The organism is Arsenicibacter rosenii, assembly GCF_001870735.1.
Lineage (GTDB): Bacteria > Bacteroidota > Bacteroidia > Cytophagales > Spirosomataceae > Arsenicibacter > Arsenicibacter rosenii.
The window spans coordinates 1-54,704 of record NZ_MORL01000032.1; the positions used below are offsets into that span (position 1 = coordinate 1).

The following is a 54,704-nucleotide window of genomic DNA, read 5'->3' on the forward strand; positions in this document are numbered from 1 at the left end:
AAAACTCTATATCACGCAACTTGAATTAATCTAATAAAAAAACGGCAGAATACAGGAAAGTACATGATGGGTGAGTATTGGTTTTCGTCAATCTTTACGCTACTAAAGTAAAGCCCTTCCCGGCGGGGCTTTCTCTGGTAAAACGTATACCTGCCCTTTCTTATCAGAATCAAAATGAAAACACTGACTACCAGCATCTTATTCTCAATTACACTTATTTCCGGTGCCGTAAACGCCCAGAAAGCGCCGGCAAAAGCCAACGATTCAACAACCCCGCTGCACGCCTTACAGCCCGATTATAGTGTGCCGTATGGCAATCCGGGCATCGAAGGAGTCACTAAAGTCCTGAACCGGGTGTATACGTATCTGGACGCCGTAACGCCTACCGAAATCGTTGATAAAGCAACGGGTAAACCCATTACCGATAAAAGCAGTTTTAACCCGAATGCCGTCATTAAGCCCGGTGATTTCCGGCTCACCAGTTATGAGTGGGGTGTCACCTATGCCGGTATGCTGCTGGCGACCGAAGCCACCGGCGACCCGCGCTATGCGGCCTATACCAATAAACGGATCGATTTCCTGAACAGTGTCCGGTCTTATTTCAAGGATCAGGTAGCTGCTAACCCAACCGCCAATACATCATTGCGGCAGTTGCTGGCACCCCATGCGCTTGATGATTGCGGGGCCGTGTGTGCGGCTATGGTCAAGGCCTCCCTGGCAGGTGGCCTCAAGGTTGATCCTCGCCCGCAGATTGATACCTACATCAACTACATCCAGACCAAAGAACATCGCCTTGCCGACGGGACACTGGCCCGCAACAGGCCACAGAAAAACACCCTCTGGCTGGATGATCTTTTCATGAGTGTACCCGCCCTGGCGCAGATGGGCAAGCTGACCGGCGAAACAAAGTACTACGATGAAGCCGTGAAACAGGTGCTCCTGTTCTCAAAACGCATGTTCAACAAGGAAAAAGGGCTTTATATGCACGGATGGGTCGAAGGGATGGACACCCACCCTGAGTTCCACTGGGCACGCGCCAATGGCTGGGCCATCATGACCAAGGTTGAACTGCTGGATGTGCTGCCGGAAAACCACTCCGGCCGCCCGGCGATCCTTGCGTTACTGAAAGCACATGCCAAAGGGCTGGCCGCTCATCAGTCGGGTATGGGCTTCTGGCATCAACTCCTCGACCGGACAGATTCGTACCTCGAAACCTCGGCAACGGCAATTTACGCTTATTCCATTGCCCGTGCCATCAACCGGGGCTGGCTTGATCCGCTGGCCTATGGTCCGATGACGTTACTGGCCTGGAATGCCGTGGCGACCAAAGTCAATCAGCAGGGCCAGGTAGAAGGCACCTGCGTTGGTACGGGCATGGCCTTCGATCCGGCGTTTTATTATTACCGCCCGATTAATGTCTATGCTGCCCACGGGTACGGCCCTGTGCTGCTGGCCGGTGCCGAAGTGATCCATCTGCTGAAAAAACGGGCATTCGAAATGAACGATAGCTCGGTTCAGCTACTCGAAAAGCGATAAACAAATTATGATGCGAACAGCATGGTTGCTGGTACTGGCGGGCCCGGCCCTGGGACAGACAACACCGATGGCCTTTGATTTCGGTCCGGGTAACGTACAGAAAGGCTACACGCGACGTTTAATCCGGCACAGCCCGACCCGATTCAGTCGTGGTACTGGCCGCTCAGCCCAATGATTACCGCCATCAAACCGGACGGTAATTAACCCTGAACCCGTTATGAAAGCACATAGCCAACTTTTCTTTTTTCTGTTGCTGATTACCACCGTTGCGCAGGCACAACGGCTCATGGAAAACCTGGGCCGCGGGCTGATTGCCATCCCGCAAGCCGGCAACAGCGTCTATATCGGCTGGCGGTTGCTGGGCACAGAGCCCGATGAAATTGCGTTTAACCTATACCGGAAATCGGGGAACAGCAAACCCGTGAAGCTGAATGCAGCCCCCCTCCGGCAAAGTACCAACTTTGTCGATCAGGAAGCTGACCTCAGCAAACCAACGCAATATACGGTCAGAGCAGTCATGAACGGCAAGGAACAGGCTGACAGCAAACCGTTTATACTAGCGGCCAATGCCCCCATTCAGTCGTATCTGACCCTCCCGCTACAGACACCCGAAGGCTACGTCCCGAACGATGCGTCGGCGGCCGATCTGGACGGCGATGGCGAATATGATCTGGTAGTGCACCAGACCCGGAATGGCCGCGACAACTCGCAGAAGGGTCTCACCGGCGCGCCCATCCTCGAAGGCTATAAACTCGATGGCACCCTGCTCTGGCGCATCAATCTCGGTACCAACATCCGCGAAGGGGCCCACTACACCCAGTTTATGGTCTATGACCTCGACGGCGACGGACGCGCCGAAGTCGCCTGCAAAACCGCCGACGGCACCATCGACGGTCTGGGCAAAGTCATCGGCGATTCCAGTAAACACTGGGTCGACCGCGACGAAAACAGCCCCCGCTTCGGTAAAATCATGGACGGGCCGGAGTACTTCACCATTTTCGACGGCAAAACCGGAGCGGCCCTTGCTACAACCGATTACATCCCGTCGCGCAACCCCACCAATGGCTGGGGCGGCGTTGGCGGCATCGGCGGCAATGACAACAACGGCAACCGTGTCGACCGGTTTCTGGCCTGCGTCGCTTATCTCGATGGCAAACGCCCGAGCGTGGTCATGTGTCGCGGTTATTATGGCCGCACCGTTCTGGCCGCCTGGGACTGGCGCAACGGTAAGCTCACGTCCCGCTGGGTGTTCGATTCAAACGATATTCCGGACTATTCGGGCATGGGCAATCATAACCTGACCGTGACGGATGTTGACAGCGACGGCAAAGACGAAATCATTTATGGGTCCATGGCGGTTGACGATACGGGAAAACCGCTCTTTACCACTAAATTACGCCATGGCGATGCCCTGCACGTATCGGACCTCGACCCCTCACGGCCCGGTCTCGAAGCGTTTGGTATCCACGAAAACGAAGCGCGGATTCCGGGCTATGAAAACGGCTTCGGGGCGGCTCTGTTTGATGCACGGACGGGTGAAATCCTTTGGGGCAAAATGCCGGGGGAAGACGTTGGCCGGGGCGTGGCCGAAGACATTGACTCGACCAATGTCGGGGCCGAAGTCTGGTGGTCGGGGTCGAACGGGATTTACAATACCAAAGGTGACCGCGTCGGCGACAATCCTTCTTCGACCAACTTTCTGGTCTGGTGGGACGGTGACCTGACCCGCGAACTTCTCGACGGCAACCACATTGACAAATACCGTGCAGGCCGGTTGTTTACGGCCGAAGGCTGCTCGTCGAATAACGGCTCTAAATCAACGCCCGCCCTGAGTGCTGATCTCTTTGGCGACTGGCGGGAAGAGGTGGTGCTCCGGACGAATGACAACAAAAGCCTGCGCATTTTTTCGACGACCATCCCGACCCGCTACCGGTTTTATACGCTCATGCACGATCCGCAATACCGGCTGAGCATTGCCTGGCAGAACGTGGCCTACAACCAGCCGCCACACACCGGCTTTTTTCTGGGCCACGGGATGAAAACCCCGCCGAAGCCTTTTATCACGTTAACCCGATAGCCGCTATTGCATCAACCAACCTATTGATTATAACCTGTTCTGTATATGAAAAAGCTCTTATTATTTTGCTTTATCTGCTTTGCGTTCAGCCAGTTTCAGCAGCGCCCGACGCTTTACATCATCGGTGATTCGACGGTCCGTAACGGATCGGGCAAAGGCTCTGATGGCCTTTGGGGCTGGGGTAGCGTTATCAGTCCGTATTTCGATACAACCCGCATCCATATTGAAAACCATGCCATTGGCGGACGCAGCAGCCGCACGTTTCTGACAGAAGGCCGCTGGGATAAAATCATGGCGGCGCTTAAACCCGGCGATTTTGTGATCATGCAGTTCGGCCACAACGATGGAGGAGCCATCAACGACACCACCCGTGCCCGCGGCTCAATCAAGGGCATTGGCGACGAAACGGAAGAAATCGACAACCTGCTGACGAAGAAACACGAAATCGTACACTCCTATGGCTGGTACATGAAAAAGTACATCCGCGATACCAAAAGTAAGAGGGCCACGCCGATTGTGTGTTCGCTGGTGCCCCGCAATGTCTGGAAAGACGGTAAGGTACAGCGCGGGGTAAACAGCTACGCCACCTGGGCAGCGCAGTGTGCCGCCGCCGAAGGAACCACGTTTATTGACCTCAATGAGCATATCGCCAAAAAATACGAAGCCGGCTATGACGAAGCGAAACTGAAAGCGGAGTTCTTCCCCGGCGACCATACGCATACCAACCTGGCCGGCGCAAAATTCAACGCGGCGGCTGTCGTAGAAGGGCTGCAGCAACAACCCGCCTGCCCGCTGAATCAATACCTGAAAAAGTAATTAGTGGTTAGTGGTGGCACGACTTTGAGTCGTGCCACCACTGATTGGAATACCCCTGAGACAATAAAGTCTTCGTGCCTGTTATTGTCTTCGTACCTTCGTAGCAAAATTCCTTAACTACGACGATGAAGCAAACCCTTACCGCACTGGCCTGTGCCGGTCTGCTGACGCTTTCGCGTTTCGGGGCAATGGCGCAGCCCATTGCCCTCTGGCTGACGAACCCCAACGGCGCTGACCTGTTCAAAAAGCAACCTACTGCACTGACCTTTCAGTCTGCTTCGGCAACTGGCCCGGTCATTGAGCTCGACCCCGCCCAAACCTATCAGTCCATGGACGGCTTCGGCTATACGCTGACCGGCGGGAGTGCGATGCTGTTGCAAAAAATGGACGCCCACCAACGGGCGGCAATCCTGAAGGAACTCTTTGCGACCGATGGCAACAACATCGGCGTCAGCTTCCTGAGAATCAGCATCGGAGCTTCCGACCTCGACGACCGCACGTTTTCGTACAATGACCTGCCCGCCGGTCAAACCGACCCTGAACTGACTAAATTCAGTCTGGCCCCTGATAAACCCTGGCTTATTCCGGTGTTGAAGCAGATACTGGCCATCAACCCGGCCATCACCATTATGGGTTCGCCCTGGTCGCCGCCCGCGTGGATGAAAACCAACGGTGAAACCAAAGGCGGCAGCCTGAAACCGGAGTTTTATGCGGTATATGCGCAGTATTTCGTCAAATATATTCAGAGCATGAAGCGCGAGGGTATCCGGATTGATGCCATCACCATCCAGAATGAACCGCTGCATCCGGGCAATAACCCAAGCCTGCTGATGCTGCCCGAACAGCAGGCTGCGTTTATCAAAAACAACCTCGGACCGGCATTCAAAGCGGTGGGCATCACGACCCGTATCCTGCTCTATGACCACAACGCCGACCGCATTGATTATCCGATCTCAATCCTGAATGATCCCGAGGCGAAGCAATACGTCGACGGTTCGGCGTTTCACCTGTATGGCGGCAAGGTTGAGGCCTTGACAGAAGTACACAACGCCCATCCCGACAAACACATTTATTTCACCGAGCAATGGATTGGTGCGCCGGGCAATATGAAGGGGGATATGAACTGGCACGTCAGAAACCTGATTATCGGTGCAACCCGCAACTGGAGCCGGACTGTGCTGGAGTGGAACCTCGCCGCCGACCCGAAACAACAGCCCCATACCATCGGTGGCTGTACGGGATGTCTGGGAGCGCTGACTATCGACGGCAGTGCCATCACCCGTAATCCGGCGTATTATATCGTGGCCACTGCCAGCAAGTTTGTGCGGCCGGGTTCGGTCCGCGTTGCCTCGTCGATGCCGGATAAGCTGCCCAACGTGGCTTTCCGGACACCCAAGGGAGAACATGTACTGATTGTGTTGAACGAAGAGGCCGTTACTCAATCGTTTTCGGTCCGGTTCAAGGGCAAAACCCTGACCGCCTCACTGCCCGCCAACTCGGCAGGAACGTTTGTGTGGTAGCTTTCAGACCATGAAGACGGGAGGTGGCACGACTCTAAGTCGTGCCACCACGGCTAAACCTCTAAATCTGCACCGTCACGACCTTAATATCTTCCAGATAGAAGCCCGTGTGGAGGCGTTGGTGATCCTTGTAGTTGAACACCTGTCCGTCTTCGCGGACATGATCCAGCAGTGATAAATCCAGCGACTGTACGAGCCAGCCGGGCTGCTGCGGCGACATAGTTTTGACAATACCTTCTTCGGGCAGTTTTTTGTCGGGAGCCGCGTAAATAGCGGCAAATCCGTAGTTCAGATCGACAGCCGGCGACCAGGGGGCTTCTCCGATGGTCTGGGCAACAATCGTATACGCCTGATTTTCGAGCGCCCGGGCCCGGGCACCAACGTGTACGCGGGTGGCTCCACGGATCGTCTCCGTACAGCTTGGCGCCAGAATCAGCGAGGCACCGGCACCACCCAGCCAATGCGAGCCCAATGCAAATTCGACGTCATAGCAAATCTGAATGCCAAAACTACCCCAGTCGGCTTCAAACAGGGTCAACTGCTTATCGGCGGTTTCAATGCCCCATTCTTCATCTTCGAAACGGGTCATAAAAAACTTATCCTGATACCCTACCCTTCCTTTGGGCGAAAACACATATACGCGGTTTACCCGCCTGCCATTCTCAATGACCGGCAGACTGGGAGCAACAATGACCACCTGATGCATCAGGGCCAGCCCGGCAAATACCTCACAAAACGCCTCCTTCAAAGAATCCATTTCCTGAACCTGCTGCCGGATATCGTTCCTGACAGCGTCCGGAAAGATACTGACCAGCTCCATCGAGCCGTATTCCGGAAATAACAGAAGCTCAGCCTGTTGCGAAGCCGCTTCGTAGACCCACTGGCTAACGTGCGACTGCCAGGCCTCAAACGACGCATGGCTTGTGATGGGATATTGGGCCGCAGCCACGGTTACATTCATGGTTAATAAGGAGGGGTTTACTGGGTTAACGGCCGCATCCAATAGATCATTGGCTTTGGCGTCGAGACTGTTTCGCCGATATCGGGCCAGTCAAATTTACTTTGCAGGGCCGGTACTTTCCGGTAGCCGCGTTTGAGCCAGAAGGCGTCATTCGGGCGGTAGTCAGCGGGTTTTGCCGGATGGTGATCACCACGGTCAACCGCGCAGAAACAGGTTGCCTCATACATACCAAAATGACGGGCATGGGCTTCCCGCTCGTCAAAAAAACGATGTCCCAGGCCAAGGCCCCGGTATGTTTTCAGCAGCATACTTTCGCCGAAATAAAAAATACGGTCCACCGCCATGCCAGCGTTTTCAAACGGTTTCCGGACCTCTGCGGTTTCGTTAATCAGCGGGATGCAGGTTGTGGCGCCAACCATGACCGGTCCGTCATAAACCGCAAACAGAAAGGCCCGCTCTGCCCGGGCATAAGTCTGAAGATACGCTTTTTCGTAGTCCTTCGAGCCTTCGTAGAGGTACGGGAAATCACGAAAGACCGTGATCCGCAACGACGCCAGCGCCTCAAAGACCTCCCCGATGCCAGCCCCCTGTTTCCTGACAAACGACAGACTTCCCATAGTCGTCACCACTATTCCGATACCAGCTTAATCCACAGCGGCAGGTTGTAATAGGTTGTTACCCGCGAGATTTTACCGTCAGTAACCGCCAGAAATGCAGCGGCCGGCAGCACATAGGTCTGCCCGTGAGCAGGTGGCAGCCCTTCTTCCCCCTGTTTATATATGCCGTTTACGACAAATTCAGCGGCAACCCGCGAGTCGGCAGGCTCTGTAAAAAAAACCATATCTGTCAGGGTTTCGTCATAGGCGGTATCCATCATCCGGAGAAAATCAGTAAATTTTTCGATACCAATACGCACATCCCCCTGATTGGCCTCATGCCGGATCTCAGGATGAAGCAAGGCTAACATACCTTGCCAGTCTTTCTGGTTGAAACATGCGTAATACTGTTGTACGATTTCTAGAGCGGTCATGTAATTGTAAAGGTTAACGCTGTTGCTGCGCCAAAAATAATACAGATTGTATGGTGCAATACCTGTGACATACAACTTTACCAGAAAGCGTATTGGTTCCCCCGAAGCCTCCCCCCTGCAAATAGTTATATTCCGGATCCTTTTTTTATGTCTTTATGATACCTAACCACTCAATAATAAACAATATTTATTATTTTGTTTACTCTTATATTCAACAACTAATACTATATATAAACAAAAATTCAAAATATTATTCCGTCATTATTTTTTAAAACAAAATCTGCTATGTTTAGGCCGTTAACCACCTATCTTCTGTATTATGTTAAAAAATGCATTTACTATTCTAACACTTCTGATTGCATCCTTAACCATTTCTTTTGCCCAGAACCGGTCTCTTTCCGGTACGGTTAAAGATGAAAAAGCAGCGCCGCTTGCCGGTGTCAGTGTTCAGATAAAGGGAGTAAACCGGGGCACCGTTACCGACAATGAAGGGAAGTACCGGATTGATGTTTCCGACAATGCAACCCTTGTCTTTAGCTTTATCGGGTTTAAACCGCAGGAGATCGGCGTAAAAGCCGGTCAATCCGCCATTGATGTTACCCTGGCCGAAAATGCGGAACTACTCAGCGAAGTGGTGATTGCGGTTGGTAGCCGCAACTCGAAGCGCACCATTACCGACTCCCCGATCCCGGTCGATATTCTGTCGGCTACAGACCTGCGCAGCACCGGACAGCCGACGTTCGATAAGGCATTGCAATACCGTGTGCCATCGTTTAACACCGTCAACACGCCCGTCAACGATGCGACCTCCCTGCTCGACCCCTACGAAATCCGGAACATGGGCCCAAGCCGTACGCTGATCCTGATTAACGGCAAACGGAAAAATACCAGTGCGCTGATGTATATTCAGACCTCGCCCGGCCGTGGCGAAAGCGGTGCCGACATTTCGGCGATTCCGCAACAGGCCATCAAACGGGTTGAAATCCTGCGCGATGGTGCCTCGGCACAGTACGGCTCTGACGCCATAGCCGGGGTTATGAACATCATCCTGAAAGATAAATACGATTACGGTTCGGCAACCCTTTCGGCCGGCATCACCGCCAAGGGCGACGGCCAGTTGTTTGGCATTGCCGTCAACAACGGAGCGAACTTCGGCAAAGGTTACCTGAATTACACCATCGACTTCAGTCGCTCCGCCCTCGCTAACCGCCCAGGTAAGGTCAGTGCTGAGGCCGAAGCTGACCCGGATATGGGTTTTGGCGCCCCGCTGGCACAGGTAAAGGCGTTTCTGGCGCAGAAACCGGATGCCGGCAATATCAACGGACAGCCGGAAACAACATCGGCTAAGTTTCTGATTAACGGCGGAAATCCACTGAGTGATAATACGGAATTCTACTACACAGCGGCGTATGTTTACAAGAAAGTAAACAGCTTTGCAAATTACCGGACGCCGTATTGGCGCACAACCGACGATGGCCTGCTGACGCCTGCCGGACAGCCTTACATGGGCTACGTGCCGACGTTCCAGGGTGACCTGAACGACTACCACGCCACCGTCGGCCTCCGCAGCGAAACCAATGGCTGGAAAACTGACCTCAGTTTTACGACCGGTGGTAACAAGCAGCTGTATACAGTGTCGAACACCCGCAACCGTAGCCTGGGCAAAAACTCCCCGATCTATTTCAAACCGGGTGGCTATTCATTCTCACACAATGTCGGTAACATCGATATTTCGAAGGCTGTAACCGACAAGCTCAACGTGGCTTTCGGCAGCGAGTTCAGGGCCGAAACGTTTACGGTCTATGTAGGCGATACGGCTTCGTATGTCGGTACAGGCGCCGACTCATTTCCGGGCATTACCCCGAACAACGCCGGTACCAACACCCGGTTCAACTTCGGGGGATACGTCGATCTGGGTTATGATGTTACCAAAGATTTCCTGATCAACGGTACATTCCGGGCCGAGCGCTACAGCGATTTCGGAAATGCAACTGTTTTCAAAATCAGCTCACGCTACAAGCTCCTCGACGATAAACTTACCCTGCGGGCCTCGTATTCGACCGGATTCCGGGCACCGCTGCTGCACCAGATTTATCAGCAGCTGGCACAGGCCAGTTTTGTGCCGGGCCAGGGGATTCAGACCAAAGGGATTATTAATAACGTAAGCCCGCAGGCTTTTGCGTTGGGCGTACCCAAACTGACCCCGGAAAAATCAGCTAACTTTACCTTTGGTCTGGGTCTGAACCCGAACCGTAACCTGAGCATTACACTTGATTACTACAACATCAAAGTAAAAGACCGGATTGTACTGGGTTCAGAAATTGCCGGTACAGCTGCCGGCAATACGGCTCTGGATAAAATCCTGACGACCAACGGCATTGTGGCCGTCAGCTTCTTCTCTAACGCCCTGAATACTACCACATCGGGTCTGGATTTTGTGATTTCGCAGCGGAATCTGTTACTGGGCGGAAATAAGCTCGGAATCAACCTGGCGGGTAACTACACGTTCGAAAACAAGTATACGTCCGTGAAAAATACAAAGCTGATTGCCGATGCGGGTAAATCGGTATTCGACCGGACGCAAAATGCCCTGCTGTTTACCTCCCGGCCAAAATATAAGATGATCCTTGGCTTTGATTATCAGATCAAAAAGATCATCTTCAACCTGAACAACACCCTGTTTGGCCCGACCCGTTTCCACCAGAGCGGTCTGAACGAAAACACGGATACCGAGTTTGTTCCCCGCGTCGTAACTGATCTGAGCGTTTCGATCCCGTTCTCGTCGAAAGCTACGCTGACGCTGAACGCCTCAAACCTGTTCAACGTCATGCCAAAGTGGAATTTTATCGACCTGAAAACCGGCACCAAAACGCACTACAACGCCAACGACAACGTACCGAGCCAGAAATACTTCAGCCAGTATAACATGATCACGTTCAACGGACGGTATTCAAACGTAACCTACGACGGTTCACATTTCAGCCAGCTGGGTACCATTTTCAATGCCCAGTTTAACCTGAAGTTCTAATACAAAAAAACGTATAGAGCCGCAGCGTCCTGCGGCTCTACACGTTTGCAATAATTACATGCGTATCAAAGGCATACGACGATTTAACAATCGTTTCGACCACAGAAAAGCCTGCCTCTTTCAGCAATAGTTTTACTTCAAAAGGCAGGAATGCCCGCAAGGTTGCCAGATCACGACCGATTTCAGCAAATGACCCGTCTCCCCTTTGCCGGGCAAAATAGGCCGAATGCCAGTTCCAGGTTAAGCCGGTTGCCAGATTGGGCACATACCGGCTCTCACGCCGATAGTCCGCTGTTCCGAATGAAGCGTCATGTACCAGTACCTGGTCGGGTTGTAAACGGTCAAAAAACGACGTGGCTTCGATAAAATCGAAGATCAATATCCCCTCCGGATTGAGCGCACCGGCAATGTGCCGGAAGGCCGACAGCACCTGCGCATTCGTCAAGACATACGAAATACTGCGGGCCGTAATCAGCACGGCGTCGAACGGTTCGGCAACGGTAAAATCTGTCATATCGGCTTCCATGAACCGCACATCCGGCGCATGTTGCCTGGCCAGGGCCAGCATATCGGCGCTGATGTCCATACCTGTATAAGCCACATGCGGACTCAGCCGGCTCGCCAGATGCCCGCTGCCGCAACCAATTTCGAGCACAGACCGGCAATGATGCTGCTGCAGCAATCCGTTGTAAAAAATAAACTCTTCATCATAATCAATGAAGGTCCGGTACATGGCATCGTAAACGGCTGCCAATGTTGTATATAGCGTTGTCCGGTGGTTTTCCATGGCACCGGCAAATTACAACAATTACCACGGCATCCGCTTATTGTCCTGCCAGAATCCGCCGGTTTCTGCTAACGGCGCATCCGTTGCCATCCAGACGATAGCTTCCGCTCCTTTTTCGACCGGGCGCGGTGCAGAAGCACCTCCCATGTCGGTACGCGTCCAGCCGGGACTTACGGAGTTCACCGCGATGTTATGCTCTTTCAGCGACGACGCCAGCTGACGGGTGACGGCATTCAGTGCAGCTTTCGAAATACTGTAGGCCGGTGCGTAGGTTTCCATGTTTTCCAGCGAGGCCACCCCGCTCGATACGTTGATTATGCGGCCCCCGTCCGGGCTTTTCTGCAAAAAAGGCAGAAAGTCCTGCGTTACCAGAATAGGGCCGATGGTGTTGGTCTTAAGCGTCCGTTCCAGCATTTCGGTATTCAGGCACAGGATATTCTCCCCATGGTCTTCCAGAATACCGGCGTTATTGATCAGCACATCAAGGTGATCTGCTTTCTGGGAAAACGTGCCGACCGCCTGCCGGATGCTCACCGGATCGGTTACGTCGATAGGCAGGCAGATGGCTTCATAGCCTTCCGAACATAACTCCTCGCAGGCCGACCGCCCTTTCGAAAAATCACGCGAACCAATAAAAACGGCGAATCCGCGTTTACAGAGTTGTCGGGCTACTTCGTGGCCGATACCACGATTGGCTCCCGTGATCAATGCTATTTTTGAATGTTGGGTTTTCATAACGTTTTTCATTAATATGGCTCCTGACAGGTCGAGGCTTACTCACTAGCATAAAGCCTTTTTCGCAACCAGATGTTTATAACTCCCTACCGAATACTCAAAACCGGTCGCCTTTCACTCGGTCGCCCATTCACCTTAGTCTAATTACTCGTAACATTGTTACCATTCAACTCCCGTATTTTTATGAAAAAGATTTGTCTTTCAGCGGTTATGATATGTTTGTCCGGTTCGCTTGTAGTTGCCCAGACGACGCCGGCCAAAAAAACAACGACAACCACTACGAAACCAACGTCGGCCACCAGCACCAAACCAGCCGGTAGTGTTACCAAACCAGCCAGCACCGCGCCCGCAGCAGCACCGGCCACCACCACGACCTCCGGTGAGCCGTCTGAAAACCGCCTGCAGAAGATGTATGACGAGTACCACGGTGTTAATCAGTCAAAACCAGGTTCAACCGCCACGACACCAGCCAAAACCGGAACAACCGGCAAACCGGCCGGCCGGCCAGCTGCCACGACACCAGCCCCGGCGCCGGCGCCAACCGCAGTTGCCATGTCTGATGACGAGGCAGGGTTCCATATTGGCTTCCGCGCGGGTGCGTCCTACCTGCTTCCGCTCGAAAGTGTTGACGGTGCTAAACTCGGCAGCGAAGTAGGCTATGTAGGCGGCCTGGTTCTGAATTTCGGCCGTGGCATTTTCTCGTTCCAGCCAGAAATCAACTACAGCCAGCAGAAAATTAAAGCCACTGCCACCGGTACAAACCTCGATTTGTCTGTCACAGGCATTGAAAACCGGATCGAAGTGCCGCTCTTGCTGAAATTTTCATTCGGTGATCCGGCGGCTACGCGCTTTTTTGTGAATGTTGGTCCATATGGTGCCTATGCGCTGAGCGGGCGTACTAAAGGATCCATTCTTGGCGTACCTTACGATGAAAAAGTAACGTTTAACGGCTCAGAAGGCCGGATATCCTACGGTGCCGCCGGTGGTCTCGGGGTAGCCCTGCCACTGGGTCCGGGCCATTTAACGGTAGAAGCCCGTGCGCTCTACCACATCGGCGATAACAGTCCGAAAGCCACAACGCCAACCTCACCGACCGAAGATCCGTCAACGATTAAACGGGCCTTGTTACAAGGTACCATCGGGTATATAATTCCAATCGGCGGCCGGTAACGTATCGGCGATTAACTCGTAGAGACGCAATATCTTGCGTCTCTTTTTTATACCCCAATCAACCCTGAACACCAAACCCGACGATGTTTTTGAGACGCAAAATATTGCGTCTCTACACGAAGGGTAGTGAATTGTTCCACAACCAGTCTACATTTTGGGGTGTAATGTCCGGATTACGGGTTGTTTTGGGTTTACAATCCTGAAAATACCCGCCGTTATTGCTCTCGCCAATGGCTTTCAGCGGGGCCGCGGCCAGCCAGATCGATGTTTCAGCCCCCTTTTCCGGCGTCCGCATAAAGGGCTGGGCGAGTGCCAGCGCTACTTTAAACAGACCGGTCGAGGTGTTAGCGAAGTTGGTTTTTACCACACCAGGGTGCACCGAATAGGCCGTTATGCCCGTTCCGGCCGTTTCTTTAGCCAGTCCTTTCGCAAACAGCAGGTTCGCCAGTTTGCCGTCGCAATAGGCCTGTAACGTAGAAATGCCTTCGATCCGGCGGAACAACCGTGCCTTACGCCCCATCTGATAGGCTGCCGACGACAGGCTGATTACCCGCACATCTTTTGTCTCAGCAGCAGTCCGTTTCAGCAGCGGCATCAAGTGATGGGTAAGTACGAAGTGGCCGACGTGATTGGCAAAAAACGATTTTTCAATGCCCTGGCCGGTTTTGCCACCTGTTACAAATTCAATTTTATCGGGTGTGTAGCCCGCATTGTTGATCAGCACATCCAGCCGGTCGTAATGATCGATCACGTATCCCGCCGCCTTCCGGACCGAATCCAGATCCGACAAATCGGCCTGTAGCAGTTCCGCATTGATCTGCGGATTGGCTTGTTTGACCTCCTGCAGGGCCCTGGCCCCCTTTTGTTCGTTCCGGCAAAGAAGAATCAGATTAAAGCCACGCTGTGCCAGGGCTTTGGCCGTTGCCAGCCCGATCCCAACATTGGCTCCTGTTATTAGTGCAGTTTTCATAGTGAATTCAGGAGAATATAAAACAGACAGAGACGCAACGGATTGCGTCTCTGTCTGTATAACCCAAAAGGTTAGTATGTTGTTATGCCTGGAAGGCCGGAGCAAACTCATTCTGCGCGAAATCGGCCAGTTTGACCTTACCAAGCTGCCCCGTGCGGTTGGCCCAGTAATCTTCCTGCATTTTACCGGTTCGCAGGGCTTCGCCCATAGCGGTATAGTTAGACGCCACTTCCTCGTTTAACCCCGCCTGTAGCATGCCGCCTTTCTGTTGCTCATCCGTAAAAACAACCCATGGCGTTTCGGGCTTACCAGCCGCAGCACCCAGCGCACCGGCGATCTCATCGGTAGTCACCTCATCGCTCACGATATAGCGGATCTGATGGCCTGTAAAGTCCAGATTCAGGAGTTCCTGCAAGGCAACGGCAGCAATATCATTGGTATGTACAAGCGCCAGTTTGAATGCCGGTCCGCCGAAATTACTGCCGGTGATTCCCATGTGTTTAATCATCGGAATCATGGCAAACAGATTATAGAAGAAATACGAAGGCCGCAGGATTTTAGCACTCAGTCCATCAACCGCTTTCAGTTTTTGTTCCAGATCATACAATCCGTCGACGGGCCCGCATCCGGCGCCGAGATGAGCCCCGATGCTGCTGAGCACAACCGCAAACCGGATATCGTTAGCCCGGATGGCACCAATGTAGTTATCAGCCACCTGATTCATGTGTCCACGCCAGTCTGTTACGTCGGATTTAGGCGGAATCATCAGGTAAACCGCATCAGCACCGGCAAAGGCCGCCTCAACGAAAGCCTGATCTGCCACATCGCCAATGGCAGCCGTGGCTCCGATGGACTCGATAGCGCCGGCATTGCCGGGCTTGCTGGTGATGACAGTTACTTCGTGGCCTGCTTTTACCAGGCCTTCAACAATAGGTTTTGAAATATGGCCCAGTGAGCCGGTAATTGTGTATTTCATAATCAGTAGTAGTACGTATTATCAGATTAAAACAGTAACTTCCATCCATTAAAAAATAAATCCTTGCCGGGCTCACCGCGCAGCTGACGCAGCACGTCATTCGTTTGGGTAGCAGGCTCGTCGATCCCCGTTTTTTTCTCCCGCACAATCGCCGTTATTCCCTCTTCTGCCAACTGCTGGCAAACTTCTTTTGTTATGGCACTTCCTTTTCCTGCCAGCAAGCCCACACATGGTTTGTTGTTTTTCATAACTCAAATTTGTTTGCACATACAACAATATTCTCAAAAAATTTTACTCGCTTTCCAGCGCACGTACTGCCCGAAACACCTGCTTAGCGAGGGCATGCGCCTGTTCTTCGCCAATAGCCGACATATACCGTTCGCCGGTACGTTCCCAGGCCGTCCGGATCGCTCCGGTCATATCCATTCCTTCTGCGGTCGGATACACAAATGTATTTTTCCCTTCTGCCTCGCGTTTCACCAGTCGCTTCTGTTCCAGTTTTTCGATCAGGCGCGTTATGGTCGATGGGGTCAGATAGAGTGAATTACTTAACTGCGTTGGTGTAATGCCGGGAGACTCAATCACTTCGATCAGCAGATAGGCATGTGAATACGACAAACCGAACCGTCCGAACTCCTCCTCCCCTATGGCCGTAATGGCACGGGCCAGCGCATTTGCCGAAAACATCAGGCAGGCACTAAATCGGGTTACTGGTTTTTCAACGTCGGCTTTCATCGTTATACATTTCTTCTGGCACAAAGGTACTGTTTTTATTTGTATGCACAAGCATGAGTCGATAAAATAATGACAGCAAAGGGAAATAGCCGTCTAACGGGCGGGCGTATCAACCTAAAAAAGGGGTACTGATTTACCTGGTAAGCCGCGTTTTTCTACCCTGTATATACTGACAGGATTACAGGATTTGATGATAGCCTGTGCATCCCGTAATCCTGCCAGTTGCCGGTCAGATATTGTCAGAACTTACGGGCGTAGCCCATGCGGATCACCTGCGTTTCGTAGTAGTCTGTACTGGTGTAATGGAAGCCGTTGCCCTGCACCTCACGACGGATTTTCAGCGTATTGAACAGGTCTGTAGCATTCACAAAAACCTCCCCTTTACCCTGCTGAATCGTCTTCTTTACCCCGGCATCGACCGAGAACCGGGCATACACTTTCCCTTGCGGCACCAGATCAGGAGCCTGATAAAGGACCGTAAACTGGGCTTCGAGCTTATTCGGGAGCTTAAACTGACCGTTTAGCTTTATGCTGCCCGAAAACAGTTGCTGACGCGGTGCGGTATAAGGACTCACCACCGGATACTTATTAATGATGCTGAACGCATCAATGGTGTTCTGATAGCCGTTCATGTTCAGACTAATGGTTCCCCATGCACTAACGGACTGCGACACCATCAGCTCGATACCTGAGCTGCGGCTCCGGCCCGCATTCTGGAACACATTGTAGATCAGCGTACTGCCTGGTACAATGGTACCGATCCGCGTAATTGTCGACTGCATTTCCTTGTGGTACAACGCCCCGTACAGATACCCGGCCGTCCAGTTGGTTTTATAGCCTAACTCCAGCGAGGTCGTAAACTGAGGCCGCAGGCCCGGATTGCCGACTTTGATGATTCCGGCATCGTCGTATTTCGGGAAAATCCGGATGTCGACCTCATTCGGCCGATCGACCCGCCGGTTGACAAAGAGCGAAAGGCGGTTGTTGCTGTTTAGTTTCCACGCAAGCCGCACATTCGGGAACGGCCGGGCATACTGGTAACCATCACTTTTGTAGGTATTGTGGTTTGGGTTTACCTCATACTTCAGATCAACGTATTCGAGCCGGATCCCCGCCTCTACTTCCAGCTTACGGGTTTCGATCAGGTAATTTCCGTAAACCGCCGGAATTACCTCTCCGTAGGTGGCCCGTCCGCCGGCATTGGTATCAAGCGGTGAGTATAGTCCCGGAAAAAACTGCATATTGGTCGGAATGGTACGACGGCGCAGTTTGGCACCGGTTTCGAGGCGGCCATAGCGCAGCGGCTGCACATAGTCGAGGGTCAGGTCGGTTACGTTCTCATCGGATAAGAGTTTAAACGAATCCCGGCCCTGAAACGTCGGGTAAATGTTGTCGAAGAAATAGTTCTCGTCTTCGCGGTGAAAGGTGTAGTTAACCCCCAGATTCAGCAACCGGCCCGGCTGCCGGTACTTGTGTTGCCAGGCCGCTGTTGCGGTGACAGTCGTTTTTATTTCGTCTTCCAGAAACTGCCACAGGCGCAGCCGCTCCGTCAGGGTTTTGTCAAAAAACGGCTCGTCGCCCCGGTCAATGATGCGTTCGCTGCTGAACAGCCCCGAAACGGTCACGGTGTTACGGTCGTCGATAAACCAGTCGAGCCCACCTTTGGCGGTGACGATGTTCGTATTCCGGTTGCGTTTCAGCTGTTGCCGCACCACCTGCCCGTCGTCATAATAACGGTCGGTAAACTCGTTTTTATTGAGGGTCTGCGTGTACAGGTTGTCGGCCTGTAAAAAAAGGTTCACTTTGTTTTTGCGGTAATTCAGCGATACCGACGGATTGATTTTGGGCGTAACCTGATACTGCGGCCGGATAGTGGGGTAGTTTTCCCGTTTTACCCACAACGCTCCCACACCGGCGGCCATGCCTGCTTTTCCGTTAAAGCCATCCTTACGCTCTTTTTTAAAAATGATATTGATAATGCCGGCATTGCCGTTAGCGTCGAATTTTGCGGAGGGGTTATTGATGATCTCAATTTTTTCGATGGCCGAGGCCGGAATATTGGCTAATCCCGACTGATTACCGAAGCCGGTAAGGGCCGTTTGCCGCCCGTCGACCAGCACCATCACGCGGTCGCTGCCCCGCAAAAGCACCTGCCCGTCGCCGCTGACGGTGATACCCGGCAGATTTTTCATGGCTTCGAGTGCCGATCCACCCGCCTGGCTCAGGTTATCGGCCAGGGTAAAGGTCTTTTTATCCATCGAAGCCGCTACAGCCTCTGCCTTTGCCGACACAACCACTTCGGACAGCTGACTGACCACTTCCGGCAGATCAATAATGCCCACATTCAGAAAATCACTGGCTTTACCCACCAGCACCGGCTGGTATTGTGTCTGGTAACCCACCAGCGAGATCCGGAGCCGGTATTCGCCGGGTTTGACCGGCCCGACCGAAAACAGGCCATCTTCCTTCGTGATTGTGCCCGTTACAAAGGTGCTGTCCCGGACATTCATGACCGTCACGCTGGCATAGGGTAACGCTGTTTTTGTTTTGCTTTCCTTTACCAGACCAGACAGAATTACGCTGGTCGACTGGGCCATGAGGTCAGCAGTTACCAACAACAGCGGGAAAAAGATAAATAAACGGCGCATAGCTTTTCACAGTACGTAATTCTCCAAAAATAATCCGCCTTTTTGAAGCAATTCTGAAGCAAGGCTACAGATTCCCTTCAGATTTTGCCGCCAAATTTGATAAATTGTTGTGCCATGAAAATTCTGCTCGTTGAAGATGAGCCGGCGCTGGTTGCGGCCATCAGCCGGTTTCTGGAAGAAGAACACTACGTCGTCACAACGGCAACGACCTACGCCAGTGCCTCAACTGCCATGCACGATTACGCCTATGACTGCATTGTGCTCGACATTGGCCTGCCCGACGGTAACGGACTTGATCTGATCCGTCAGCTGAACGCCGGTTCAGCCGATACCGGCACGGCAGGCCTGATCATTATTTCGGCAAAAGACTCTCTGGATGACAAGCTGCTGGGACTCGAACTGGGTTCAGACGACTACATTACGAAACCCTTTCATCTGCCCGAACTCAATGCCCGCATCAAGTCTGTGCTGCGCCGCCGTCTTTTTGGGGGTAATAACCTGATCACGTTCGGCGACATTACCGTCGATTCGTTGTCGCACCAGGTAAAAGTCCGGCACCAATCCATTGAGCTGACAGAAAAAGAATACCAGCTGCTGGTCTTTTTTATGGCAAACCCGAACCGGTTACTGACCAAGGCTGCCATTGCCGAATATGTCTGGGGCGACTACATGGACGGGGCCGACTCCCACGATTTTCTGTATACACACATCAAAAACCTGCGCCGGAAACTGATTGACGGCGGCTGTCCCGACTACCTCCGGACACGCTACGGAGCGGGTTATTTATTCAGCAAAACCGCATGACCCTGCTCCGGAAAACCCTGCTATACCTGTTGCTGGTGATGCTTCCCGTTGCCCTCGGCGGAGGCTGGCTCTTCGACACGCTGATCCGGCGCGGCATTTATTACGAAATTGACGAGCAGTTGAGCAGCGATCTGGCCTACATTCAGCAACAGCTGATCAGGCAGCAGGTCACCGTCGGTCAGGATCATCACCTGCTCGACAACCCGCATATCGAACCGGTTGCCGGCCCCGGACAGCTTACTCCCGTTTATTCGGATACGACGGAGTTTGACTGGCGCGAGCACAACCCCGTACCGGTCCGGCAGCTCAAAGCGATCCTTACCGTCGGCGATAAGCACTATCTGGTTGTGGTCAAGCAGGCCATGGGCGAATTTGATGAAATTGCACGGCTGCTGTCCATCAGTGTTGTCGGCGGATTTATGCTCTTACTGGGTCTGCTGGTTGTTCTGAACAGTTGGGTATCGAAGCGGCTATGGACGCCATTTTTCACCCTGATTGAGCAACTGCGTACCTTCCGGCTGGATGCGTCCGAACCCGTTCGGTTTTCGGGCAGCAGCATTGCCGAATTCGACCACCTGAGCGCAACACTCAATGACATGAGTCAGAACCTGCAGCAGCAATACCAGCTGCAGAAGGCTTTTACCGAACATGCTGCTCACGAATTACAAACACCGCTGGCCGTCATTACGACACAACTCGATCAGCTTCTGGGGACAGAACCGCTTACCGGAGAACAGGTTGCGCTGATGGAGTCGGCGCAACATTCGGTCAGGCGGCTGGTTCATCTCAACAAAAGCCTGCTCCTGCTGACAAAGGTCGAAAACCAGCAGTTTGCCGGCTTACAAACCGTAGACCTGAGCAGTCTGGCCGCGCAGCAGTGCCGGCAGTTTGCGCTCTATGCCGCACACCGGGGCCTCGACTGGCAGGTCTCCATTGCGGCAGGCGTTACCCGCCGGCTGAATCCCTATCTGGCCGATGTGATGTTCAGCAATCTGCTTAAAAATGCCATGCTGCACGCCACGGCCAACACGAACGTATATATCACCCTGACAGCCAGCTCATTTACGATCCGGAATACCGGCGAGCCCCTGCCGTTTCCGGAAGATCAGTTGTTTAGCCGGTTCGTTAAACATCCCGCCCGCCCCGACTCAACCGGCCTGGGCCTTGCCATTACCCGCGAAATAGCCCGCCGGTACGACATAGCGCTTAACTACAGGTATCATAATGACATTCAGGAGCATGTATTCATGTTGGATTTCCAGACAAGTCAGTAACCCCGGCGCCGCTTAATACCCTTTTTTTCGGTCACAACGTACACGATGATTCCCATCAACGATTACTTTTGTTTATTCCGTTCATTATCCTACGTTTTTGACTTTCCGAATGCAGCGTTTAACGTCAATCTGGTTTTGTTTTATCGTCCTGTTTGCCTGGCAACCGATTTTTGCACAGATACACCTCACCTATCCGACGGAGCGGATGGTGGTCCAGCGCAACAACAACAACCAGGCGACCGTTCAGGTGGCCGGCAGCTTTAACCAGCAACTGGATCAGATCACATTTGATGTTATAAACCGGATATCGGGGGCAACCAGCAGTAACGTGTTACTGCTCAACAATCCGGCAAACGGGCAGTTTACCAGCACCATGACCCTGGCCGGCGGCTGGTGGCAGATCATTGTTAAAGGCATCCGGAACAATACCGTTGTTGCCCGCGATACGCTGCAGCGCTTCGGGGTCGGGGAAGTGCTGGCCATCATGGGGCATTCTGATGCCCAGGGGTCTACCTGCATTGATAATACCAGCGGCAGTACAGACAATGCCTGCCCTACGCTTAGCGGTGCCTCTGATGACCGCGTGAGCTGCATCCGGCTGAACGACAACAACAACAGCGCCGATTTTTCGTCGGCCAGTCTCTCCAATTACGAAAATACTGCTGACCCGGCCTATCTGCCCGGACCCGGCAACTTTGCCCATCTTGATACCTATGTCGGTATGGCGCCATTTGCGCGGTTTGCGTGGTTCTGGGGCTACCTGGGCGATTTACTGGTGCAGCAACTGGGCGTACCGGTGCTATTCTTTAACGGAGGTTTCGGTGGCTCAAACATGGAGCATAATTATAAGGCAGCCTATGACATCCCGTTTACCCATGGTTTTGTGCGCTATGATCTGCGGATGCCCTATGCCAACATGCGCAGCATCATGAACTTGTATACCCCCACCACCGGCATCCGGGGGGTCCTGCTCCTGCACGGCGAAAATGACCGCGGAAACGATGTTACCTCACCAACTCTTCAGACGTATTACAAAGGGGTTATTGATAAAGTCCGTTCTGAATTTAACATGCCGTCACTGGCGTGGAGTGTCGCTGTTTCGGATTATGCAGCCGGTTTTTATCCTTATATCCGGGATGCGCAGCTGAGTGTTATTCAGACGGCCAATTACAATGTGTATCGCGGTCCCGATCTGGGTGCTATCAACAGCCAGCAAGACCGGCCGGATGGCATTCACTATTCACCGACCGGTCAGCAGAAAGTAGCACTGGCCTGGGCAAGCGCCTTGTTATCCGGTAACTTCTTTACCACCTCAACCCCTTATACGGCTCAGCAGCAACCGCTGACGTCAATCGCCTGCGCTACGGGCAATCAGTTAGTCCTTTACCAGTCCACTGCCTATGCCCGATATGTCTGGGATAACGGACCAAACACCCAGAGCATTATGGCCGGACCTGGTACGTACAGCCTGCGCGTTCAAAATAGTCAGAACAGGTATTTCTTCCCGCCCGCGGTGGTAGTACCAGCCAACGTTGCGGTCTCAACGCCGGCTATTACCCCGACAAGCGCTACCCTTTGTGCAACGCCAAGTGTAACGCTGACTTCGGGCAACAGCACCAATAATGCCTGGAGTACCGGTGCGGCAACCCAGAGCATTGTGGTCACAGCAGCAGGCACATACAGCCTGCAGGCGGTCAATCCCGTCTATGGCTGTCTGTCAGCACCGGCTACCGCAACGATTTCAGCGGGCAGCGCACCGGCCATTGCCATTTCGCCGGCCAATGCCACCCTGACCAGTGGTCAGAGCCTGATTCTGAATGCAGTCGGTTGTAACGGCGGCCAGCTACGCTGGTCGACTGGTTCTACAGTAGCCGCAATTGCCGTCAGTCCGACCAGTACCACGGGATATTCTGTCAGTTGCAGTGTTGGTACCTGTACGTCATCGGCATCTACCACCGTTTTCGTACCTGTCAGCAGTACGCTGCCTTATGCAGATCTATCGCTGAAAATGGCCGTCAGCAATCGTACTCCACAAATTGGCGACGCGGTTACCTTTACGCTGAGCGTCAAAAACTCGGGGCCCGGGAGCGCAACCACGGTCAGTTTTGAAAACCGGTTGCCCCCCAATCTGAGTTTTGTTTCGTCGTCGTCCTTAACGCATGCAAACGGCATTGTGAGCGGTACGATTACTAATCTGGCAGCAGGCAGTACGGCAACACGGACCTTTCTGGCGCAGCCACTGGCGCCCGGAACCTATCAGAATGCGGCTGAAATCATGACATCAACCAATCCCGATCTGAACAGCCAGCCAGGTACCGGTACCGCCGACGGCCAGGACGACGCCGCCTCGGTTGATTTCCGGACACGGGTAAACGACGGCGCAGGGGTGTATGTCTCACCAAACCCGAATCAGGTCCCCTTACCCGGTGTACAACCGAATCAGCCGGTAAACGGTACCGATGTTGCTGATCTCAGCCTTTGGATTGTTTCAGACAAGCGGATTACCCAGGTCGGCCAGACCGTTTCCCTGACCGTTACGGTGCTTAATGGCGGCGGCGCTACAGCCACCAATGTCAGTGTTGGGAGTGAATTTCCGGCTGGCCTGCAGTTTTTTTCTTCGCCTTCTATTCTGACTTACCAAAACGGACTGCTTTCCGCAAGTTTACCAGCCATTCCGGCCGGACAACGTGCGTCCTTTTCGTTAACCGTCTTTGTAACAGCTACCGGTCAACAGGTATATAAGGCCCAGGTAATGACCGCCAGCCCGGCCGACCCCGACAGCAAACCGGCCAATGGCTCGTTTAACGGTGAAGACGACACGGCCAGCCTGGACATTCGCGTTTACTAAACCGGCCCGTCAGGCGATGAACACCGTTGTCGCCCGTTTTATATCGTGGTAAAGCAACAACTGCCACTGCTGCGCAGCGGCTTCAACCGCCCATTGCTTGCGGAGGGTCATGCCCTGCTTCCCGTCAAAGTCATTTTTATACGCCAGATTACGTTTCAGATAACCGAGTTGCGGGACTTCATCGGCCCCGAAGAAAGCGGTCTGCCCGGCATCCTGCATCCAGACAACCTGATGAAACGGCGAATGGCCTTTCGTCACCAGAAAAGTAATCTGTTCGCTCAGCCTGCCTTCATCCGCCTCCAGCCAGACCACCTGCGGGTGCTTTTCCAGGGCGGCCAGCAACCGCTGATTATACGATGGATTACTCTCCTGCTGCCGTGCAAACGTCATTTCCCGTTTCTGAATATAGTACGCCGCATTCGGAAACGTCATCGTAAACCGGTCATGCTCATCAAAATATCCAACGCCGTTTGCATGATCCTTATGCAGGTGCGACAGAACAACTTTGGTCACCTGCTCCGGCCCGAAGCCCGCTTCCTGTAACAGCCTGACCAGTGTCATTTGCCCGGCATCGGTGGTTCCTAAGCCGGTATCCAGCAATACAATATCCTCCCGGACACAAACCAGAAACGGCTGAATAGCCACAGCGACACTTTTAGGCGGCCGGTCGGCCAGCTGATCTGTTTCAGAATTGAACGGCAGAAAGATCTTGGAAAAATCGACCGAAAAGGTGCCTTCGCGTAGGGGTATGATTGTCATAGTTCGTTGCTCTTCCTGCAAACATACACGCTTAGGACGGGCATCGACGCATCTTTCACACAAAAATGTATGTCCGGTTCTCAGTCACATTTACAGTAGTCGCAGGTTGCTGTAGCCACACCGGGTTTGAGCACATGCGTTTCCGCAATCTGATTGACTGTATAGGCAATTGTCAGTTGCTTCCCGTTATCGCTCAGTTTTCCGTCAACAACGGTGGCAATCGGGGCAAAACCGGCACCGGTAAAGGTGAAGTAGGTGCCGTTTACGGTAAAGGTTCCTCCTTTGCTCAGATTCAGCACAGGCAGGTTCAGGTAGGCACAACACAGGCCTGATAGTTTATAGCCGCCCTGTACCGGACTGAGCTGCACACAATCTTCGGACCATGTATCGGCCGGTAACGGGTCTTTGGTGTGGCAGCCAGTCAGTCCTGCCAGGGCAGTAATCAGCAGAACCGACAGCGGTTTCCGCAACAGAAAGGATCTCATATGGGTGTCGTTTATGCGTAGACTCCGGAACAGGTAACCAGGTTGGAATCAGCAGCAGGTCAAGCACCCGTTTTTTGTAAAACCAGCCAGCACGGCGCGGCAGCGGGCCTGCCTTTTGGTTATTTCGGGTCACTGTGCAGGGCCAGAGCCGGTGGCTGCTGATGGGTGACCGGCGACACCAGAACTTCGGGGGCCTGCTTTTCATCCTTACCGTAGCGGTCAGCCGGATCACTACCCTCATGCCTCGTGGTCAGGGAGCTGCCTTCGCCTGCGGAACCGTCGCTGTCAGGAAAAGTACCGCCGGTCTGCGCCGGACATATCGAATCCGTACGGCTGGTCATGACCCGTACCGGTGTTACCTGATCCGGCCGAACCACCCTGACCGGTGCGGTCAAACCAAAGAACAGCGCCAGTAATACCGCACTGACAAGATAGCCAGGGAGCCTTACCGGCCCACGCCGGATCAGTAGGAACGGGTTGTTGGCAACAGAAAACGGCAGAAACCCTTTCATCGGTCAGGAGCGCTTGGTTTATACCACAAAGCTCCTTGATCCCTTCCGGAAAGGCTTTCCCTATTTGACCAAAAACGTTCCTTATTTGGTCACGACTTTCCTTATTTGACCAAATTGCGCTGTCCGGGCATCGAAACAGGCCCATCAAGGCCGGCGCGATGCAAAATGGCGGTAAAGCGGGGATCGCCGTGAAGAAACGAGAAGAGCGGCGCTACTTTCAGGTAAAGCGGGATTTGTTCGGTCGTAAGCCCTTTTTCCAGATACGCCAGACAGTGGCCTTTATCCTTGAGACCGGCATAAAATTCGGCACGATAGGCATAGTTTTCAACAATGTCCGGCAAGGTATCCAGAATGGCCCGGGTTTCTTCCGGCTGTCCCATCCGCGCTTTGGTAATGGCTTTGCGGTAGAGAAATGCTTTTGTGGCCGGCGAGATAGCCAGCCCCTTATCCAGTTCCTGAAGAGACAGCTCATACTGCTCCCGGGCAAAATAATAGGCGGCCGTTGTCCAGTACCAGTTGGCGACCTGCTGGTGTAGCCGGTTGCCTTCCGCGATCAGTTTCCGGGCTTCCTCATACTGTCCGGCAGCCAGCAGATTCCCCACATGCCCCATCAGGATTACCGGCAGCAGCGGGTCGAGCGCATAGGCTTTGGTGCTGTAATCAATGGCCCCGTCGACCTGACCGATGGTTCGGAGCAGCAGGCTGAGTGAATAGTTAATCAGGGCGTCGTTGGGGCTGTATTGCAGGGCAATCTGAAACGTTGTTTTTGCCTGCTCCCATTTCCCCTGCGCCTGATACAGTTTGGCAAGAATGAGGTACGCCTGTGCGTTCTGTGCATCCAGCCGGATAGCGTCCAGGGCTTCTTTTTCGGCCAGCTGCTTATTCTGCCGGCTCTCATTAATCCCCTCGGCCAATAGCAGGAAATGGGCCATTGCCTTCCCGGCGTGGGCATCCGCATAGCCAGGATCAAGCGTCAGAGCACGGTCAAAATTCACCAGACTCCCCAAAATACCCTCCCGCGAACGGTTTCGCAGCAGATACTGCCCTTTCAGGTACTCGTTATAAGCCGTCATGTTCTGCGTTGGTGCCTTCTTCAGCTGCTGCCGCATCGCCTGACTCAATTGTTGGTTCAGTTCCCGGGCAATCTGCCCGGACACTTTCCCCATAAATCCGAAAAGATGCTGCTCGTCTCCTTCGTAAGTATTACTCCAGACGGTGCGGTTATCTGCGGCCAGAATCAGCTCGACCGACAGTTTTACCCGCTGGCCAACCTGTAAGACCTCCCCTTCGAGCAGATAGGCCACATCCAGCTCACCGGCAATCTCGGCCGGTGTTTTCGTTGTTTTTTCATACAGCATGGCCGACGCCTGCGAAATTACCTTCAGGTTTTCCAGCCGCGACAGCGAGCTGTGAATCTGCTGCATGATACCACTACTGAAGTAATAGGTATCCGCCGCTCCTGTATTCCGGAACGGCAGGACCGCTATCGAAGACGCGGCCGGTGTATTGTCGCCGAACGGATTTAACCGGCTGAACCATCCCGCCACCAGAAGCACCAGCAGCAATGCCAGGGCAACCAGTTGTACCTGCCTGCGGCGATACCACGCTACCTGCACCGCCGGTAGCGTTATGACATGTTCTTCCACGACCGGAACCGGCGGCTGTTCTTTTTCAGGCTGCTGGTCAACGACCGGAAATACATCAGTGTCAGGCGTTGGGGATTCATGCTGTACGGCGGGAAACCCATCCGCACCCACCTGCTTTGTGCGGAATTCACTCGGGCTTATTCCATAGGCTTCCGTAAAATACTTACTGAGCATCTGCGAGCGCTCAAACCCAACCTGAAACGCAACATCGGTAATCCGCAAATCAGTATGTTCCAGTAAATCACGGGCTTTTGCCAACCGGAGCTGGCGAATATACAGCGAAGGGGCCAAACCGGTTTGCTCTTTCAGCAGCCGGAACAGATTAGAACGGCTAATGCCCAAAGTACGACACAACTCGTCAATACCGAATGCCGGATTGCTCATCTGTTCGTCAATAACCTGATTTAACTGACTGAGTTGCGACTGCTCAGGGGTCACCATCACTTACCGATTCACTTGGTTTAGGACCCGAAAGATAATACATTCGATTCCCTCCTTACAATCAACAATACGTCATACTGACAAAAAAAACAGAGATCCTTTACCTGTAAAAGTCCATATAACTCTACCATTAATCTAAATGGTTAACTACACATGCCTGCTAATTTTACAAATACCGGCAAAGTAAAGCGCCACCTGTCAGTTTACCCGCCCTTTTTCGGCATCAGCGGCATTATCAGAATGGGAACGCTTACGGGCAAACTTCTCCTGTCCGAACCGCCATGTCAGGGCCAGCCCGATCCAGCGCGTATCCGATACATTGGTGTGGATCGCTTCGCTCTGAAACAGGCTGACCGTCCGGTCTACGGTTTTCCACGACCGGAACATATCCTCCAGCGTCAGCCGAAGACTTCCTTTGTCTTTCCAGAGTTTCTTCTGTACGCCCGCCGCCATCCGGAACCGGGCACGGGTAATGGTCTGCCCCGACACATCGTTGGACGAATAATAGCTCGTCCACTCGCCGCTCCAGCCATGGCCCAGCTGAAACTGCTGCATCACATTCAGCCGGGCGTGGTATACCGTTGTCCGGAGTTTTTCTGAATAGGCATCCCCGCGCAGAGCCAGCCGTGCGGTCATCACATTCAGGTTGAGCGTCCACCACGGCGCCGGAGCCAGCGACAGGTTGGTACTGAGCGACAGAATCCGGCCTTTGGCTACGTTCTCCGGACGGGTCACAAAAATACCGTCTACCACGCGGGTCAGCTGGAAAATAACGTCGTTGAAATCATTGTACTGCAAAGCCACGCCGATCAGGTGTTTGTGCTGCCATTTCAGTTCATACTGATTGTGGAACACCGGTTTCAACAACGGATTGCCGGACGTGTAGGTATACTGGTCACGGTAGGCCAGAAACGGGTTCAGCGACTGATAGCCCGGCCGGTTAATGCGGCGGGTAAAGCTGCCGGTTACGGTGTTTTTACCCGTACTGTCCAGCTTGTAGCTGGCAAACACCGATGGAAACAGGTTGGTATAACGGCGGGTAAATGAACTCGCTGTGGTCCCGGCGTTCTCCGACAGACGGCCGCTGATCTGCGTATTTTCCAGGCGCAGCCCCCCTTGTATGGCCAGCCGTTGCCAGCCTTTCCGTAACGATACATATCCCGCATGAATGGCTTCGTCATACAAAAAATGATTCGACCGGCCATAATCCGGGCGGTAATCAAGCCCCTTCAGCGCCTGATACTGCGCATCGTTGTCATTGGCCACCCAACTTGATTTGGCTCCTGCTTCCAACCGGCCTTTGTTTGGCAACGGGTGCGTGTAATCTACCTTAGCAGACGAAATCCGGATGTGCGTCGGCAGTTTATACAGGAACTGCTGCCGGCTGAGCATATTCCCCGCTGCACCCGCCACCTGATTCGTCAACAGCTGCTCACCATCCGTATCATACTGAATATGATTCAGATCGGCACTGATCTCACGCCCGCTTTTACCGATGGTATGCTGTGCGTTTACATTGATACTGGTATGGTTCCAGGCATAACGCCCGTCGGTTGTACCGGTCCCGACAGAATCAAGGCTGCCGGAACGGTCAAGGCTGCGGCTGGTATAGGTCAGCTGCTCCGTGCGCGGATTTTGCTGCCGGTTCCATACAAAACCAACGGTAGTCTTCGGTGTCAGTAAAACGTCGGCTCCGAACCGCCCCGTCAGCCCCTGCCCCGATGTCCGGTATCGGTTGCTCAGTTGTACGGCCGACGTTACGCCGCCCCGGGCATCCAGAAAGGTCCGGTCATAGGTATCGGTCGATTGGTTCCCGTCTTTGTTGTAGCCCAGACTTCCGAAAAGATTTACTTTTTTACGGTTATAGTTGAGACTAAGCACATTGTAGCTCCGGCTGGTTATTCCCTGATTGACACTCAGCGTAACGTTTCCCGTCAGACCGGCTAGTTTGCTGCGTTTCAGCCGGATATTGATAATCGCCGTGCCGGCAGCATCGTACCGCGACGGCGGATTGGTCATCAGTTCGAGCTTGTCAATCGCTCCGCCCGGCAGCGATTTCAGGTATATGGCCAGGTCCTGCCCCGACATGTACGTAGGTCTGCCGTCAATCAGCACCAGTACACCGGTTTTCCCGTTCAGGCTGATCTCGCCGTTGACATCGACGCTGACGCCCGGCGTTTTCTGTAGTACATCCAGCGAATTACCGGCAGCGGCCCCGATCATGGCCTCCACGTTGACAATCGTCCGGTCCAGTTCCTGCTCCAGCAGGGGCTTTTTCGCCTTTACCGTAACCTCATGAAGGATTTTCTGCGAAGCTGTCATGATAAATACCGGCAGGATCTGCCCGGACTGAGCCCCGTCGAATACAACCTCACCGCTCCGGAAATCCTGATTGCCGACACTAGTGATGTGAATACAGTAGCGGCCGACGGACAAGCCTGTAAACGTAAATTTGCCGCTGGCGCCGGTAATATCGCCTTTTACAAGCGTTGAGTCTGCCGCCCGAAGCAGCCGGACTGCCGCACCCGGTAACGGTTCATGCCGGCTGTCGCAGACGGTGCCGGTCAGACTTTGCGCCTGCGTCAGGCAGGTAATCAATATGAAGAGGAACGTGGTCAGTGTAAATTGCATGGTCTGCTGTTGTCGTTGTTTTCTGCAAAGGTGACCGGTACCTTTGCCCATACCAACAAATGCTGACAGACCCCGGTCGCTGGCGGTCAGACGCCCTATTCCGGCTGACGAAGCCGTTCGTCCGCGTTTTTCAGTGTTTCGTCACCTGTTTGCCCGTGTCTGGCCGACAGGTTTACCGATGTCCTGTTTGTCCGTCAGTTTTGCAGAAACCAGCTCAAAAAATCCGTGAACAAAGACCATAGTTTTCACCGGTTAGCCGCCCGCCTGGGGATGTCTCCCCATGTGCTGTTGGGTATGATCCTGCTGCTGCCGCTGTACATCATTTTCCGGCGGTACACACGGACAATCACCACGATGGACGATGAAGAAGCCGCCATCACCGCCACCCTGTTGTCGCTGAGCGGCGTCTTCAGCGGTCGTTATCTGGCGATGGCATGGTCCGGAAAACGGATCCCGGAGTGGCTGATTGCCGTGTTAATTCTGGTTCTGGTTGGCACAGCCCCCCTCTGCGCCAACTTTGCCGCTACGCTGCAACGCCGCCTTACCTTTATGCATATGCTTTTTCTGACAGTACCGGCCGTTCTCTTCTGCGTGGCCGCCGGTATGCTGATCAAACTGATCCGTGACCGCGTGCGGTATCAGTTGCAGGAAGCCAGGGCGCAGGCCGAGCACAGCCGGAGTGAACTGCACCTGCTGCAATCCCAGCTCAGCCCGCATTTTCTGTTCAATACGCTGAATAACCTCTACGGCATTTCCATCACACAGCCCGACAAAACGCCGCCCCTGCTGCTGAAGCTATCAGACCTGTTACGGTATACCGTATACGACGCCAAAGAGCTGTTTGTGCCGCTGGCCGACGAAGTGGCGTACATCAACAATTACATTGATTTCGAATCACTTCGGATTGGCAACAAACTTAACCTGACTACCGCTATTGAACCGGTTTCGGACCAAAGCCTGCGGATTGCCCCCATGTTGCTGATCGTTTTTATCGAAAATGCCTTTAAACACGCCCGCAACACAACCGGCCCGCATATCTCGATTGATATTACGATGAAACGCTGGGGGAACTCGGTTTTGTTGCTGGTCAAGAACACCTATTCGCCGCAGGAAGAGACCGGCAATGACCTCAACCGGCGGAGCGGACTGGGCCTGGCCAATGTCCGGAAGCGGCTGCAACTGCTTTATCCCAATGCCCACGACCTGTCAATTCAGGATGAGGGCGGGTTTTATACGGTTCAATTACAAGTGCGTATCAAATGAAATCAATCACCTGTCTGATCGTCGACGATGAGCCGATTGCCCGCGACATCATCGCGGCATACTGCAAACACCTCCCGCAGCTGACCGTCGTGGCCTCCTGTGACAATGCACTGGAAGCCAAGGCAGTCTTGCAGCAGCAGCCCATTGATGTCCTGTTTCTGGACATCAACATGCCCGTGCTGAGCGGCATTTCATTTCTGAAAACGCTGCGTAACCCGCCCCAGGTGATTTTCACGACCGCCTACAAGGAATACGCCGTTGATGCCTTTGATCTGGCCGCCTGCGATTACCTGCTCAAACCGTTTTCGCTGGAGCGGTTCATCGTAGCCGTCGACAAAGCCATTGACCGCCTGCAGCCCGTTCAAGCCGTGCTGCAAACAGCGCCGGAACCGGTTGCCGAGCCGTATGTGTTTGTCAAAGCCGACGGCAAAATCTACAAAATCGCCCACGACGAGTTGCTGTTTGCCGAAGCCAGCGGCAACTACACCCGGATAAACACCACGGCCGGCCTGCTCATGCCGGGCATGACGTTTACGAGCTTCACCGGCCTGTTACCGGTCAGCCAGTTTCTGCGGGTTCACCGGTCGTTTGTGGTGAACAAATCGAAAATCAGCCATATCGAAGGCAACCGCATTTTTGTCGGCCCCCACGAAATACCTATCGGCAGCAATTACCGCGAAGCGTTTCTGCGGGAGCTGGGGGTTTGATATACTGGCCGATCTCCGCTGGACGTAGTGTAAACTACGTCCAGACGTAAGCCTGTATGTGGGGTAGTTTTTAATCAGAAGACCCTGCGGCGGCAGACAGTTCGCGTCTATGGATTGTTTACGGCAGGCTAGCTTTCAGACTGCAAGGCGTGTTTTATTTATATCGCTCACAATAGGCGAGTTAGAACGGGGGCGACATACTCTTTATTGAAAATAATTTGGTAGTGGCCTAATCTTGTTGTTAGATGTATCTTTGTCAGAAGACTCGGTTACAGGCGAAGTAGTTGCTTTTGTCTTTGGCCGTCGTAGTCATCGCACCTTTGAGCAGTTGCTACAGGTACTAGCCGGGGCTCAGATTAGGGTGGAGCGGTGGTTTACTGATTCGTGGTGGGCCTATTTTGACTGCCTGGATCAATCGATACGAACCGGGGGCTAAGCGGCCATGCAGCATCTTGAGGGGAAGCATCTAACGTTGCGTACCCGACTTAAACGGTTGTGTCGGCGAACGATCTGTTTCTCGAAATCGGTGTTAGTTCATGATGCGGTTATTGGCCTTTTCATCAACCAGTTTTTCTTTGCCTATCAACAAGATTAAGACACTGCAAAATATGACACAAAATAGCAAATCAAGTAATGAATCATTTTGGAATGTAAAAAACTTTTTTGGTTTATTATTCTTGTTTGGTATCCCCGCTTATTGGATTTATCTCATCTATATCAATAACTCCAGATCTAAAACTTTGGATGGTAAAACAAATAAGGTGAAAGCCGTTATAATTAATGAAAAGAACTTTTATGGCAATAGCCCTGTCACTCAGACATTTTCTTATTCTTATCAGTTTAAGATTGGTTTAGTTGACTATAAAGGAGACAGTCAAGACCCTGACCTATCTATTGGAGACAGTATATTGATAAAATATTCTATTGAAAATCCTGATTTCAATGAGCCTGTCAAATGACACCAGGCCTTTCAGATGCAACCAGTTAATATAAATCTATTCTCTTAGCGGTAAATGGCGGACATAATTTATACCAGAACCAATACTGGTATAACCGAAAATCAACATACAAGTACACTATTTTGGCACACCGTTCGGTGTGTTTTTTAGTGAATTAGGCATCCAAATGCCCCCAGAACTTAGCGGCAAAGTCAGTGGCAGTGCCTAAATGGGCCGTAAAAAGCGACGATTTAATGTAGCCACCCCGATCGGCTACTGGACTCTGTTTGAGGTCGGTAGCTTTAACGATACGCGATAGTTTGTTTTCTTTGTACCCATCATCGGTCAATAACATGGCCCCATCAGCTTGTAGATAGACAATTCCAGTGGGCGCTTGACTGGTAGCTACAGGTTGATCTAAATCCGCTTCGATGGCGGCTCCATAGTGATTGGTAAGTCGGTAGATCTGACTTGATGCAATGACAAGCCCTAACAGGATTTGAGCCACCTCGGCGGCCTGATCATAAACCTCTAACTGGCCAGGGAAGACAAGCTTTTCCTGTAAGTATGGACTAATACCAAATCCGTTCGGGTGTTGGCTAAACAATTCACTATTAGCGATTTGTATCTGGCCGTACCGGGTTGCCATCTTTTTTTTTACGTCGGTCATTCGGCACATCGCTTAGACTTTTTTCCAGTACTTGTCAGCCTAGTTCCTGCCAAATTTCATCAAACGACTTTTCGTAGTCGTAGAAGGTTGGCTTGCTTTTAAGTGCTTGCAAGGCTTGATATTTTTGGCGGGCCAAGGTCATGTATTCATCTTCAGTCATGCTCTAAGTTAATGACATTAGGCGACAATTTGAAATGCACCCCTACCTAACCAACATTTTTACAGATATTATGAACTGTGGTTGTCCCCTTACCCTGCCTTACAATACCCGCAATGGACCGAGGTCAAACGAAGCCTAACCCGGGCATTATTCTTAGATAAATGTCCTTGAATCGTTATTTTTATTATTTTAAAAAAACATCTTTTATTTTAATGCGAAACAGGCAGTTTTTAAATTCCAGATACAATGGCATATCATTATCTATACGGGCAAAAAGAGCCGAATCCTCTTTAAAGGTGAAGGCGATCTGTCCGTCGACAAAACCCGTATTCTTATCAATTTTATTAATGCGTACCCAATTGGATTTTGAGCCCGTATCAAGGTATCGTTTATTAACCCCGCCCGAATTACCAATATATTCAAACCGGCCAGGATAGCTACTTTCAGTAAGCTTCATTAGTTTCCCTAAACGATACTTTCCTTTTTTCAGAGGAATATTTTGTATTAACAAAGACTGAGTAACAATACAATCTGAATCAACACATCCATTATGGGTGGGTTTATTTGGCCCGGCACTCAAACCTTTATAAGGAATATCTGTCTGGATATACAAATCAATTAGCTTTGAATCTTCTATACGTTCACCAGGGCTAATTATCCGGTTGATCTTTCCAGTTCCATACCAAATCGAATCGTTCAGCGTAGCGATTGAATTATACTTACTGTCATTTGGCAAATATTGTCGCCTTACACAACTACTAAAACAAATAAGTACAAAAACAACATTCAATAAGAGCTTCATTTGTGTGTCTGCTAATTTCATTGGTAGTAAAACTAGACAAAAAACTTCATACTGAATAAAACTTTTCCGTTGACCGTAATGAAAACTACGCTCAATGAAGTCAGAGAAACATCCACCTCCTGACACCTGACCAACTTCCACACTTTATACCGCAAAACCGTCGATTTGTACTGCCATCCGGCAGTCAATCACGCGTAAGTTTGTCCCGTTAAGCAGCGTCAGGTACTCCCGGAGCAGCCTCATCCGGAGGAGACCGGCCCGCCTGCCCAAAGCCGGTCATCTGCGGGTATCTGTACCCGCTTTTGTGCCGGACAAAACCCGATACCGACACTATGAGCAACGTGATTTCAGGCCTTCACCATATTACGGCCATTGCCAATAATGCGCAGCGCAACTACGATTTTTATACGCAGACGCTCGGCCTGCGGCTGGTCAAAAAAACCGTCAATTTCGACGATCCCAGCACGTATCATTTCTACTACGGCGACGGGCAGGGCACACCCGGCACCATCCTGACGTTTTTCCCGTGGGAAGGCATTGGTCAGGGGCGTAACGGTGTCGGTATGGCCACCGAAATCGGCTATGCGGTACCCGACAGCAGCCTTGCGTTCTGGCAGGCCCGGTTCCGCGAACTGGGTGTACCAACCGGCGAAGCCGGTGAACGCTTCGGAGAAACATACCTGCCCTTTACCGACCCCGACGGCCTCCATATAACCCTTATCGTACCTGGCCTGGCCGATCAGCGGCCAGGCTGGACCACCGGCGCCATTGACCGGGAATCGGCGCTCCGTGGCTTCCACAGTGTTACGCTGACGCTTCGGGAGATTGACCCGACGGCCCGCGTACTGACCGACATTTTCGGCTACCGGCTAATCGGGCAGGAAGGCAACCGCTATCGTTTTCAAACTGATACAGTATCCACGGCCTCGATTGTGGACCTGCTCGAAGAACCGGGCGGTTCGGCAGGGCGTAACGCGGCCGGGACCAACCACCACGTAGCGTTCCGGGTAGCCAATGAAGAGGTACAGATGGCATTCCGCGAAAAAATCATGAGCAGCGGTCTCCAGATTACCCCGAAAATTAACCGCGACTACTTTTTCTCGCTCTACTTCCGTGAACCGGGCGGCGTGCTGTTTGAGATTGCCACCGATAATCCGGGCTTTACCGTCGACGAGCCGCTGGAACAACTGGGTACTGCCCTGAAACTACCGGAGCAGTATGCCGGTGCCCGTGCGCGGATCGAGAAAGCACTTCCGGTGCTCAAAAGCCGGTAAGTCATTTAACGCCCTCTGCCAGTCCCTTATGCATCTTAACCTCCTTGATCAGTAAAGCAACCCTATTTTTCCCTCTCCCATGCAGACAATCGGAATTTCTGACCAGAACCGCGAAGTAGTCGCCCATCAGCTGAGCCAACTGCTGGCCGATGAATTCGTGTTGTATACCAAAACCCTCAACGCGCACTGGAATCTGGAAGGCCCTGATTTCCACGCCATGCATCTGTATCTGGAAACGCTGTATACCGAAGCAGCGGAGATCGTCGATTCGGTAGCCGAACGCATCCGGCAGCTTGATCATTATGCGCCGGGTACGCTGAAGCAGTTCCTTCAGCTTACGCACCTCAGCGAACAGACTGAAGGCGGTAATGACAGCCGCAGCCTGCTGAAACAGCTGCTAAGCGATCACGAAAGCATTATCACCTCTATCCGCGGGTCAATCAACGCGTTTCAGGATGCCCACAAGGACGCCGGTACGGGTGATTTTATTACCGGTCTGCTGGGTACTCACGAAAAAACAGCCTGGATGCTGCGCGCCCATCTCAAATAACCTACTTACTCTTTTTTACCTGAACGTACTCTGTTTCAGGCCCAGCCACAGATCCGGTAACGGTATCTGTGGCTGCTGTTTTCTGCACGTTCGTACCGGATTCCGGGCCAGCTGTTTTATTTTTGTTTTTCTGCCTGACATTCCGGTTTTCCGGCCACGCTTATGATCCGCTTCTGTTTTCTCATCACCGGTTTGCTCTGTACGGTTTCCCTGGCAATGTCGGAGCCGCTGGTGCCCTTGCTACGGCCACATACCCTTGACAGCCTGAAGCACACGTTACAATCAAAGCGGGAGACAAGAAGCCGCGTGGATGCCCTGCTGCTGCTGAGCAACGATCAGATTACCCGGTACGAAGAACTTGAAATTGATCCGGTTGATGCAGAGCAGTATATCCGGCAGGCAACCCGGCTAAGTGAAGCACTCGGGTATACCGACGGCCGGATTCGGAGCCTGTGTGCCCGGGGGCGGCTGGCCGGCATTCGCGGCGACCGGAAAACCGCCGAAACCCTGCTCCGGCAGGTACTGGCTCAGTACGTCCGACAAGGTATGCTGAGCAGGCAGGCAGCGACCTGGTATTATCTGGGTCAGCTCTATGGCCGTAACGCGGAGGAGCTCCCTGAAAAAATAAGCTGCTACGAGCAGGCCATGACCTTGTTCCGGCAGGCGGGGCAGGTGGCTGATCAGGCCTATATGCTCAAAAATATTGCGGATATGCACCTCTTGCAGGGGCATCCGGCACAGGCCGAACAGGAATTAAGGCAGGTACTGGCCATGTACCGCTCCATTCATTACCCGAACCTGCATTACACCTACGATCTGCTTGGCTCCATTTACCATAATAATCTGAACAATTACGATCAGGCGCTGAAGTACATGCTGCTTACCCTGGAAAGTGCCACTGCCAGCAAAGACAGTATGTATCTCAGCAGTTTCCACCTAAGTTTAGGCGTTTTATACGACGAATTAAAACAATGGCAGACCGCCCTTACGCACTACCACAAAGCCCTTGACCTGTTTGCCCGGGATAACAGTGCGATGATGGTGCACAACATTGCCCACAGCATAACCAGTGTGCTGATTGCGCATGACAGTCCGCAGGCCGCGCTGACGTTTTATCAACGGATTCTGCGGCAATATCCCCTGCCGCCCGCCTCGAACGAATGGTCGCAGGTGTACATGACATTGGCAGACTGTTATTCGGCCCTGAAGCAATACCGGCTGGCGGAGCACTATTACCTGAAAATGCTGGCAACCCGCTCCAAAAAAGCCCCGCTGGATAATGCTGCCATTGCTGCCCACATCAAGACCGGTACGTTTTTCGTCAAGGTACAGAAGTACGATCAGGCACGCTACTACCTGGGGCGGGCAATGGATATGCTGAAAGAAGCGGGTTATGTGCGGGGAACGCCCAGCGTGCACCTGCAGCTGTTTAAGGTAGACTCGGCACAACAGAATTACCCTGCCGCCATTGCCCACTACCAGAAATACAAAGCCCTCAGCGACTCTATCTTTAACGAGCGGAAAAGCCAGCAAATCGCCAATCTGGAAATCAGCTACAACACCCGCAAAAAAGAACAGGATATTGCGCTGCTGACCCGGCAAAACCAGCTCCAGCAGGCGCGCATCCGTGCGAAGGACCTGCAACGCAACAGCATCATTGCCGGTTCGGCCTTGCTGATTCTGCTGTCGGCGCTGCTCTATAACCGCTACCGGCTCAAACAACGCAGCAACCGGCTGCTCGAAGCCAAGCAGATTGAAATTAACCTCAAAAACAGCTCGCTGGAGCAGATTTTACAGGAAAAAGAACACCTGCTGGCGGAGAAGGAATGGATGCTGAAAGAAATTCACCACCGCGTAAAAAACAACATGCAGATCATCATCAGCATGCTGAATGCGCAGGCCGACTTTCTGGAAGACCCGCAGGCGCTGACCGCCATCCTGGACAGCCGGAACCGGGTGAATGCCATGGCGTTGATTCACCAGAAACTATACCAGACCGACAGCCTGTCGCTGGTAAGCATGCCGGAATTTGTCCGCGAACTGACCGACCATCTCCTGAGCTCATACAGCCTCCGGATACCCGTTCAGACCAACCTGGATATCGATGATGTCAGTCTGGACGTAACCAGAGCCATACCCATCGGCCTGATTATCAACGAGGCCGTAACCAATTCGCTTAAATACGCCTTCCCCGTCCAGGCATCCGGCAGCCTTCATATCACCCTGAGCGCCCCCGGACCGGCCATCTGCCGGCTAATTATCTGCGACAACGGTGTTGGCTTCCCCAACAGCCTCGACACGGCACGCAGCAACACCCTCGGCCTGCTGATGATCCGCGGGCTGAGCCAGCAGCTCGGCGGGCAGCTCTCTATTCAGAACGACGGTGGCGTCCGGATTCAGCTGACGTTTAACGCAGCCTGATACCGCCTGTTCTTACCGGCGCGGCATGTGGATATGCAGTTTTTTCATCCGCGCTTCCAGCGTTGTCGGTTTCAGATTCAGCAGCTCGGCCGCCCCGCCATGCCCCCGTATGCGGTTGCCCGATTTTTTCAGGGCAGCCAGGATGGCCGCCCGCATGGTTTCTTCAATGGGCTGTATGTCGCCCGAAACCGGCGGCCCGCCATAAACGGGTGCCGACAGACCGGCCGGCGATAACGGTTCGGCCAGCCGGAGTGTCGGGGGTTGTGACAGAATAGCCGCCCGTTCCAGCACATGCTCAAGTTCGCGGATGTTGCCCGGCCACGAATAGGCCAGCAGTTGAAGCAGCGAATCGCCCGCAATACCCGTCAGCGGCTTGCCCAGCTTTTTGCTGATCCGGCGCAGAAAATACACCGCCAGCGGGCGTATGTCTTCCGGACGTTCGCGCAGGGCGGGTACCCGGATCGGGAATACATTGAGCCGGTAGTACAGGTCTGACCGGAAACGCCCTTCGGCCACCTCCTGCTGCAGATTCCGGTTTGTGGCGGCAATGATGCGGGTATCAATCCGGATGGGTCCTTTTCCGCCGATCCGTTCAATTTCCTTTTCCTGAATTGCCCGCAATAATTTGGCCTGTAGTTCGAGCGGCAACTCACCGATCTCGTCGAGGAATAAAGTGCCGCCATTAGCCAGTTCAAACTTGCCGATCCGCTTTTCGGTTGCTCCGGTAAAACTGCCTTTTTCATGCCCGAACAACTCCGATTCAATCAGCTGAGCAGGCAGGGCCGCACAGTTGATTTTCACCACAGCCCGCTCTTTCCGCGCCGAGAGGGTATGAATGGCTCTGGCAACCAGTTCTTTTCCGGTTCCGGTCTCCCCCATGATCAGCACCGTTGCCTCCGTCGGCGCCACCTGGCTTACGTTGGTAAAAACAGCCTGAATAGCAGGGCTGCTCCCGATGATTTCCCCGAAATTATGGTTTGTTTTGAGTTCCTCGGTCAGGTATATTTTTTCGAGTTCCAGCTGTTCGCTGAGGGTTTTAATCCGCTCGAAGGCCAATAGATTTTCCAGGGCCAGCCCCATCTGCACACTGAGGTCCTGCATTGTACGCAGGTCTTTATAGGTAAAGGCAAACGGTGCCTTACTGGCCAGCACCAGTGACGCCATCAGCTGGTCTTTGATAAAAACAGGCACATACATGGAAGATTGCAGGTCGCTGTTTTTGCGGTAAAACTCATTCGGAAGTGCGCCGGAAAACGGAATCCCAACGTGTAGGGCCGGTTTCAGCAGCAGTACCCGCAGATCGGCCTGTGCGGTGTCATCACCGGCAAACAGCGACGGCAGGCCCTGACCGGCAACAGGCACAAAATGGCCGTTTTCTTTCTGTACCGTGCTGCCGGTCTGCGCAGTACCATCCAGCTGATACATTCCTGCCAGATCAACCGGTATGAGTCCATTGATAGCCTGCGCCACTTCTGCCAGGATCGCCTCCCGGTTAATGCCGTTCCGGAACGCATGCACAATGGCGAGTTCAATAGCCTTAATCTGTCGGCGGGCTTCGAGTTCTTCGTAGGCGAGCAGATTTTCCAGCGCCAGGGCAATTTGTGGGATGACCAGGTTAACGGCCTGATAATCGCTTTCCGTAAAGCCATCGGCATCTGTCTTCGATAAAATAATTGTCGTCAAGGAATTACGCTTCAGCTGCACGGGAAAAAGTGCCAGCGACCGGACACCGAAATTATCCCGGCACGACCGGGCGGTAATGTAGGTTTCGCAGAGCAGATCAAATGCTTCGCCGGTAAAAACGCCCTTTACCTCGCCAAGCCGGTCGGGGGCTTCGCGGTCCAGTTTTTCAAACAACAGTTCATCGGGTTCGTTCCGCAGCAACGCCGCCAGGTTTACCCGTCCGAAGGTATCGTCGGCGTATTTTTCCAGCATCAGCCAATAAAACGACGATTCATCCGGTAAACCAATCCGCAGATTCAGGTACCCGAACGGCACCAGCTGATTAAGTTGCCGAGCAATGGCCAGACACAACGCTTCACGGTCCTGAATGGTAACAATGGCGTTGTTCACCGCAATCTGTATGGTCTGCTGCTGCCGGAGTTTTGCCTCCTCCGAATGGGCGTGCCGATAGCGTGCAATGTCGAGTGTTGTCAGCACATCTTTTTCCCGGAATGGTTTGGTCAGAAAGCCAAACGGCTGGGTTACCCGGGCCGCTTCCAGAATGCCGTCGGTCAGGTTGGCAGAAAGGTACACAAACGGAATAGCGAACCGGTTGAGCCAGTGGGCCAGGTCGATCCCGGTCCGGGCGCCGGAGAGGAAAATATCCAGCAATACAATATCGGGCCGCTGTTCGTCAATACTGGCTTTTGCTTCCTCGACCGAACAAGCCAGACCCACGACCTGATAACCGGCTTTTGTCAGCATACGCCGGAGATCATGGGCAATAAGAAACTCATCCTCAACGATTAAGAGCGAAGGGAGTGCCGCCGGTTCAGTAAGAAAGCTCATGTGGGCTGTATCTGGTTGCTACTGTAAAGATACAACCGTCCGCCAACTCCATTATCAATCTCCAATATATTGGAGCTTCTATTATTTTGGAGGAAGCCCCCGGCTCCTACCTCCCACATAAACACTTATCCATCAGCAACTTAACACAAATACACATGATTACCTACAGGTTGGCACTGTAATCGTACAGACAGGTGTATTGGCCTGCTTCATGTTAACAAATCATGTGATTATGTCTTACTCAACCCTGCATGAACCACTCGTTATCCGGCAACAGGAGCTATCGTCCGGCACCAGTCAGCGGCATATGCCACATCATTACGAATTACTGATTGTCAGATCGGGCACAGGAAACCAGCTCATTAACGATTCCCGGCTACCCTATCAGGCGGGAGATGTCATTCTGATTTTTCCGGAAGATATACATTGTCTGGAAGTGCAGCAGCATACGCAATGGCAACGCATAGCCTTTACGCCGGTGTATCTGGCCGACCTGATGACCACGAGCGGGCAGCAGTGGACCAGTCTCGGTGCGCGGCCATCAGCCCAACCTGTCCGGTTCGCGGCCAATCCGGCTGGTCAACGCCACATTGCGGCCCTGACCGATATTTTATTCGCGGAGGTCCAGCCGACAAACGACCGGCTGGTCAATCCCGTTGTAAATCTGCTGATGACCACCGTGCTTAGTCTGACAGACCGGTTACTGGCGCAGCAAGTGGCGGTGTGTCCCCCACAGGCCTCGCCATTGCTGATCAAACGCGTAATCGGGTATGTATCGCAGCACATTACCGAACCCGATCACCTGCGCATCGAGAAAATGGCCGATGTCTTTAACTATTCGCCGGGTCATCTGGGAGCCCTCTTCAAAAAACACGCCGGCGAGTCTATCCAGCAGTACATCATCCGGCACCGGCTCCGGCTGGTCAAAACCCGTCTGACACTCAGCAGCATGACCGTGTCTCAAATCGCCGATGAGTTCGGTTTTTCGGATGTGTGTCACCTGAACAAACTCTTCAAACGGTATTACCACGACACGCCGACTAATTACCGCCGCTGTCAGATTAGCCAGTGATGGTGCCGTTCGTTTGAAAGCCTTCCGGGAACAGGACTGCTTCCTGGAAGGTAAAATCAGTTCTACTTCAACGGCAAATGCACCTCACACATCATGCAGCGGGCAGAGCCACCGCCGTTGCCTTCGATCATATTGTCCGCAAAGCTTGCCATCGGCTCCGGCGTAATCTCAGTCACCCGTTTTCCCGGCGCTTCCAGCTCCTGCCTGTAGATCTGGCAGGGCCCGCAGGCGCTTTCCGCTAAAAATACCTGGTATTACCGAGCGAAAGGCCATGAAGATGACCGACATGGAAGAAGCCGGCTTTATTTCGACATACCTGACATCATTGGCCCTAACACTCATTTGTTGGTAACGAAAGAGATGGTTACGGAAAAGCGGAGCGGTCTTGTCCGGAACCGCAACCTAAGCTCGTTTTTGTTGTAGGATTCTGTTTTGTTTAACCGCCAATCTGATTTTAGCAGGAGAGATTGTTTTGTTTATCTTTACATATTAAATAATTTATATATTTACATTATTTTTGTTTGCTATTTGACTACAGACACCATGCTAACATTAAAAAAAATGCACCGCTACACTCAGGCACCTATAGAGCACAAAGCGGATCAGATAGTAAAAGGTAACTTAACAGTCAAAGTAAGGGACAAAAGGAATATATCTGATACACTTACCTAACCATAGCAATGAGGACTTTCACCATCTATTGTTACTAAATATGAGATCTTTATTCGCGTTTATAATGTTCTGTTTTAGCTTCGTCAAGGGCTATTCACAAAATGAACTTTATATTCACAGTTTATTTGATACTAAACTTTATTTAGTCGATCTGGATAACTGTACATCAAAGGCCATTGGTGAAATGCCAAATTATATGTACGACTTAGCAATGTCGCCAGATGGACAACTTTACGGTATTTCAAGTAAGAATAATCTATATTTGCTGAACAAGGCTAATGGTACCGGAGAAATAATTTCCACATACCCATATACCCTTAACGCCTTAGTTTATGGATATGATGGTTACTTATATGCGTCGAGTTATAACGGAAATATTTATAAAATAAATCCTAAAGACGGGCGTTCCATATCACTCGGAAACTGTGGATATTCCTCTGGCGGGGATTTAACTTTTTACGAAGGAAATCTATATCTTGCAGGTGCTTCCGGCAATTTGGTACTCATAAATTTGATAAATATTTCAGAATCCAGACCAATAGGAAATGTAAATATTCCGAGTATTTTAGGCATTATAACCGTTGGAGGTACAGATTGTAACGGAGACAGGCCGAAGGTTTTTGCAACAGGAGATAATCAAATCTATGAGATAGATATAAAAAATGCAAGAGCTAAACAAGTATGCACACTGCCTGTCAATAGAATTGGCGGCGCAGCTTCTCTTGCTGAATCATCGAGGCCGATTAGAAAAAAAGCAGGTAAAGATTCTACGATTTCGTTATGTTATAACGCTTTAGTGAAACTAGATCTGAATCAATATCTCAGACAGAACGATAGCGATGGCTTTTGGAGAAACAGCAACGATATAAATCCGATAACAAGTTCCGGAATTTTAGCATCAGAAAATCTACCGGGTGGCGTTTATAAATTTCAATATATAGTAGGAAATAACTTTTGTGCTGACACCGCAGTTATTACTCTTAACCTAAAGAAAACGGTAGAAATCGAAAAAATACGTTTAACATCGTCAGGGTGTTATAATAAAAACGGATCGATTCAGGTCAATATAATGGATCCAACCGGATTCGAGTTTGCCATTAACAACCAAAACTTTCAAAACAGTAACATATTCTTAAATCTGGAAAATGGTAGACATAAAATAACTGTTCGCAATCAAACAGGTTGCTTATTGGATACTGTGGTTATAATACCGTCTGATCTTGTGCCAGAACTCGATAAAATTGACGTTAAGAATACAAGTTGTGGTAAGTCAAATGGAAGTATTACGGTTATTGCTAATAGCAGTAACAATACGTTCAGCCTCGATGACATAAGTTATCAAAATTCTAACCAATTCAATAATTTACAACATGGCGACTATACAATCTATCTAAAAAACGCGAATGGATGCAAATATTCTAAAAATATAATAATTAATTCAAGTAGCGCGCCGGAAATCATTTCAGTTATTGAAAATGGGACTAGTTGTAATTTAACAAATGGGTCCATAACGATAAATGCCTCCGGCGGAAAAGGAACCTTAACCTTCAGCAACAATGGCAAATATTTCACCTACTCTAACATCTTTAACAATTTAAAATCAGGCTACTACAATATTGTTGTGAAAGACTCACTGAACTGTATGGATAATAAACCAGTACAGATAACAAGCAGTAGTAGCCCGAAAATATCTTTTATCAAGGCCGAACCGGCAACTTGTGGAATGGCTGATGGAAAACTAATAATAGAAGCAGACAGTGGAGTTGCGCCACTATTATACTCTATTGATAATATCAATTTTATTCCTGCCTCGAACTTTGATTTTTTAACAAGCGGCGATTATGAAGTTTATGTAAAAGACAGCAAGAATTGTATATCTTCACAAAAAATAACAGTAAAATCAAATTGCATCAATACGATATATATACCGACAGCTTTTAGCCCTAACGATGATGGAATTAATGATTTTCTACCGATATTTTTCCCTGACAATACTATAAAAATAAAACATTTTGAAGTTTTTAACAGATGGGGAACATCCGTATTTAACATTCCAGAAGGCGTTATAATAAAAAGCGGAGAAAAGCTATGGAACGGAGAATATAAAAATGCTACAATTGTAACACAAGGCGTTTATAATTATATACTCAGCATAGAATTTAATAGTGGTGAAATACACACATACCGAAATTCTATATTAGTAGTCTTGTAGCATACCGATCTGCGACGGTAATTTTCAAAAGCAATTTTATCTTAGTCAATCAACCTTCCGGAAACAAAACCGCATGGCAGTTTTTATTTTTAACTTCCCGGAAGGTTGATTATCAGTTCTACTTCAACGGCAAATGCACCTCACACATCATGCAGCGGGCAGAGCCACCGCCGTTGCCTTCGATCATCGATAAGTCGAAATGCATAATCCGTGCGTAGTCGTCCAGCACATCGATTTGTTTGTCTGTCAGTGACTTATAGGCCTGATCAGACATTACCAGCAGTTTCTGCCCCTTCTGCGTATTGACCAGCAGCATATTGCCCGCAAAGCTTGCCATCTGCTCCGGCGTAATTTCAACTACCCGTTTTCCCAGCGTCTCCAGTTCCTGCCGCACCGCCAGCCGCTCGTCGATATCGGGAATGGCCTGCAGGCAGATCACCGCAAACGTATCGCCTATACACATCACCACATTGGTGTGATAAACAGGCTTACCACCGGCATCAACCGCGTGAAATGCCACGGCCCGGTAACCGGTCTTTTCGGCAAAGGCAGCGAGCACCTCCGCATCCGTGCGGGGCGACAAACAGGCAAAGGCAACCCGGTTCATCCGGTCGAGTACCAGGCTACCGGTGCCTTCCAGAAACTTACCCTCCTTTTCGTACGCGCTCAGGTCGACCACGCTGCCAACGATAAAACGCGTAGCCAGATCGTCGATAATGTCCTGCCGGCGTTCGGCCCGCCGGTTTTCGGCCTGCATCGGATACAGAATTACCTTCCCGCTGAAGTGAAACGACACCCAGTTGTTGGGGAAAACCGAATCAGGTGTATGCGGATCGGCGGTATCGTCATACACCATCACATCAACGCCGGCAGCCGTCAGGTGGCGTACCATATCGTCGAACTCCCGAAGTGCTACTTCCTGAGCCGTTTCTTTGGTTTCTTCGGCCAGTTCCGCATTCTGGAAGGCATTTGATTCAGCGGTTTGCTGGTTAAAACCGAACTGTACGGGCCGAATCATGAGTATGCGTGAGGTGGTTTGTGACTGCATAGGTTAGTTTGTCAAAAGTCAGAGGGTATTGGCAAAATGCCATTCAGCGCCATAAAATTACAAAAACTCCGGTAGCCGCAGGCAACATGCCCTACAACTTCTCCCGCCAGAGGGGCAGGCTCATGCAGTGTGACCCGCCACGGGCACGGCTCAGCTCGGCCGATGGCAGCATGATAAACGTATTTTCAATGGTTTCGGGCGAACTCTCCCCGCGCTCAAACCGTTCCAGCAACTCACTGGCTTTCAAGACGTCAAACCCCTTGGTCCGGAAAGCTTCCAGCGTTTTGTCATTACGGTCATAGCCAATGACCACCCCATCTTTCAGGGCCAGCAGATTACACGAATCAGTCCACTGTTCGCGGGCACCAAACGGAAACTCGTTGTTGCCGGAATAAATAAACTGTACGGGCTCCGTACTGCCCAGATCATTCTTACTGATATCGGCGAGCAGGTCTTCCAGGTTTTCGATTTCGATGGGCTTATGCTCCAGCCCTTTGATAAACTGAAGTATCTTAAGGTCTTCCGATACGTCTTTCGGCGCAAAAAAATGAATCACATCCCGTTTTTTAGCTTCGTCGCCGGTCCGGCCGAGCGATGCCAGCAGCACCCACACATTCCGTTTCACCTGCGTAAAAATGGTGTCGATGTGCATGTAATCGCGCTTTTTCGGAATCTGAATAACGGTTACCGTATCGACCAGGTTTTTCTGAAAGACGATACGCATGACCTGCTGGGCGGCGTAGAGCGTCGTCCGCTCGCTGACACCGATCAGCAGGTGCCGTGGGGCAATCATCATCACATCGCCTCCTTCCAGCGTTGAGCGGGTCAGGTCTTTGTTAACCTCCGAATCGGCCAGCAGGAACACGTGTTCGTTGTCCGGAATTTCGATGATATTATCGCGGTACGGAGCAAACAGCGGATGGTGGAAAAAGATATACTGGGTGAGCAGGGCCTCCCGTGTGCGCGCATATTTTGCGGGTTTATTGAGCAGAATATGGTCGTTGATGACAATGCCTATGTCGCGGGTAAAGATGAAGTTGGGCACCGGCGCAAAAATCATCGTCATGGCGTCGTCGGGCAGGGTGCCGGATATCAGGATCTTGGCCAGCTCGACCGGATCGTAGCTTTGCAGCCGTTGCTGAGCGGCAAACGAGGTCCGCTCAATCCCGCAGATGGCTGCCACCAACTTGGTTTTAATGACCTCATCCGCCAGAATATCCGACAGCAGACACTGCACGTCAACGACTTTGTCGGACGCAAAATAGGCGGGGTGATCAGGCTTGAAAAAGTTGCGGTCGCTGGCCGGACCCAGTTCTGCAATACGCCCCCTTACTTTATCAGGATCCAGAAAATACAACAAAATCTTAACGTAGTAGTCGTATTCATCCCGTCGCATCGTATCGAGGTGAACGATGTCTTCAAACAGCCAGTCCTGGGCTTTGGAAGGGATTACCTTCCCAAGGCCCCGGTCCGGACTATGGATCAGTAACCGCCGGAGCGTACCGATTTCCGAAGATACATTTAGTTGAAACGCCTTCTCTGTGGTTTTGCCATGTTGCATAACATGTTTCGTCGATGTTTCCGGCAAGATACACAGAAAGCCGTTTATTCATACAGGTCGTCGAGGTCGGCGGCGGCGAGTTCAACGAGCAATTCGCTTATTTTCGATGTCAGGGCCTCCATATAGCGTTCGCCTTTTCCGGGGGTTGCCTGCTTCGGGTTGCCGATGCCGGTATCGTCCGAGACCTTCGACCATTGCCGCTCCGCCCAGGCCCATCCTTCACGGAATGCCGTGATTTTCCAGCGTTTGGCGTCGCCGTTGCCGGCTTCCTCAAGCGGCAGTACCAGATCCGGGTGCAGGTGCATCATCACGCTGGTTTCGAGCTCATCGGCATGGTCTCCTTTTACGTCGAAAAACGCCGACCGGTCGAGGACATTGAACCAGAAACAGGTACTGATAAACATCTTCGGGAACCGCACGCCCAGTTCACGGATCATCTGCCGGAAGTCGTTGCCGCCATGGCTGTTCAGGATCAGAAGCTTGTAGATCCCCTGCCGGTTCAGGACCTCCACGATGTCGTTCAGCACAGCCAGCTGGGTGCCGGGGTGCATGTTGATGTCGAGCAAAATATCCGTCTGTCCTGTATTCACACCAAACGGAATCGTTGGCAGCACGATCACCTTCGCCCCCTGCTCCCAGGCTTTCCGGGCAGATCCGGCTGCAATAGCGTCGGCTTCGTATACGTCCGTTGCATAAGGCAGGTGGTAATTGTGGGCCTCAGTGGCGCCCCACGGCAGAATAGCGAGGTCAAACGATGTATCTTTGACGGCTTTCCAGTTGGTTTCGGCTAAAATATATGGTCGCACCAGGTACGTATTTGGTTTAATGATTCAGGCAAAGCTACGACGAATGAATTGCTTTCAGAAAACAATCCGGTTACAACCCTGCTCACGGGGCTTTCATTTGATTACCCGCACCATCGAACGCGAGTTTCCGGAACTCCGGCAACTGAAAACAGGCATGGTACAGGTCTTTATTCAGCACACATCGGCCAGTCTGACCATCAACGAAAACGCGGATCCGACCGTCCGCGTTGATTTTGAAACGCACTTTAACAAGATGATTCCCGAAAATATGCCCTACTATCAGCACGATTACGAAGGGTCTGATGATATGCCCGCGCACCTGAAAGCGTCGGTACTGGGCTCTTCGGTGATGATTCCGGTCACGAACGGACAGCTGAACCTGGGCACCTGGCAAGGCATCTACCTCTGCGAACACCGCAACCACGGCGGCAGCCGCACGCTCGTGCTGACGGCCTGGGGAAGTTAAAACCGGATATTTTTTTAGATACTAGATGCTGGATGTTCTGGATACTGTAGATATTGGATACTGGATGGGCTCTGATCCTTGATTTTGGATAAACTGATAGCATCTGGTATGATGTTGCCATAATATGGCAAACCAATGGCCCGTAGGGCCACAACAGCCGCAGGCGTCGGTAGAACGTCGGTTCCCACAAAACATTAAATCCCCGTCGCTGTGCCGTCAGGTACAGCACATGCAGTTGTATTGTCACAAAAAAAGCGGCTCAGATGCCTGAGCCGCTTTCCTGCCATCGCTGGTATGCTTACATCGCCAGTTTCCGGGCAACTACTGTACTCAGATACTCGCGGATTGGTTCTATTTTGATTTGGGTCAGCACGTCCTGGGCAAATGCGTACATCAGCAAGGCCTGTGCTTCGGCCCGCGGGATACCCCGTGACCGCATGTAGAACAGCGCCTCATCGTCGAGCATACCCGTTGTTGTTCCGTGCGAACACTTCACGTCATCGGCAAAGATTTCAAGCTGCGGCTTGGTATTCATCGTCGCTTCCGGCGACAACACCACGTTTTTACACGATTGGTACGCGTTGGTTTTCTGCGCATCCTGACGCACAAAGATCTTGCCGTTGAATACCCCCGTCGATTTCTCTTCCAGAATGCCCTTATACAGCTCGCTGCTGTATGAGTTCGGTTTGGCGTGATCGACCAGCGTGTGGTTATCGACAAACTGACGGCCGTTCGGGATATACAGACCGTACATGTAGGCCTCACAGTATTCCCCGTCGAGGACGATGTTCAGGTTGTTCCGGACAAAGCCGCCGTTCAGCGTAACCGTTGCTGAATAAAAGTGACTATTATCGGCCTGATGCACCTGTGTTGTCCCGATGTGGTAAGCCGTATCGGTATCGTTCTGTATTTTATAATGCTCTACATTGGCTTCACGCGCCAGCGTGATTTCGGTCACTACGTTGGTAAAAGCGGCCATATCGCCCAGTGAGCGGTACGATTCAGCAATTTTTACGTTTGCACTGCGACCGACAATAATCAGGTTACGCGGCTGGGCAGCGACCTTTTTTTCGCGGGCGTCATTGATGTAGCGCAGGATAATCGGCTGCTCTACTACGTTTCCGTCCGGCACACGGATAAATACCCCGTCGTGGGCAAATGCCGTATTCAGGGCCGTAAAGGCATTTTCCTGATAGTCGGCCTGCCGCGCAAAGTAGTTGTTGATCGTTTCCGGCTGTGATTTCAGCGCTTCGGCGAAGCTCAGAATCTGCACGTCCGAAGCCGGACTAACGATGGTCGACATCTCCGGTTTGTAGCGACCATTCACAAAGTAAAGGATATTACCTGACAGGTTCGGGATTTCCAGCGTATGCAGGTCATCGGCCGATAAGGTGGAAGGGGTTTCCAGCTCAAACGATTCCTGAATCAGGTTCTTTACATTGGCATACTTCCACTCTTCGTGCTTAATGGTCGGAAAGCCCAGTTTATCAAACTGTTGCAGGGCTGCCCGGCGCACCTGATGCACGGCAGACTTGCTTTCGCCATTGATTCGTTCCTCAGTCACCTGAAAAGCGGCCAGCAACTGGTCTTTCAGCGGAGAGGTCCGGGTATATGATTGAGAATTGGGAGTCATAATTGTTTGGTAGCAGTTTGCTGAGGCTCACGCCCGGCAGTAGGTTTATTGAACAACGGTTTCGGTCAATGCGATACTGCTACAGCTTACTGCTGGTATTCGACTTCAGCCTTAATCCAGTCGTAGCCTTTTTCTTCCAGTTCGAACGCCAGTTCTTTCGGCCCCGACTTCACGATGCGGCCTTTGTACAATACGTGTACGTAGTCGGGTACGATATAATCCAGCAGACGCTGATAGTGGGTAACAACGATTGTTGAGCGTTCCGGAGAGCGCAGTTTATTGACGCCTTCGGCCACAATCCGCAGGGCATCGATATCCAGCCCTGAATCGGTTTCATCCAGGATTGCCAGTTTCGGTTCCAGCATCGCCATCTGGAATACTTCGTTGCGTTTTTTCTCACCACCCGAAAATCCTTCGTTCAGGGAACGGCTCAGGAGCGACTGGTCAATATTTACCAGCTTCATTTTCTCCTTCATCAGTTTCAGGAACTGAACGGCATCCAGGGCGTCCTGGCCACGATACTTGCGGATTTCGTTCATCGCCGTCCGCAGGAAGTTGGTTGTACTTACACCCGGAATCTCAACCGGATACTGAAAGGCGAGGAATATACCTTCGGCAGCCCGCTCTTCGGGTGCCAGTTCTAATAAATCTTTTCCATCAAAGAGAACACTCCCTGCGGTTACTTCGTAGTCTTCACGACCCGCCAGTACCGATGCCAGTGTACTTTTTCCTGAGCCATTCGGGCCCATAATCGCATGAACCTCACCGGCTTTCACCTCAAGGTTAATGCCCTTTAGAATTTCTTTTTCCCCAATCGAGGCCTGCAAATTACTGATAGTAAGCATAATAGGTCAGTCGTAACGGCTGTAAAAGAACTGCAAAAGTAGCGCTAAATCAGATTGATTCTACGTAACCAACAAAAATGAGTTAATAAAAGTTGATTTTGTGGCTTCTGAAATGCAAATAAAACCCTGACAAGCAGATGCAAAGAAGCCCGGCTTCATCTGAGCCGGGCTTGCCTGACATACTTGCTTATTCCTTCGGCATCGAACCAAAGGAGATCGTTTATGGCAGCGTCGCTACCCTTGATTTCGTTTTCCGGATTACGGCCGGTACACAGATCTCCGCCGGGCACTGGCAATTGGTTACCACATCTACCCGGACATCCCGGTAGCAACCCAGTGCACTATATACCCGGACGGTATATGGCTGATCCCCCGCGAGGTTAGCCGCAATCACGCCATTGGCCGGTATCGCCGTCAGCACCGGATTTACCGTCGTGAAGCTGCCTCCCGCCGAGATCGCAACGCTGTATGAGGTCGGATCGCCCAGGCCCGTTACCGTCAGCTGGCCGTTTTGTTGCGGCTGGCTCGCAATACAGGTTGGCGACTTCGCCATTACCGAGAAGAGCGGTACGCTGTCGGCTTCAATCACAACCGGACAGCAGGACAGATCCGGACATAACCCCGGTGCATCGTTTACCACAACCCGGTACTCACCAAAGGCCGTTGCTGTAAATGTATTGACCGGGCCTTCGTATGCTTTCACTTCAGAACCTGTAACCGGTTTAAAGAACCATTGATATAAACTGTAACCGGCAGGCGCAGAAAGTTCATATTCAAAAGTAGCTCCCGCACAGACTTTTACTGGTACTGAGGTACAAACTTTTGCAATAGCTCCCGGAATTATCGCCGTGTTGTAGACCACACCTTCTTCCGTGATGCTGGCAGAAAATACCAGAGTAACGGTCGCACTCGCCGGCAGGCTTGGAATAGTCCACTGGCTCACCGGATTTCCGGGCGAGAACGTACCGGTCGACACGTTGATTGAACCAGTCTGAATCGCTAATCCGCTGCTTACAGAATCGCGAACCACAACATTGGTTGCTGCACTCGGCCCACCGTTACTGACAATCAGCGTATACGTGATCAGATCACCTACTTTGGCACGACTGGCACTCACGAGTTTTACGATGGAGAGCGATGTCTGTTCGTTCACACTGACGGTCACCGAACCAGTGGCTACGCACTGACCGGTTGCACAGGAAGCGGTGTAGGTAGTGGTGACTACCGGATTGACAATAATATTCGGCTGCCCGTTATACTGGCTGCCTGCCGACCAGGTCAGCGTCCCGCTCTGACAACCGGTAGCCGTCAGGGTGACACTCTGCCCGGCCGTTGCGGTCTGACTCGAAGCAGTGACCGCTAAGGTATTTCCGATGCCGACAGACACCGGAATGACCAGTGTCAGCACCGGACTGCCCAGCAAGCTCGCCGTGACAGTTAAGCCCTGGGTGCCGCTCAGTAATCCGTCGACGGTAGCTACACCGGCTGAGTTTACCGCACTGACCGTAGCACCTACCGGACCGGTTATGGCCAGTTGAACGAGCGGGTTGGTGAGGCCAAAATTAAGCGGTACCAGCGTCAGAGACAGGGTCTGCCCCAAACAAATCACATTGTTTAATGCAACATCCAGCAATGGCGCCACCACCGTCAGGTTGATGATCGTCGTCGGGCTCACACACGTTCCGTTACCGCAAACCAGCGACAAGGTCTGTACGCCAAGTGCTGAAGTCGATACCGGTACGATGCCCTGCACCGGATTCAGCAGTGTTCCCAATGTCCCGGCCGGACACAGGCCGGTCAGGGATACCGTGCTGCCTACCACTGTTGTCAGCGTTGTGGGTAATGATGGTGGCAATAAGCTGCCCACATTCACCGGAATCGGCAAGGTCAGTACCGGATTCCCCAGCACACTGGCGGTCAGCGTCAGCGTTGACGGGCCGGTTGGCAGACCATTGACCGTTAAGACACCGTCCGGACCAAGCGCCGAGATGGTGGCCCCTACCGGACCGGTTACGGCCAGCTGAATGAGCGGATTCGTCAGCCCGAAGTTGACCGGTAACAGCGTCAGCGACAGCGGTCCGTTAATGCAGGCAATCGTGCTGGTCAGTACCTGTACGATTGGCGCGACAATTGACAGGTTGACGATGCTTGTCGGGCTCAGACAGGTTCCGTTACCGCAGACGAGTGACAGGGTCTGTACCCCAACGGCCGTGGTTGATATGGGAATGACGTTTTGCAGCGGATTCAGCAGCGTACCCAGCGTACCGGTCGGACACAGGCCCGATAAGGATAACGTACTGCCAACGAGGGCCGTCAGCGTCGATGGCAGCGATGGAGCAAACGGGATGGGCAGCGTCGTCACCGGCAACGGCAGACTGAGCACCTGAGTACCCGCCACGCTGACACTAACCGTTAGTGTGGTTGTACCCGATGTCAGGCCGCTTACCGTTAAAGCACCATCCGGCCCTAAGACAGACACCGTTGTATTGGCCGGACCGCTCACACCCACACGGATCAGCGGGTTGGCCAGACTGAAGTTGCCCGGCAGAACGGTTAAGGACAGGTTCTGCCCTACACACACCAGTCCTCCCTGCAATACCTGAAGCAGCGGAGCCACCACGCTCAGGTTCAGAATACTGGTCGGGCTTAAACAGGTTCCGTTACCACAGACAAGCGACAGGGTCTGTACCCCAACGGCCGTGGT

42 protein-coding genes and 2 pseudogenes are annotated in these 54,704 nt (G+C 52.1%); 20 read left to right on the forward strand and 24 right to left on the reverse strand.

What is annotated here, in order from left to right; translation table 11 throughout:
* Positions 1 to 174 precede the first annotated feature (174 nt).
* The 5 genes from BLX24_RS27470 (at position 175) to BLX24_RS27485 (ending at position 5,949) form a co-directional block, all read left to right on the forward strand.
* Positions 175 to 1,536: a glycoside hydrolase family 88/105 protein gene (locus tag BLX24_RS27470; RefSeq protein ID WP_071506442.1), complete on the forward strand. Its 1,362-nt coding sequence runs from the start codon at positions 175 to 177 to the stop codon at positions 1,534 to 1,536.
* 7 nt (positions 1,537 to 1,543) lie between these two features.
* On the forward strand, positions 1,544 to 1,711 hold the full coding sequence (locus tag BLX24_RS32865) for a hypothetical protein (protein WP_177225935.1): 168 nt from the start codon (positions 1,544 to 1,546) through the stop codon (positions 1,709 to 1,711).
* A 42-nt stretch (positions 1,712 to 1,753) separates the two neighbouring features.
* Positions 1,754 to 3,613 (forward strand): rhamnogalacturonan lyase, encoded by a 1,860-nt coding sequence (locus tag BLX24_RS27475; protein ID WP_071506443.1) that lies wholly within the window; start codon positions 1,754 to 1,756, stop codon positions 3,611 to 3,613.
* Between the two features lie 45 nt (positions 3,614 to 3,658).
* Complete coding sequence (locus BLX24_RS27480; protein ID WP_071506444.1) at positions 3,659 to 4,429, forward strand: rhamnogalacturonan acetylesterase; 771 nt, start codon at positions 3,659 to 3,661, stop codon at positions 4,427 to 4,429.
* A gap of 125 nt (positions 4,430 to 4,554) precedes the next feature.
* Entirely contained in the window at positions 4,555 to 5,949 is a 1,395-nt protein-coding gene (locus BLX24_RS27485) for a glycoside hydrolase family 30 protein (protein WP_071506445.1), read from the forward strand.
* Positions 5,950 to 6,010: 61 nt separating this feature from the next.
* Here BLX24_RS27485 and BLX24_RS27490 read toward each other — a convergent pair whose 3' ends face one another.
* The 3 genes from BLX24_RS27490 to BLX24_RS27500 are packed head-to-tail and all read right to left on the reverse strand — an operon-like array spanning position 6,011 to position 7,940.
* Complete coding sequence (locus BLX24_RS27490; RefSeq protein ID WP_071506446.1) at positions 6,011 to 6,910, reverse strand: carbon-nitrogen hydrolase family protein; 900 nt, start codon at positions 6,908 to 6,910, stop codon at positions 6,011 to 6,013.
* A gap of 17 nt (positions 6,911 to 6,927) precedes the next feature.
* Complete coding sequence (locus BLX24_RS27495) at positions 6,928 to 7,527, reverse strand: GNAT family N-acetyltransferase (RefSeq protein WP_071506447.1); 600 nt, start codon at positions 7,525 to 7,527, stop codon at positions 6,928 to 6,930.
* Between the two features lie 11 nt (positions 7,528 to 7,538).
* On the reverse strand, positions 7,539 to 7,940 hold the full coding sequence (locus tag BLX24_RS27500) for a nuclear transport factor 2 family protein (protein WP_071506448.1): 402 nt from the start codon (positions 7,938 to 7,940) through the stop codon (positions 7,539 to 7,541).
* A gap of 319 nt (positions 7,941 to 8,259) precedes the next feature.
* On the opposite strand from BLX24_RS27500, the gene BLX24_RS27505 reads away from it, so the two are divergent.
* Positions 8,260 to 10,968, forward strand: a complete 2,709-nt coding sequence (locus BLX24_RS27505) for a TonB-dependent receptor (RefSeq protein ID WP_071506449.1) — start codon at positions 8,260 to 8,262, stop codon at positions 10,966 to 10,968.
* Positions 10,969 to 11,005: 37 nt separating this feature from the next.
* Here the strand turns inward: BLX24_RS27505 and BLX24_RS27510 are convergent, their stop codons facing one another.
* Together BLX24_RS27510 and BLX24_RS27515 are read right to left on the reverse strand one after the other, a co-directional pair.
* Positions 11,006 to 11,755, reverse strand: a complete 750-nt coding sequence (locus tag BLX24_RS27510; protein ID WP_071506450.1) for a class I SAM-dependent methyltransferase — start codon at positions 11,753 to 11,755, stop codon at positions 11,006 to 11,008.
* 21 nt (positions 11,756 to 11,776) lie between these two features.
* Positions 11,777 to 12,490, reverse strand: coding sequence for an SDR family oxidoreductase (locus BLX24_RS27515; RefSeq protein WP_071506451.1), 714 nt, complete (start codon positions 12,488 to 12,490; stop codon positions 11,777 to 11,779).
* A 183-nt stretch (positions 12,491 to 12,673) separates the two neighbouring features.
* On the opposite strand from BLX24_RS27515, the gene BLX24_RS27520 reads away from it, so the two are divergent.
* A complete protein-coding gene (locus BLX24_RS27520) occupies positions 12,674 to 13,660 on the forward strand; it encodes a porin family protein (RefSeq protein ID WP_083422213.1) in 987 nt (328 codons plus the stop codon).
* A 112-nt stretch (positions 13,661 to 13,772) separates the two neighbouring features.
* Here BLX24_RS27520 and BLX24_RS27525 read toward each other — a convergent pair whose 3' ends face one another.
* From BLX24_RS27525 to BLX24_RS27545, 5 genes are all read right to left on the reverse strand, one after another.
* Positions 13,773 to 14,630 (reverse strand): SDR family NAD(P)-dependent oxidoreductase, encoded by an 858-nt coding sequence (locus tag BLX24_RS27525; protein ID WP_071506453.1) that lies wholly within the window; start codon positions 14,628 to 14,630, stop codon positions 13,773 to 13,775.
* Between the two features lie 82 nt (positions 14,631 to 14,712).
* Complete coding sequence (locus tag BLX24_RS27530; RefSeq protein ID WP_071506454.1) at positions 14,713 to 15,606, reverse strand: NAD(P)H-binding protein; 894 nt, start codon at positions 15,604 to 15,606, stop codon at positions 14,713 to 14,715.
* 26 nt (positions 15,607 to 15,632) lie between these two features.
* The gene (locus BLX24_RS27535; protein WP_071506455.1) at positions 15,633 to 15,854 is read right to left on the reverse strand and encodes a hypothetical protein; all 222 of its coding nucleotides are present in this window, start codon (positions 15,852 to 15,854) and stop codon (positions 15,633 to 15,635) included.
* 43 nt (positions 15,855 to 15,897) lie between these two features.
* The gene (locus BLX24_RS27540) at positions 15,898 to 16,341 is read right to left on the reverse strand and encodes a MarR family winged helix-turn-helix transcriptional regulator (RefSeq protein ID WP_071506456.1); all 444 of its coding nucleotides are present in this window, start codon (positions 16,339 to 16,341) and stop codon (positions 15,898 to 15,900) included.
* 239 nt (positions 16,342 to 16,580) lie between these two features.
* On the reverse strand, positions 16,581 to 18,989 hold the full coding sequence (locus BLX24_RS27545) for a TonB-dependent receptor (RefSeq protein ID WP_071506457.1): 2,409 nt from the start codon (positions 18,987 to 18,989) through the stop codon (positions 16,581 to 16,583).
* A gap of 114 nt (positions 18,990 to 19,103) precedes the next feature.
* Between BLX24_RS27545 and BLX24_RS27550 the strand changes: the two genes are divergently transcribed.
* From BLX24_RS27550 to BLX24_RS27560, 3 genes are all read left to right on the forward strand, one after another.
* On the forward strand, positions 19,104 to 19,793 hold the full coding sequence (locus BLX24_RS27550) for a response regulator transcription factor (protein WP_071506458.1): 690 nt from the start codon (positions 19,104 to 19,106) through the stop codon (positions 19,791 to 19,793).
* Entirely contained in the window at positions 19,790 to 21,067 is a 1,278-nt protein-coding gene (locus tag BLX24_RS27555; protein ID WP_071506459.1) for a sensor histidine kinase, read from the forward strand. The genes BLX24_RS27550 and BLX24_RS27555 overlap by 4 nt, the downstream gene beginning before the upstream one ends.
* A gap of 109 nt (positions 21,068 to 21,176) precedes the next feature.
* The gene (locus BLX24_RS27560) at positions 21,177 to 23,915 is read left to right on the forward strand and encodes a DUF11 domain-containing protein (RefSeq protein WP_071506460.1); all 2,739 of its coding nucleotides are present in this window, start codon (positions 21,177 to 21,179) and stop codon (positions 23,913 to 23,915) included.
* Between the two features lie 9 nt (positions 23,916 to 23,924).
* On the opposite strand, the gene BLX24_RS27565 is transcribed toward BLX24_RS27560, so the two are convergent.
* From BLX24_RS27565 to BLX24_RS27585, 5 genes are all read right to left on the reverse strand, one after another.
* On the reverse strand, positions 23,925 to 24,674 hold the full coding sequence (locus BLX24_RS27565) for an MBL fold metallo-hydrolase (RefSeq protein WP_071506461.1): 750 nt from the start codon (positions 24,672 to 24,674) through the stop codon (positions 23,925 to 23,927).
* Positions 24,675 to 24,754: 80 nt separating this feature from the next.
* Positions 24,755 to 25,159 (reverse strand): hypothetical protein, encoded by a 405-nt coding sequence (locus tag BLX24_RS27570; protein WP_071506462.1) that lies wholly within the window; start codon positions 25,157 to 25,159, stop codon positions 24,755 to 24,757.
* A 119-nt stretch (positions 25,160 to 25,278) separates the two neighbouring features.
* Positions 25,279 to 25,671 (reverse strand): hypothetical protein, encoded by a 393-nt coding sequence (locus BLX24_RS27575; RefSeq protein ID WP_071506463.1) that lies wholly within the window; start codon positions 25,669 to 25,671, stop codon positions 25,279 to 25,281.
* A 101-nt stretch (positions 25,672 to 25,772) separates the two neighbouring features.
* Positions 25,773 to 27,758 (reverse strand): helix-turn-helix domain-containing protein, encoded by a 1,986-nt coding sequence (locus BLX24_RS27580; protein ID WP_071506464.1) that lies wholly within the window; start codon positions 27,756 to 27,758, stop codon positions 25,773 to 25,775.
* A gap of 198 nt (positions 27,759 to 27,956) precedes the next feature.
* Positions 27,957 to 30,389 (reverse strand): outer membrane beta-barrel protein, encoded by a 2,433-nt coding sequence (locus BLX24_RS27585; RefSeq protein ID WP_071506465.1) that lies wholly within the window; start codon positions 30,387 to 30,389, stop codon positions 27,957 to 27,959.
* A 225-nt stretch (positions 30,390 to 30,614) separates the two neighbouring features.
* Here BLX24_RS27585 and BLX24_RS27590 point away from each other — a divergent pair, with 225 nt between their 5' ends.
* From BLX24_RS27590 to BLX24_RS27600, 4 genes and pseudogenes are all read left to right on the forward strand, one after another.
* Positions 30,615 to 31,652 carry a sensor histidine kinase gene (locus BLX24_RS27590; RefSeq protein WP_143092835.1) on the forward strand — a complete coding sequence of 346 codons (1,038 nt, stop codon included), beginning with the start codon at positions 30,615 to 30,617 and terminating at the stop codon, positions 31,650 to 31,652.
* Positions 31,649 to 32,359 carry a LytR/AlgR family response regulator transcription factor gene (locus BLX24_RS27595; RefSeq protein ID WP_071506467.1) on the forward strand — a complete coding sequence of 237 codons (711 nt, stop codon included), beginning with the start codon at positions 31,649 to 31,651 and terminating at the stop codon, positions 32,357 to 32,359. Before BLX24_RS27590 ends, BLX24_RS27595 begins: the two co-directional genes overlap by 4 nt.
* Before the next feature lie 253 nt (positions 32,360 to 32,612).
* Positions 32,613 to 32,954, forward strand: a pseudogene (locus tag BLX24_RS33690) (IS1 family transposase).
* Positions 32,896 to 33,318: a hypothetical protein gene (locus BLX24_RS27600; protein WP_177225934.1), complete on the forward strand. Its 423-nt coding sequence runs from the start codon at positions 32,896 to 32,898 to the stop codon at positions 33,316 to 33,318. The pseudogene BLX24_RS33690 and the gene BLX24_RS27600 overlap by 59 nt, the downstream one beginning before the upstream one ends.
* A 178-nt stretch (positions 33,319 to 33,496) precedes the next feature.
* Here the strand turns inward: BLX24_RS27600 and BLX24_RS27605 are convergent.
* Positions 33,497 to 34,127 (reverse strand): annotated as a pseudogene (locus tag BLX24_RS27605) (ISLre2-like element ISRsl1 family transposase); the annotation flags it as partial.
* Between the two features lie 184 nt (positions 34,128 to 34,311).
* Positions 34,312 to 34,950, reverse strand: a complete 639-nt coding sequence (locus BLX24_RS32325) for a hypothetical protein (RefSeq protein WP_143092836.1) — start codon at positions 34,948 to 34,950, stop codon at positions 34,312 to 34,314.
* Positions 34,951 to 35,261: 311 nt separating this feature from the next.
* Between BLX24_RS32325 and BLX24_RS27620 the strand changes: the two genes are divergently transcribed.
* The 3 genes from BLX24_RS27620 to BLX24_RS27630 all read left to right on the forward strand — a co-directional run bounded on the left by BLX24_RS27620 (position 35,262) and on the right by BLX24_RS27630 (position 39,174).
* Positions 35,262 to 36,203: a ring-cleaving dioxygenase gene (locus BLX24_RS27620; RefSeq protein WP_071506471.1), complete on the forward strand. Its 942-nt coding sequence runs from the start codon at positions 35,262 to 35,264 to the stop codon at positions 36,201 to 36,203.
* Between the two features lie 79 nt (positions 36,204 to 36,282).
* Complete coding sequence (locus BLX24_RS27625) at positions 36,283 to 36,753, forward strand: Dps family protein (RefSeq protein ID WP_071506472.1); 471 nt, start codon at positions 36,283 to 36,285, stop codon at positions 36,751 to 36,753.
* Between the two features lie 162 nt (positions 36,754 to 36,915).
* Positions 36,916 to 39,174, forward strand: a complete 2,259-nt coding sequence (locus tag BLX24_RS27630; protein ID WP_071506473.1) for a tetratricopeptide repeat-containing sensor histidine kinase — start codon at positions 36,916 to 36,918, stop codon at positions 39,172 to 39,174.
* A gap of 12 nt (positions 39,175 to 39,186) precedes the next feature.
* On the opposite strand, the gene BLX24_RS27635 is transcribed toward BLX24_RS27630, so the two are convergent.
* Positions 39,187 to 41,685, reverse strand: coding sequence for a sigma 54-interacting transcriptional regulator (locus tag BLX24_RS27635; RefSeq protein ID WP_071506474.1), 2,499 nt, complete (start codon positions 41,683 to 41,685; stop codon positions 39,187 to 39,189).
* A 232-nt stretch (positions 41,686 to 41,917) separates the two neighbouring features.
* On the opposite strand from BLX24_RS27635, the gene BLX24_RS27640 reads away from it, so the two are divergent.
* Positions 41,918 to 42,757 carry an AraC family transcriptional regulator gene (locus BLX24_RS27640; RefSeq protein WP_071506481.1) on the forward strand — a complete coding sequence of 280 codons (840 nt, stop codon included), beginning with the start codon at positions 41,918 to 41,920 and terminating at the stop codon, positions 42,755 to 42,757.
* Positions 42,758 to 43,469: 712 nt separating this feature from the next.
* On the forward strand, positions 43,470 to 45,641 hold the full coding sequence (locus BLX24_RS27645) for a T9SS type B sorting domain-containing protein (RefSeq protein ID WP_071506475.1): 2,172 nt from the start codon (positions 43,470 to 43,472) through the stop codon (positions 45,639 to 45,641).
* A gap of 118 nt (positions 45,642 to 45,759) precedes the next feature.
* Here BLX24_RS27645 and ctlX read toward each other — a convergent pair whose 3' ends face one another.
* The 3 genes from ctlX to BLX24_RS27660 all read right to left on the reverse strand — a co-directional run bounded on the left by ctlX (position 45,760) and on the right by BLX24_RS27660 (position 49,056).
* Positions 45,760 to 46,689: a citrulline utilization hydrolase CtlX gene (gene ctlX, locus BLX24_RS27650; protein WP_071506476.1), complete on the reverse strand. Its 930-nt coding sequence runs from the start codon at positions 46,687 to 46,689 to the stop codon at positions 45,760 to 45,762.
* A 91-nt stretch (positions 46,690 to 46,780) separates the two neighbouring features.
* Complete coding sequence (locus BLX24_RS27655; protein WP_071506482.1) at positions 46,781 to 48,250, reverse strand: arginine deiminase family protein; 1,470 nt, start codon at positions 48,248 to 48,250, stop codon at positions 46,781 to 46,783.
* A 44-nt stretch (positions 48,251 to 48,294) separates the two neighbouring features.
* Positions 48,295 to 49,056, reverse strand: coding sequence for a creatininase family protein (locus BLX24_RS27660; RefSeq protein ID WP_071506477.1), 762 nt, complete (start codon positions 49,054 to 49,056; stop codon positions 48,295 to 48,297).
* Positions 49,057 to 49,099: 43 nt separating this feature from the next.
* Between BLX24_RS27660 and BLX24_RS27665 the strand changes: the two genes are divergently transcribed.
* Positions 49,100 to 49,522, forward strand: coding sequence for a secondary thiamine-phosphate synthase enzyme YjbQ (locus BLX24_RS27665; RefSeq protein ID WP_071506478.1), 423 nt, complete (start codon positions 49,100 to 49,102; stop codon positions 49,520 to 49,522).
* A 298-nt stretch (positions 49,523 to 49,820) separates the two neighbouring features.
* On the opposite strand, the gene sufD is transcribed toward BLX24_RS27665, so the two are convergent.
* The 3 genes from sufD to BLX24_RS27680 all read right to left on the reverse strand — a co-directional run.
* Entirely contained in the window at positions 49,821 to 51,155 is a 1,335-nt protein-coding gene (sufD, locus tag BLX24_RS27670) for a Fe-S cluster assembly protein SufD (RefSeq protein ID WP_071506479.1), read from the reverse strand.
* 86 nt (positions 51,156 to 51,241) lie between these two features.
* Positions 51,242 to 52,000, reverse strand: a complete 759-nt coding sequence (gene sufC, locus BLX24_RS27675; protein ID WP_071506480.1) for a Fe-S cluster assembly ATPase SufC — start codon at positions 51,998 to 52,000, stop codon at positions 51,242 to 51,244.
* 220 nt (positions 52,001 to 52,220) lie between these two features.
* A partial coding sequence (locus tag BLX24_RS27680; RefSeq protein WP_143092837.1) for a DUF11 domain-containing protein occupies positions 52,221 to 54,704 on the reverse strand: 2,484 nt, incomplete at its 5' end.

Coding starts and splice junctions, on each gene's coding strand:
- BLX24_RS27470 (WP_071506442.1), top strand. CDS start 175: ATGAAAACACTGACTACCAGCATCTTATTCTCAATTACACTTATTTCC.
- BLX24_RS32865 (WP_177225935.1), top strand. CDS start 1,544: ATGATGCGAACAGCATGGTTGCTGGTACTGGCGGGCCCGGCCCTGGGA.
- BLX24_RS27475 (WP_071506443.1), top strand. CDS start 1,754: ATGAAAGCACATAGCCAACTTTTCTTTTTTCTGTTGCTGATTACCACC.
- BLX24_RS27480 (WP_071506444.1), top strand. CDS start 3,659: ATGAAAAAGCTCTTATTATTTTGCTTTATCTGCTTTGCGTTCAGCCAG.
- BLX24_RS27485 (WP_071506445.1), top strand. CDS start 4,555: ATGAAGCAAACCCTTACCGCACTGGCCTGTGCCGGTCTGCTGACGCTT.
- BLX24_RS27490 (WP_071506446.1), bottom strand. CDS start 6,910: ATGAATGTAACCGTGGCTGCGGCCCAATATCCCATCACAAGCCATGCG.
- BLX24_RS27495 (WP_071506447.1), bottom strand. CDS start 7,527: ATGGGAAGTCTGTCGTTTGTCAGGAAACAGGGGGCTGGCATCGGGGAG.
- BLX24_RS27500 (WP_071506448.1), bottom strand. CDS start 7,940: ATGACCGCTCTAGAAATCGTACAACAGTATTACGCATGTTTCAACCAG.
- BLX24_RS27505 (WP_071506449.1), top strand. CDS start 8,260: ATGTTAAAAAATGCATTTACTATTCTAACACTTCTGATTGCATCCTTA.
- BLX24_RS27510 (WP_071506450.1), bottom strand. CDS start 11,755: ATGGAAAACCACCGGACAACGCTATATACAACATTGGCAGCCGTTTAC.
- BLX24_RS27515 (WP_071506451.1), bottom strand. CDS start 12,490: ATGAAAACCCAACATTCAAAAATAGCATTGATCACGGGAGCCAATCGT.
- BLX24_RS27520 (WP_083422213.1), top strand. CDS start 12,674: ATGAAAAAGATTTGTCTTTCAGCGGTTATGATATGTTTGTCCGGTTCG.
- BLX24_RS27525 (WP_071506453.1), bottom strand. CDS start 14,630: ATGAAAACTGCACTAATAACAGGAGCCAATGTTGGGATCGGGCTGGCA.
- BLX24_RS27530 (WP_071506454.1), bottom strand. CDS start 15,606: ATGAAATACACAATTACCGGCTCACTGGGCCATATTTCAAAACCTATT.
- BLX24_RS27535 (WP_071506455.1), bottom strand. CDS start 15,854: ATGAAAAACAACAAACCATGTGTGGGCTTGCTGGCAGGAAAAGGAAGT.
- BLX24_RS27540 (WP_071506456.1), bottom strand. CDS start 16,341: ATGAAAGCCGACGTTGAAAAACCAGTAACCCGATTTAGTGCCTGCCTG.
- BLX24_RS27545 (WP_071506457.1), bottom strand. CDS start 18,989: ATGCGCCGTTTATTTATCTTTTTCCCGCTGTTGTTGGTAACTGCTGAC.
- BLX24_RS27550 (WP_071506458.1), top strand. CDS start 19,104: ATGAAAATTCTGCTCGTTGAAGATGAGCCGGCGCTGGTTGCGGCCATC.
- BLX24_RS27555 (WP_071506459.1), top strand. CDS start 19,790: ATGACCCTGCTCCGGAAAACCCTGCTATACCTGTTGCTGGTGATGCTT.
- BLX24_RS27560 (WP_071506460.1), top strand. CDS start 21,177: ATGCAGCGTTTAACGTCAATCTGGTTTTGTTTTATCGTCCTGTTTGCC.
- BLX24_RS27565 (WP_071506461.1), bottom strand. CDS start 24,674: ATGACAATCATACCCCTACGCGAAGGCACCTTTTCGGTCGATTTTTCC.
- BLX24_RS27570 (WP_071506462.1), bottom strand. CDS start 25,159: ATGAGATCCTTTCTGTTGCGGAAACCGCTGTCGGTTCTGCTGATTACT.
- BLX24_RS27575 (WP_071506463.1), bottom strand. CDS start 25,671: ATGAAAGGGTTTCTGCCGTTTTCTGTTGCCAACAACCCGTTCCTACTG.
- BLX24_RS27580 (WP_071506464.1), bottom strand. CDS start 27,758: ATGGTGACCCCTGAGCAGTCGCAACTCAGTCAGTTAAATCAGGTTATT.
- BLX24_RS27585 (WP_071506465.1), bottom strand. CDS start 30,389: ATGCAATTTACACTGACCACGTTCCTCTTCATATTGATTACCTGCCTG.
- BLX24_RS27595 (WP_071506467.1), top strand. CDS start 31,649: ATGAAATCAATCACCTGTCTGATCGTCGACGATGAGCCGATTGCCCGC.
- BLX24_RS27600 (WP_177225934.1), top strand. CDS start 32,896: ATGATGCGGTTATTGGCCTTTTCATCAACCAGTTTTTCTTTGCCTATC.
- BLX24_RS32325 (WP_143092836.1), bottom strand. CDS start 34,950: ATGAAATTAGCAGACACACAAATGAAGCTCTTATTGAATGTTGTTTTT.
- BLX24_RS27620 (WP_071506471.1), top strand. CDS start 35,262: ATGAGCAACGTGATTTCAGGCCTTCACCATATTACGGCCATTGCCAAT.
- BLX24_RS27625 (WP_071506472.1), top strand. CDS start 36,283: ATGCAGACAATCGGAATTTCTGACCAGAACCGCGAAGTAGTCGCCCAT.
- BLX24_RS27630 (WP_071506473.1), top strand. CDS start 36,916: ATGATCCGCTTCTGTTTTCTCATCACCGGTTTGCTCTGTACGGTTTCC.
- BLX24_RS27635 (WP_071506474.1), bottom strand. CDS start 41,685: ATGAGCTTTCTTACTGAACCGGCGGCACTCCCTTCGCTCTTAATCGTT.
- BLX24_RS27640 (WP_071506481.1), top strand. CDS start 41,918: ATGTCTTACTCAACCCTGCATGAACCACTCGTTATCCGGCAACAGGAG.
- BLX24_RS27645 (WP_071506475.1), top strand. CDS start 43,470: ATGAGATCTTTATTCGCGTTTATAATGTTCTGTTTTAGCTTCGTCAAG.
- ctlX (WP_071506476.1), bottom strand. CDS start 46,689: ATGCAGTCACAAACCACCTCACGCATACTCATGATTCGGCCCGTACAG.
- BLX24_RS27655 (WP_071506482.1), bottom strand. CDS start 48,250: ATGCAACATGGCAAAACCACAGAGAAGGCGTTTCAACTAAATGTATCT.
- BLX24_RS27665 (WP_071506478.1), top strand. CDS start 49,100: ATGAATTGCTTTCAGAAAACAATCCGGTTACAACCCTGCTCACGGGGC.
- sufD (WP_071506479.1), bottom strand. CDS start 51,155: ATGACTCCCAATTCTCAATCATATACCCGGACCTCTCCGCTGAAAGAC.
- sufC (WP_071506480.1), bottom strand. CDS start 52,000: ATGCTTACTATCAGTAATTTGCAGGCCTCGATTGGGGAAAAAGAAATT.